This window comes from Methyloceanibacter methanicus, from assembly GCF_001723285.1.
GTDB classification, from domain to species: domain Bacteria; phylum Pseudomonadota; class Alphaproteobacteria; order Rhizobiales; family Methyloligellaceae; genus Methyloceanibacter; species Methyloceanibacter methanicus.
The window spans coordinates 457159-511730 of sequence record NZ_LPWG01000010.1 but is presented as its reverse complement, the minus strand read 5'-3'; the positions used below and the strand labels follow the sequence as shown (position 1 = coordinate 511730).

General features: G+C 65.1%; 60 protein-coding genes and 7 pseudogenes (2 of these 67 only partly in view). 37 read left to right on the top strand and 30 right to left on the bottom strand.

Annotated elements, in window-relative coordinates:
* A pseudogene (gene uvrB, locus AUC68_RS07455) lies at window positions 1–1135 on the top strand (excinuclease ABC subunit UvrB); its annotated part reaches 949 nt to the left of the window's first position; the annotation flags it as partial.
* 911 nt (window positions 1136–2046) lie between these two features.
* On the top strand, window positions 2047–2490 hold the full coding sequence (locus AUC68_RS07450) for a DoxX family protein (protein WP_069437017.1): 444 nt from the start codon (window positions 2047–2049) through the stop codon (window positions 2488–2490).
* Window positions 2491–2528: 38 nt separating this feature from the next.
* Here AUC68_RS07450 and AUC68_RS07445 read toward each other — a convergent pair whose 3' ends face one another.
* Both AUC68_RS07445 and AUC68_RS07440 read right to left on the bottom strand, forming a co-directional pair.
* Complete coding sequence (locus tag AUC68_RS07445; protein WP_158008264.1) at window positions 2529–3698, bottom strand: lytic murein transglycosylase; 1170 nt, start codon at window positions 3696–3698, stop codon at window positions 2529–2531.
* A gap of 138 nt (window positions 3699–3836) precedes the next feature.
* Window positions 3837–4136: a DUF3072 domain-containing protein gene (locus AUC68_RS07440; RefSeq protein WP_280138539.1), complete on the bottom strand. Its 300-nt coding sequence runs from the start codon at window positions 4134–4136 to the stop codon at window positions 3837–3839.
* Window positions 4137–4631: 495 nt separating this feature from the next.
* Here AUC68_RS07440 and AUC68_RS07435 point away from each other — a divergent pair, with 495 nt between their 5' ends.
* From AUC68_RS07435 to AUC68_RS07415, 5 genes are all read left to right on the top strand, one after another.
* Complete coding sequence (locus AUC68_RS07435; RefSeq protein ID WP_069437014.1) at window positions 4632–4991, top strand: septal ring lytic transglycosylase RlpA family protein; 360 nt, start codon at window positions 4632–4634, stop codon at window positions 4989–4991.
* A 277-nt stretch (window positions 4992–5268) separates the two neighbouring features.
* Window positions 5269–5568 carry a hypothetical protein gene (locus AUC68_RS07430; protein WP_069437013.1) on the top strand — a complete coding sequence of 100 codons (300 nt, stop codon included), beginning with the start codon at window positions 5269–5271 and terminating at the stop codon, window positions 5566–5568.
* Window positions 5569–5784: 216 nt separating this feature from the next.
* A complete protein-coding gene (locus tag AUC68_RS07425) occupies window positions 5785–6000 on the top strand; it encodes a cold-shock protein (protein ID WP_045368101.1) in 216 nt (71 codons plus the stop codon).
* A 119-nt stretch (window positions 6001–6119) separates the two neighbouring features.
* Window positions 6120–7568 (top strand): M20/M25/M40 family metallo-hydrolase, encoded by a 1449-nt coding sequence (locus AUC68_RS07420; RefSeq protein ID WP_244500423.1) that lies wholly within the window; start codon window positions 6120–6122, stop codon window positions 7566–7568.
* The gene (locus tag AUC68_RS07415; RefSeq protein WP_083240513.1) at window positions 7555–8256 is read left to right on the top strand and encodes a ribonuclease T2 family protein; all 702 of its coding nucleotides are present in this window, start codon (window positions 7555–7557) and stop codon (window positions 8254–8256) included. Before AUC68_RS07420 ends, AUC68_RS07415 begins: the two co-directional genes overlap by 14 nt.
* Here AUC68_RS07415 and AUC68_RS07410 read toward each other — a convergent pair.
* The 3 genes from AUC68_RS07410 to AUC68_RS07400 all read right to left on the bottom strand — a co-directional run bounded on the left by AUC68_RS07410 (window position 8240) and on the right by AUC68_RS07400 (window position 10608).
* Window positions 8240–8923, bottom strand: coding sequence for an outer membrane protein (locus AUC68_RS07410; protein ID WP_069437012.1), 684 nt, complete (start codon window positions 8921–8923; stop codon window positions 8240–8242). The genes AUC68_RS07415 and AUC68_RS07410 overlap by 17 nt on opposite strands.
* Window positions 8924–9151: 228 nt before the next feature.
* Entirely contained in the window at window positions 9152–9805 is a 654-nt protein-coding gene (locus tag AUC68_RS07405) for a class I SAM-dependent methyltransferase (RefSeq protein ID WP_069437011.1), read from the bottom strand.
* 89 nt (window positions 9806–9894) lie between these two features.
* Window positions 9895–10608, bottom strand: a complete 714-nt coding sequence (locus AUC68_RS07400; protein WP_083240512.1) for a TorF family putative porin — start codon at window positions 10606–10608, stop codon at window positions 9895–9897.
* Between the two features lie 436 nt (window positions 10609–11044).
* Here AUC68_RS07400 and AUC68_RS07395 point away from each other — a divergent pair, with 436 nt between their 5' ends.
* The 3 genes from AUC68_RS07395 (at window position 11045) to pgsA (ending at window position 14488) form a co-directional block, all read left to right on the top strand.
* Window positions 11045–11800 carry an SDR family oxidoreductase gene (locus AUC68_RS07395; RefSeq protein WP_069437009.1) on the top strand — a complete coding sequence of 252 codons (756 nt, stop codon included), beginning with the start codon at window positions 11045–11047 and terminating at the stop codon, window positions 11798–11800.
* Window positions 11801–11890: 90 nt separating this feature from the next.
* The gene (gene uvrC, locus AUC68_RS07390; protein WP_069437008.1) at window positions 11891–13804 is read left to right on the top strand and encodes an excinuclease ABC subunit UvrC; all 1914 of its coding nucleotides are present in this window, start codon (window positions 11891–11893) and stop codon (window positions 13802–13804) included.
* 57 nt (window positions 13805–13861) lie between these two features.
* Window positions 13862–14488 carry a CDP-diacylglycerol--glycerol-3-phosphate 3-phosphatidyltransferase gene (gene pgsA / locus AUC68_RS07385; RefSeq protein WP_069437007.1) on the top strand — a complete coding sequence of 209 codons (627 nt, stop codon included), beginning with the start codon at window positions 13862–13864 and terminating at the stop codon, window positions 14486–14488.
* Between the two features lie 38 nt (window positions 14489–14526).
* Here the strand turns inward: pgsA and AUC68_RS18665 are convergent, their stop codons facing one another.
* On the bottom strand, window positions 14527–14697 hold the full coding sequence (locus tag AUC68_RS18665) for a hypothetical protein (protein ID WP_425283217.1): 171 nt from the start codon (window positions 14695–14697) through the stop codon (window positions 14527–14529).
* On the opposite strand from AUC68_RS18665, the gene AUC68_RS18660 reads away from it, so the two are divergent.
* The 3 genes from AUC68_RS18660 to AUC68_RS07375 all read left to right on the top strand — a co-directional run bounded on the left by AUC68_RS18660 (window position 14671) and on the right by AUC68_RS07375 (window position 16348).
* Complete coding sequence (locus AUC68_RS18660; RefSeq protein ID WP_425283219.1) at window positions 14671–14766, top strand: MoaD/ThiS family protein; 96 nt, start codon at window positions 14671–14673, stop codon at window positions 14764–14766. The genes AUC68_RS18665 and AUC68_RS18660 overlap by 27 nt on opposite strands.
* A 102-nt stretch (window positions 14767–14868) precedes the next feature.
* The gene (gene moaE, locus AUC68_RS07380; protein ID WP_069437079.1) at window positions 14869–15354 is read left to right on the top strand and encodes a molybdopterin synthase catalytic subunit MoaE; all 486 of its coding nucleotides are present in this window, start codon (window positions 14869–14871) and stop codon (window positions 15352–15354) included.
* Window positions 15355–15544: 190 nt separating this feature from the next.
* Entirely contained in the window at window positions 15545–16348 is an 804-nt protein-coding gene (locus AUC68_RS07375; RefSeq protein ID WP_069437006.1) for a DUF3800 domain-containing protein, read from the top strand.
* Between the two features lie 108 nt (window positions 16349–16456).
* Here AUC68_RS07375 and AUC68_RS16375 read toward each other — a convergent pair whose 3' ends face one another.
* The 3 genes from AUC68_RS16375 to AUC68_RS07365 form a co-directional block, all read right to left on the bottom strand.
* Window positions 16457–16771, bottom strand: coding sequence for a hypothetical protein (locus tag AUC68_RS16375; protein ID WP_141701143.1), 315 nt, complete (start codon window positions 16769–16771; stop codon window positions 16457–16459).
* Window positions 16772–16798: 27 nt separating this feature from the next.
* Entirely contained in the window at window positions 16799–17431 is a 633-nt protein-coding gene (bluB, locus tag AUC68_RS07370) for a 5,6-dimethylbenzimidazole synthase (protein ID WP_069437078.1), read from the bottom strand.
* A gap of 520 nt (window positions 17432–17951) precedes the next feature.
* Entirely contained in the window at window positions 17952–18839 is an 888-nt protein-coding gene (locus tag AUC68_RS07365; RefSeq protein WP_069437005.1) for a branched-chain amino acid aminotransferase, read from the bottom strand.
* Window positions 18840–19117: 278 nt separating this feature from the next.
* Between AUC68_RS07365 and AUC68_RS07360 the strand changes: the two genes are divergently transcribed.
* The 5 genes from AUC68_RS07360 to AUC68_RS07340 all read left to right on the top strand — a co-directional run bounded on the left by AUC68_RS07360 (window position 19118) and on the right by AUC68_RS07340 (window position 22772).
* The gene (locus AUC68_RS07360; protein WP_069437004.1) at window positions 19118–19654 is read left to right on the top strand and encodes a MarR family winged helix-turn-helix transcriptional regulator; all 537 of its coding nucleotides are present in this window, start codon (window positions 19118–19120) and stop codon (window positions 19652–19654) included.
* A gap of 2 nt (window positions 19655–19656) precedes the next feature.
* A complete protein-coding gene (locus tag AUC68_RS07355; protein WP_069437003.1) occupies window positions 19657–20394 on the top strand; it encodes a response regulator in 738 nt (245 codons plus the stop codon).
* Between the two features lie 82 nt (window positions 20395–20476).
* Window positions 20477–21817 carry an ATP-binding protein gene (locus AUC68_RS07350; protein WP_069437002.1) on the top strand — a complete coding sequence of 447 codons (1341 nt, stop codon included), beginning with the start codon at window positions 20477–20479 and terminating at the stop codon, window positions 21815–21817.
* 23 nt (window positions 21818–21840) lie between these two features.
* Window positions 21841–22209, top strand: a complete 369-nt coding sequence (locus AUC68_RS07345; protein WP_069437001.1) for a hypothetical protein — start codon at window positions 21841–21843, stop codon at window positions 22207–22209.
* A gap of 170 nt (window positions 22210–22379) precedes the next feature.
* A complete protein-coding gene (locus tag AUC68_RS07340) occupies window positions 22380–22772 on the top strand; it encodes a Csp1 family four helix bundle copper storage protein (protein ID WP_280138530.1) in 393 nt (130 codons plus the stop codon).
* Window positions 22773–22788: 16 nt separating this feature from the next.
* Here the strand turns inward: AUC68_RS07340 and AUC68_RS07335 are convergent, their stop codons facing one another.
* From AUC68_RS07335 to AUC68_RS07320, 4 genes and pseudogenes are all read right to left on the bottom strand, one after another.
* On the bottom strand, window positions 22789–23397 hold the full coding sequence (locus AUC68_RS07335; protein ID WP_069436999.1) for a ubiquinone biosynthesis protein COQ9: 609 nt from the start codon (window positions 23395–23397) through the stop codon (window positions 22789–22791).
* Between the two features lie 196 nt (window positions 23398–23593).
* Window positions 23594–24409 carry a pyrroline-5-carboxylate reductase gene (gene proC / locus AUC68_RS07330; protein ID WP_425283216.1) on the bottom strand — a complete coding sequence of 272 codons (816 nt, stop codon included), beginning with the start codon at window positions 24407–24409 and terminating at the stop codon, window positions 23594–23596.
* Window positions 24410–24549: 140 nt separating this feature from the next.
* Window positions 24550–25046 (bottom strand): annotated as a pseudogene (locus AUC68_RS07325) (type III secretion system chaperone family protein).
* 191 nt (window positions 25047–25237) lie between these two features.
* Complete coding sequence (locus AUC68_RS07320; RefSeq protein ID WP_069436997.1) at window positions 25238–25501, bottom strand: accessory factor UbiK family protein; 264 nt, start codon at window positions 25499–25501, stop codon at window positions 25238–25240.
* A 213-nt stretch (window positions 25502–25714) separates the two neighbouring features.
* Between AUC68_RS07320 and lgt the strand changes: the two genes are divergently transcribed.
* From lgt to AUC68_RS07290, 6 genes and pseudogenes are all read left to right on the top strand, one after another.
* Complete coding sequence (gene lgt / locus AUC68_RS07315; RefSeq protein WP_069436996.1) at window positions 25715–26542, top strand: prolipoprotein diacylglyceryl transferase; 828 nt, start codon at window positions 25715–25717, stop codon at window positions 26540–26542.
* An 11-nt stretch (window positions 26543–26553) separates the two neighbouring features.
* The gene (locus AUC68_RS07310) at window positions 26554–27681 is read left to right on the top strand and encodes a class I SAM-dependent methyltransferase (protein ID WP_069436995.1); all 1128 of its coding nucleotides are present in this window, start codon (window positions 26554–26556) and stop codon (window positions 27679–27681) included.
* Between the two features lie 19 nt (window positions 27682–27700).
* Entirely contained in the window at window positions 27701–28486 is a 786-nt protein-coding gene (pgeF, locus tag AUC68_RS07305; RefSeq protein ID WP_069436994.1) for a peptidoglycan editing factor PgeF, read from the top strand.
* 258 nt (window positions 28487–28744) lie between these two features.
* The gene (locus AUC68_RS07300; protein WP_069436993.1) at window positions 28745–29488 is read left to right on the top strand and encodes a hypothetical protein; all 744 of its coding nucleotides are present in this window, start codon (window positions 28745–28747) and stop codon (window positions 29486–29488) included.
* Entirely contained in the window at window positions 29485–29721 is a 237-nt protein-coding gene (locus AUC68_RS07295; protein WP_069436992.1) for a hypothetical protein, read from the top strand. The genes AUC68_RS07300 and AUC68_RS07295 overlap by 4 nt, the downstream gene beginning before the upstream one ends.
* 167 nt (window positions 29722–29888) lie before the next feature.
* Window positions 29889–30820: pseudogene (locus tag AUC68_RS07290) on the top strand (ribose-phosphate pyrophosphokinase).
* A 37-nt stretch (window positions 30821–30857) separates the two neighbouring features.
* Here AUC68_RS07290 and AUC68_RS16755 read toward each other — a convergent pair.
* On the bottom strand, window positions 30858–31031 hold the full coding sequence (locus tag AUC68_RS16755) for a hypothetical protein (RefSeq protein ID WP_158008263.1): 174 nt from the start codon (window positions 31029–31031) through the stop codon (window positions 30858–30860).
* Complete coding sequence (locus tag AUC68_RS07285) at window positions 31019–31981, bottom strand: thioredoxin domain-containing protein (RefSeq protein WP_141701142.1); 963 nt, start codon at window positions 31979–31981, stop codon at window positions 31019–31021. Before AUC68_RS07285 ends, AUC68_RS16755 begins: the two co-directional genes overlap by 13 nt.
* Before the next feature lie 240 nt (window positions 31982–32221).
* Between AUC68_RS07285 and AUC68_RS07280 the strand changes: the two genes are divergently transcribed.
* The gene (locus AUC68_RS07280) at window positions 32222–32656 is read left to right on the top strand and encodes a GlcG/HbpS family heme-binding protein (protein WP_069436990.1); all 435 of its coding nucleotides are present in this window, start codon (window positions 32222–32224) and stop codon (window positions 32654–32656) included.
* A 22-nt stretch (window positions 32657–32678) separates the two neighbouring features.
* Here the strand turns inward: AUC68_RS07280 and AUC68_RS07275 are convergent, their stop codons facing one another.
* Window positions 32679–33914, bottom strand: a complete 1236-nt coding sequence (locus AUC68_RS07275) for an alpha-hydroxy acid oxidase (RefSeq protein WP_158008262.1) — start codon at window positions 33912–33914, stop codon at window positions 32679–32681.
* Window positions 33915–34103: 189 nt separating this feature from the next.
* On the opposite strand from AUC68_RS07275, the gene AUC68_RS07270 reads away from it, so the two are divergent.
* From AUC68_RS07270 to ychF, 5 genes are all read left to right on the top strand, one after another.
* Window positions 34104–34898: a 2-dehydropantoate 2-reductase N-terminal domain-containing protein gene (locus AUC68_RS07270; protein WP_342027464.1), complete on the top strand. Its 795-nt coding sequence runs from the start codon at window positions 34104–34106 to the stop codon at window positions 34896–34898.
* Window positions 34899–34915: 17 nt separating this feature from the next.
* A complete protein-coding gene (locus tag AUC68_RS18340) occupies window positions 34916–35131 on the top strand; it encodes a ketopantoate reductase C-terminal domain-containing protein (protein ID WP_342027463.1) in 216 nt (71 codons plus the stop codon).
* Between the two features lie 156 nt (window positions 35132–35287).
* On the top strand, window positions 35288–35929 hold the full coding sequence (locus AUC68_RS07265; protein WP_069436989.1) for a 50S ribosomal protein L25/general stress protein Ctc: 642 nt from the start codon (window positions 35288–35290) through the stop codon (window positions 35927–35929).
* 53 nt (window positions 35930–35982) lie between these two features.
* Window positions 35983–36573, top strand: a complete 591-nt coding sequence (gene pth, locus AUC68_RS07260) for an aminoacyl-tRNA hydrolase (protein ID WP_069436988.1) — start codon at window positions 35983–35985, stop codon at window positions 36571–36573.
* Between the two features lie 57 nt (window positions 36574–36630).
* Window positions 36631–37728 (top strand): redox-regulated ATPase YchF, encoded by a 1098-nt coding sequence (gene ychF, locus AUC68_RS07255; RefSeq protein WP_069436987.1) that lies wholly within the window; start codon window positions 36631–36633, stop codon window positions 37726–37728.
* Between the two features lie 4 nt (window positions 37729–37732).
* Here the strand turns inward: ychF and AUC68_RS07250 are convergent, their stop codons facing one another.
* The 3 genes and pseudogenes from AUC68_RS07250 to AUC68_RS07235 all read right to left on the bottom strand — a co-directional run bounded on the left by AUC68_RS07250 (window position 37733) and on the right by AUC68_RS07235 (window position 42044).
* Entirely contained in the window at window positions 37733–38467 is a 735-nt protein-coding gene (locus tag AUC68_RS07250) for a DUF502 domain-containing protein (RefSeq protein WP_083240509.1), read from the bottom strand.
* Window positions 38468–38612: 145 nt separating this feature from the next.
* Window positions 38613–39394: pseudogene (locus tag AUC68_RS17645) on the bottom strand (methyl-accepting chemotaxis protein).
* 610 nt (window positions 39395–40004) lie between these two features.
* The gene (locus AUC68_RS07235; RefSeq protein WP_244500422.1) at window positions 40005–42044 is read right to left on the bottom strand and encodes a bifunctional aldolase/short-chain dehydrogenase; all 2040 of its coding nucleotides are present in this window, start codon (window positions 42042–42044) and stop codon (window positions 40005–40007) included.
* 185 nt (window positions 42045–42229) lie between these two features.
* On the opposite strand from AUC68_RS07235, the gene AUC68_RS07230 reads away from it, so the two are divergent.
* Window positions 42230–42466 (top strand): hypothetical protein, encoded by a 237-nt coding sequence (locus tag AUC68_RS07230; RefSeq protein ID WP_069436983.1) that lies wholly within the window; start codon window positions 42230–42232, stop codon window positions 42464–42466.
* Window positions 42467–42660: 194 nt separating this feature from the next.
* On the top strand, window positions 42661–42972 hold the full coding sequence (locus AUC68_RS15780) for a hypothetical protein (protein ID WP_083240526.1): 312 nt from the start codon (window positions 42661–42663) through the stop codon (window positions 42970–42972).
* Between the two features lie 76 nt (window positions 42973–43048).
* Here the strand turns inward: AUC68_RS15780 and AUC68_RS07225 are convergent, their stop codons facing one another.
* The 9 genes and pseudogenes from AUC68_RS07225 to petA form a co-directional block, all read right to left on the bottom strand.
* The gene (locus AUC68_RS07225; protein WP_069437076.1) at window positions 43049–44326 is read right to left on the bottom strand and encodes an MgtC/SapB family protein; all 1278 of its coding nucleotides are present in this window, start codon (window positions 44324–44326) and stop codon (window positions 43049–43051) included.
* Window positions 44327–44389: 63 nt separating this feature from the next.
* Window positions 44390–45468: pseudogene (gene mtnA, locus AUC68_RS07220) on the bottom strand (S-methyl-5-thioribose-1-phosphate isomerase).
* A 52-nt stretch (window positions 45469–45520) separates the two neighbouring features.
* Window positions 45521–46060 carry an adenine phosphoribosyltransferase gene (locus tag AUC68_RS07215; protein ID WP_069436982.1) on the bottom strand — a complete coding sequence of 180 codons (540 nt, stop codon included), beginning with the start codon at window positions 46058–46060 and terminating at the stop codon, window positions 45521–45523.
* A 111-nt stretch (window positions 46061–46171) separates the two neighbouring features.
* Window positions 46172–47046, bottom strand: a pseudogene (locus tag AUC68_RS07210) (S-methyl-5'-thioadenosine phosphorylase).
* Window positions 47047–47109: 63 nt separating this feature from the next.
* A complete protein-coding gene (locus AUC68_RS07205; RefSeq protein WP_069436981.1) occupies window positions 47110–47454 on the bottom strand; it encodes a hypothetical protein in 345 nt (114 codons plus the stop codon).
* On the bottom strand, window positions 47424–47666 hold the full coding sequence (locus AUC68_RS07200; RefSeq protein ID WP_069436980.1) for a hypothetical protein: 243 nt from the start codon (window positions 47664–47666) through the stop codon (window positions 47424–47426). Before AUC68_RS07200 ends, AUC68_RS07205 begins: the two co-directional genes overlap by 31 nt.
* 9 nt (window positions 47667–47675) lie before the next feature.
* Window positions 47676–48488 carry a cytochrome c1 gene (locus AUC68_RS07195; protein ID WP_069436979.1) on the bottom strand — a complete coding sequence of 271 codons (813 nt, stop codon included), beginning with the start codon at window positions 48486–48488 and terminating at the stop codon, window positions 47676–47678.
* Window positions 48488–49750, bottom strand: a complete 1263-nt coding sequence (locus tag AUC68_RS07190; RefSeq protein ID WP_069436978.1) for a cytochrome b — start codon at window positions 49748–49750, stop codon at window positions 48488–48490. The genes AUC68_RS07195 and AUC68_RS07190 overlap by 1 nt, the downstream gene beginning before the upstream one ends.
* Before the next feature lie 8 nt (window positions 49751–49758).
* The gene (petA, locus tag AUC68_RS07185; RefSeq protein WP_069436977.1) at window positions 49759–50361 is read right to left on the bottom strand and encodes a ubiquinol-cytochrome c reductase iron-sulfur subunit; all 603 of its coding nucleotides are present in this window, start codon (window positions 50359–50361) and stop codon (window positions 49759–49761) included.
* A 319-nt stretch (window positions 50362–50680) separates the two neighbouring features.
* Between petA and hemF the strand changes: the two are divergent.
* Window positions 50681–51582: pseudogene (gene hemF / locus AUC68_RS07180) on the top strand (oxygen-dependent coproporphyrinogen oxidase).
* Window positions 51583–51588: 6 nt separating this feature from the next.
* On the opposite strand, the gene AUC68_RS16750 reads toward hemF, so the two are convergent.
* Window positions 51589–51741, bottom strand: coding sequence for a hypothetical protein (locus tag AUC68_RS16750; RefSeq protein ID WP_158008261.1), 153 nt, complete (start codon window positions 51739–51741; stop codon window positions 51589–51591).
* 406 nt (window positions 51742–52147) lie between these two features.
* Here AUC68_RS16750 and AUC68_RS07175 point away from each other — a divergent pair, with 406 nt between their 5' ends.
* The 4 genes from AUC68_RS07175 (at window position 52148) to AUC68_RS18160 (ending at window position 54369) form a co-directional block, all read left to right on the top strand.
* Window positions 52148–52366, top strand: a complete 219-nt coding sequence (locus tag AUC68_RS07175; RefSeq protein ID WP_069436976.1) for a cold-shock protein — start codon at window positions 52148–52150, stop codon at window positions 52364–52366.
* Between the two features lie 273 nt (window positions 52367–52639).
* On the top strand, window positions 52640–53212 hold the full coding sequence (locus tag AUC68_RS07170; protein WP_069436975.1) for a BA14K family protein: 573 nt from the start codon (window positions 52640–52642) through the stop codon (window positions 53210–53212).
* Between the two features lie 207 nt (window positions 53213–53419).
* Window positions 53420–54226, top strand: a complete 807-nt coding sequence (locus tag AUC68_RS07165; RefSeq protein WP_069436974.1) for a fatty acid desaturase family protein — start codon at window positions 53420–53422, stop codon at window positions 54224–54226.
* Window positions 54190–54369: a fatty acid desaturase gene (locus AUC68_RS18160; RefSeq protein WP_069436973.1), complete on the top strand. Its 180-nt coding sequence runs from the start codon at window positions 54190–54192 to the stop codon at window positions 54367–54369. Before AUC68_RS07165 ends, AUC68_RS18160 begins: the two co-directional genes overlap by 37 nt.
* A 10-nt stretch (window positions 54370–54379) precedes the next feature.
* Here the strand turns inward: AUC68_RS18160 and AUC68_RS07155 are convergent, their stop codons facing one another.
* Window positions 54380–54572: the end of a class I SAM-dependent methyltransferase gene (locus AUC68_RS07155; RefSeq protein WP_069436972.1), read on the bottom strand. 449 nt of this gene lie beyond the right edge of the window; 193 of the gene's 642 nt are visible here — the last part of the coding sequence; its start codon lies beyond the right edge, outside the window — the gene reads right to left on this strand; the stop codon is at window positions 54380–54382.

Sequence of the window (54572 nt, the reverse complement as noted above, 5' to 3'; positions counted from 1 at the left end):
CCGGCATCGAGAACTATTCGCGCTATCTCACCGGGCGCAAACCCGGCGAACCGCCGCCCACCCTGTTCGAATACCTGCCCGACAACGCCCTGGTCTTCGTCGACGAGAGCCACGTCACCGTGCCCCAGATCGGCGCCATGTTCCGGGGCGACTACAAGCGCAAGTCCACGCTCGCCGAATACGGCTTCCGCCTGCCCTCCTGCATGGACAACCGGCCCCTGCGCTTCGAGGAGTGGGACGCCATGCGCCCGCAGACCGTCTACGTCTCGGCGACGCCGGCGGCTGGGAGCTCAACCAGACTGGCGGCGTGTTTGCCGAACAGGTCATCCGGCCCACGGGCCTCGTCGACCCGCCGGTGGAGATCCGTCCGGCCACCACCCAGGTGGACGATCTGATCGACGAGACGCGCAAGGTGGTGGCGAACGGCTATCGGGTGCTCGTGACCACGCTGACGAAACGCATGGCCGAGGACCTGACCGAATACATGCACGAGCAGGGCCTGCGCGTGCGCTACATGCATTCGGACGTGGAGACGCTGGAGCGGATCGAGATCATCCGCGATCTGCGGCTCGGCGCGTTCGACGTGCTGATCGGCATCAACCTGTTGCGCGAAGGTCTCGACATTCCCGAATGCGCGCTGGTGGCCATTCTCGATGCGGACAAGGAAGGCTTCCTGCGCTCGGAAACGTCGCTCGTGCAAACGATCGGCCGCGCCGCGCGCAACGTGGACGGCAAGGTCATTCTGTACGCGGACGGCATGACCGGCTCCATGGAACGTGCCATCGCCGAGACCAACCGCCGGCGCGAGAAGCAAGTGGCCTGGAACGAGGCCAATGGCATCACGCCCGAAAGCGTGAAGAAGAATATCGGCGACATCCTTTCGAGCGTGTACGAGCGCGATCACGTGCTGGTGGACGCAGGGATTGGCTTCGCCGAGGACGGCCAGACGCCCCTCGAAGGGACCGTGGGCCACAATATCGAAAGCGTCATCGCCGACATGGAAAAGCGCATGCGCACCGCCGCCGCCGATCTCGAATTCGAGGAGGCCGCGCGCCTGCGCGACGAGGTCAAGCGCTTGCGTCAGATGGAACTCGCCATCGCCAACGATCCGCTGGCGCGGCAATCGGAGCTCGAGCGCTCGGCCGCGTCCGTCGACCTCTCCCGCCCCCACAAGCCGAGCCTGGACGAGATGGGACCGCACAACCGCGAGATCCCGTTGCGTAAACCCAAACCCCGCTCCCGCTCCGGCAAACCGGGGACCCGCGCCTTGAAGGGCAAGAGCCGCTAGGCCCGCCGGCTGACGCGGGTCAAACCTCTCGAGAGCGCACACTTGATCCAAAGCAAGGCTGGCCGGCGCACGCCGCGCTAACCTCGGATCTGGGTAGAGAGATCGACCGTGCGATGATGTCTCCTGCCACATGTCCCGGGGACCTGGCGAACGCATTCCCCATGGGCATGGATCTTTCTTCCCGCTCCTCGTAGCCTAAGCGAGGGGAAGCCTATCGACCCGGAAGCCTGGCGTTCGCGCCGGGCTTCTTGGTTTCTGAGACGCCGGTCCTTGGGGGCAAAGGGCCGCAAATGCCGGCCCGTTTCAATCCGGTCCGCCCTTTAACGCTTTCTCAAGCCTATGAAGCGAAATTTGCTTCGTACCGATTTGAGTACGTAACGCGTAGAGGGAATCAGTTATGCGCACCATCATCGCCCTTGCGGTCGTCACCGCGACTCTCGCCCTTGGCGGGTGTTTCCATATGCATCAGCAGGCCATGGTCACGGAGCTTCCCCCGGCTCCCGTGCCGTACAAATAGTCTGCCGTCGACCTAAGCTTTCCCGGGACCGCCTCCTCCCGTCTGCGCCCCGCCCGCGCGGACACCCAGCCCCGGTCCGGAAAGCGAGAGTTTTGCGTCGAAGAGCCCGGCCCCGTGCCGGGCTTTTTCGTGCGCGCGCTCGCGGGCCGGTCAAGCGCTTGTGAGGAGATATGAGCGCTGCGTGACGGCAAGCTCGTCTAGCCTAGGCGCCGATGAAATCGGGCACACGCAGGGAGGCCACATGTCGAGACTGATTGATTGGTTGGAGACCGGAAGGCGCTGGGCCGAACGGATCCCTTACAGCCTGGTCGCGCTCGTGGCGCGGCTTTCCGTGGCCTCCGTGTTCTGGCGCTCGGCGCAGACCAAGGTGGACGGGTTCCTGCAGGTCAAGAGCAGCACGTTCTACCTCTTCCGCGAGGAATACAAAGTCCCGCTCATTCCGCCGGACATCGCTGCCTATCTCGCCACCTATCAGGAACTCATCGGCGCGGTCCTGCTGGTGATCGGGCTGGCGACGCGGCTGACCGCCCTCGCCTTTATCGGCATGGTCGCGGTCATTCAGATCTTCGTCTTTCCGGAGGGCTGGCCCGACCACATCCTGTGGTTCGCGCTCCTGTTCCTGCTGCTCGCGCGCGGGCCCGGGGCGATCTCGCTGGATCACCTCATCTGGCAACGGATGAAATGAGGACGCGTGCGGCCCGCGCTGGACGCGGGCCGATGCGCCTAGCCGCCGGCTTGTAGTTTCCGCAACAGGGCGTGGCTCGGATAGCCGTCCGCCGGCAGTCCGTATTGCAGCTGCATCTCACGGATCGCCAGCCGGGTCGCGGCGCCGATCACGCCGTCCACCTTGCCGACATCGTAGCCGCGCTGCACGAGTAGCCGCTGCAACTGTTTGCTCTCTTCCGCACTGAAGGGCTCCGGATTGCCCTCGCGAAGCGGCGGTGCGCCGGCCAGCCGCGTGGCGAAGTATCCGGCCGCCGTCGAGTAGACCAGCGAGTTGTTCCAATCCAGATAGACGTTGATGAAGTTCGGATAGGCCAGGAACGCCGGTCCGTTCCGGCCCATGGGCAGCAGCAGCGCGGCGGGCGTGCTGTCGGCCGGGACGGGCTGACCGTTGCGGTACTTCACACCGTATTTGGACCAGAACAGGCGCGGCCGCTGAATGGTGACGTCCGCCTGATCCCAGGGCAGGTTTTTCGGAACGATCACTTCCTCGAGCCAAGGCTGACCGGGCTGCCAGCCCTTCGAGGCGATGTAGTTCGCCGCCGAGGCCAGCGAGTCGGGCACGCTGCGCACGAGATCGCGGCGCCCGTCGCCGTCATAGTCGACGGCGAAATTGTAATAGGTGCTGGGCTGGAACTGGAACTGGCCCACCTCGCCATGGGTCGGCCCGCGCATCTGTGCGCGCTGCAAATCGCCCCGGTCGAGGACGCGCAACGCATCCATGAGCTGGACGCGAAACTCTTCCGGACGGCGGCAATCGTAACTCAGCGTCGCCAGCGAGCGGATGCTGTCCAGATTGCCCATGAAGGCGCCGAAATCGGTCTCCAGCCCCCAATAGGCCACGAGCACGGGGCCCGGTACGCCGTATTGTTCTTCGATCCGCCGGAACACCGGCGCGTATTTGTTGAGCCGCGCCCGACCCGCCGCCAGCCGGTTCTTGTTCACCATCCGCCGCTGGAAGGTCAGATAGTCCTGCGCGAAGACGCCCTGGGCGCGGTCCTTGGCCACGACCTTTGGATCGTACGTGACACCGTTCAGCGCGTTGGCCACGGTTCGCGACGAGATGCCCTCGGCAATCGCCTGCTGCTTGAAGCCTTCCAGCCACTTGTTGAAACCGGCAGCGCCGGGACATCTCTGCGCAACCGCGGACGAGGCGGAACCGAACAGCACCGCCGCACACAGGCCAGCAAGTACTGAGAATCGAATGACGCGAGTCAGGGGGTGTGTAGACATGCGCGCCAATGAACCCAGTCGGGCGGCATCCGTCAAGCACAGAGGTACGCGATCTCGACTATCGAAGCGCGCTTGTCACGCCGCTGTAAAACAACGCCCGTGCTCCGAACGCGGCATTCGAAGCCAGGGTCGGAGGCGCGTCAGGAACGCGCCGCCGCTTGAGAGGCGAACCCCGAAGAAACCGCTCCTAATCGGTATGCGGCGGGAGCTCCCAAATCCTAATCTTGTCCAGCAGCACATTGATGCGCCGGGAGCCTCGCGGCTGCTCAAGCCCTGCTCGAAGGCGGCGGGCTCGTGCAGCTGGTCGGCCAGTCTTTTGAGATGAGCGGCCTGCGCGCCAGTCATCGGCTCCGCACCATTGGCGTCGCTCGGCATATACTGGCTCTGCTGCGCTTCGCGCTCCCTCTTCTCTTGGTCCATTTCACTCGCGTCCTTGGCTTTCCCCATTGGAATCTGCTTGTACATAAGACTGTTACAATAGGGACCAAAAAGGGCAAGGATAGACTGATTGAAGTCAAACATTTCAGCACAGATTCGCCGAGCCTAGATTTACAGCACATCTGTTCCGGATTTGCTGCACTTGCGAACGCGACTTGGCGGACCAAGCATCGTCCCCCACCCGTCGTGTGCTTTTACCGGCCTGCGCCAGCACGGGACGGCATCGTCAACGAAAACATAAGCGTTTGTATTCTTTGACGAAAGCATGGCCATGCCGTCAGCAAATGGCCTTCCAATGACCCAGCAGCAGCCGGTTTTCCGCCGTTTTCTTCCATAAATTCCGGTCCGCGCAAGACGAGGCGGCCGACTCGCAACGGCGATAGGGCTGCCTCGCGCAAAACCCTCCCAAGCTTTGAAGGAGACAAGAAACGCATGTTGAAAATGCGCGCGAGACTGTTGTTGGTGGGATTGCTTTCGGCAGGCATCCTGCTGCCGCTCAGCGCCGCGAACGCCGATCAGATCGGCAGCGCGTCGTGGTATGCCCTCCGCTCCATCACCGCCAGCGGTGAGCGTATGAACCCCAACGCCCTCACGGCCGCGCACCGGTCCCTGCCGTTCGGCACCAAGGTGCGTGTGAAGAACCTGAGAAACGGCCGCTCCGTCGTCGTGCGGATCAACGACCGCGGACCCTTTGTCGGCGGCCGGATCATCGACGTGTCGAAGGCGGCCGCCTCGCAGCTTGGCATGATCAGTTCAGGCACCGCGAAGGTGAGCGTGACCCGCCTCAACTGACCGGCGGGTGTGATTTCCCGCCTCCGGGCGGGTTTCAACGGTGGAAGGGACGCCTGGCCGGTACCGGGCGTCCCTTTTTCCGGTTTTGGCAGTCAGACGTCCACGACCGTTGCCCAGAAGCCATAGGCATCGGGCGCGAAAGCCTGCATAGTCCAAGAGCTATTGGTGTTTCGAGGGCTAGGTCTTCGATCGTGCGTGCAAGATGCGCCCGAACCACATAGATTGAGGATTCGAAAGACGGGCCAAATGCGGCCTCGCCTGACCGGAGGCAACCCAAATGCTCACGCTTGCGGCGTTCGTCAGAACGCTTCCCCTCGCGACCCTTATTGTCGCGACCTCCTTCGGCCTGACGTTCGAGACGGCCGAGGCCCAGAACACCACCCGCAGCGAGCGCTCCGGCGGCGTTTTCAAGAAGCCTCATCGCGGGCCGGTCATCGGCGGCACGTCCTGGACCTTGAGCGATGTTTGGGGCACGCCAGAGATGCCCAAGAACTCCATGGAGTCGCCCGGCTACGATTACAACAACAGCGGTTATGAGCTCAACGGGCCGCCCAGTCAGTCGCCCTACCCCAACTAAACGCCTCGTCTATATTGGCACGGACCATATTCGGGTCTTGCACAGGGCTGGCAGACGCAACTAGAGTGAGGCGCTTTATTGGGCAGACTGCGAACCAGGGTAGAGGCTGGCCGCGCACGCTCCTTGGGAAGTGACGTGGTTTCTTTTCCCGTTTCTTAGACTTGCCTATATTTCCGCGCGCGCGCGGGGCCTATTGTAGGGGGAAAGGAGCTTCCCATGCGTCAGACCGGTACGGTCAAGTTCTTCAATCACACGCGAGGTTTCGGCTTTATTACGCCGGACGATGGCGGAAAGGATGTGTTTCTACATATCTCTTCATTGCAGCGCTCGGGTCTCCCGGCGCTCGACGAAGGGGCGCGGGTCTCATTCGAGACGGAGCCGGACCGCCGGGGCAAAGGGCCCCAGGCAATCAATGTCCAGCTCGGAGAATAACGTCCCACACAACTGAACATGTTGACCCGCCGCGATGCTGGCGTCATCGGACGCTGTTGTCGCCGGCGGGTTTTTTATTTGCCGATCGGCTTGCCGGTCGGGACGAGACGGACGAAGCCATGACATTGCAGGACGACGGCATGGCGGACCATGCGGCCAACCGAGCGCCCGGCGCCGTTCTGGACGCCCTTGCCGAGGGCCGGGCCGAAGCCCTGGCGCGCCTGACGGCGTTCCTCGCCATTCCGAGCATTTCGACCGATCCGGCCTATCACGGCGCCTGCCTCGAGGCGGCCGAGTGGTGCGCCGGGACCTTGCGCGAGATCGGCTTCGAGGCGCGCGTGGAACCGACCGACGGCAAACCGATGGTCGTCGCGCGATGGCACCTCGAGACGGCCGGCGCCCCGCGCGCCCACGTCCTGTTCTACGGGCACTACGACGTCCAACCGCCCGATCCCCTGGAGGCCTGGACCGCACCGCCCTTCGAAGCGCAGATCGTCGACGACGACATTCACGGCAAGATCATCGTGGCGCGCGGCGCCTCCGACGACAAAGGCCAGGTCATGACCTTCATCGAGGCCTGCCGTGCCTGGATCGCGGCCGACGGCACGCTTCCCGTCGACGTCACGGTCCTGCTGGAGGGCGAGGAAGAATCCGGCAGCCCGAGCCTCGAACCGTTTCTTCGCGCCCATGGCGACTCCCTGAAGGCCGACATCGCCCTCTCTTGCGACACGGGCCAGTGGGACGCGCGGACGCCCGCCATCACCGCCTTCCTGCGTGGCTTGGCCTTTTCGGAGGTCACCCTCCATGGCCCCTCCCGCGATCTGCATTCGGGCATTTACGGCGGCCCCGCACAAAACCCCATCCGCGTTCTCGGCGAGCTGATCGCCGGCCTTCACGACGAGACTGGACGCGTCACCCTGCCCGGGTTCTACGACGGCGTGAGGGATCCCTCGCCCGCCCAGCGCGAGGCTTGGCGCGCGTTGAACTTCGACGGGGACGCCTTTCTCGATGAGGTGGGCTTGAGCGTGCCCGCAGGCGAGACCGATCGCAGCGTCGTCGAACAGCTTTGGAGCCGCCCCACGATCGAGGTGAACGGCATCATCGGCGGCTATACCGGACCGGGCACCAAGACGGTGATCCCCGCCGAAGCCTCAGCCAAGTTCTCCTTCCGCCTCGTGCCGGGCCAGGAGCCCGCCAAAGTCATCGACGGCTTGCACCGCTACATCGCACAGCGTCTGCCGGCCGATGTGAGCGTCACCTATCGCGGCGAAGGCGGATCGCCGGCGGTCGGCTTCGACACCGACGCGCCCGCCTTCCGCGCGACGGCGCAAGCCTCGCAGCGGAATGGGGCAAGGCCCCCGTCAATCGTGGGCTGCGGCGCCTCGATCCCGATCGTGGAGGCGTTCCGGACACGGCTCGGCATGGACGCGCTGCTGGTGGGCTTCGCATTGGAAGACGACAAGATTCACGCGCCGAACGAGAAGTACAATCTCACCAGTTTCGAAAAAGGCGCGCGAAGCTGGGCGCGCATCCTGGCCGGGCTCGGAGAGGCCAATGGGGCGGCGTAGTGCGCGCCTCTGCGTCCTCGCCCTGGCGGCGTGCCTGCTCTGCCTCGTGTCTGCGCGGGCCTATGACGGCGGCAGGCCGCAGGCGTTCCGGCACGCGGACCCCGGTGACTTCGACTACTACACGCTCGTCCTCAGCTGGTCTCCCACCCACTGCCTGACCGAAGGACGGCGGCGTGGCGACGATCAATGCGAGACGGACCGCGGCGCCGACTTCGTCCTGCACGGGCTGTGGCCGCAATACGATGTCGGCTGGCCGGAGGATTGCTATCGCGGCCGGCGGCCGTGGATTCCCTCAGACGTGATCCAGACGATGGACGGGATCATGCCGGACAAGGGCGTCGTCATCCACGAATACAAGACGCACGGCACATGTTCGGGACTGTCGCCGTCAGCCTATTTCGCGGCGGCGCGGAAGGCCTACGAGCACGTGACGATCCCCCGCGCCCTCGACGATCCGGCGACGCAACGCTTCCTGTCGCCCACGAAGATCGAAGACGAGTTCCTGGCCGCCAACGCTTGGCTCCAACCGGACATGATCGCCGTGACGTGCCGGCGCGGCAATCTGTTCGATGTGCGAATCTGCTTCAGCCCGGACCTGGAGCCGCGGGCGTGCGGCGCGAACATCGACCAAGAGCGGCTATGCCCGCTCCGGCGGATCGCCGTACCGCCGGCTAGAAGCGATAGATAAGCGAACCGCGGAACGAGTTCGAATCCGGATCGAAGGTCTGCTTGTTGCCCTGATAGGTGACGGTCTCCGCGCCGAAATCCGTGAACTGATAATCGAAGCGCAGACTCCAATCCTTGTCGTAGGCGTATTCGGCGCCGCCACCCACGCTCCAGCCGGTGAACATCGTATCCTTGAAGCCGCCGCCCGGACCGCTCACGTAGAGATCCGCATTGGCCAAGGCGCCGCCCGCCGTGGCGAACAGCAGGAGGTTCGGCATGATCGCCCAGCCCAGACGCAATCGCAGGTCCGCCATGCTGTCGAACCCGACCTTGGCCTTGTTGGGGCCGCCATTGATCATGCCGCCGCCATCGATGTTGGACGCCAGGTAGTCGCCTTCGATACCGATCACCGCGGGACCGTGCTGCCAGCTGAAACCACCGACTACACCGCCGATCACGCCGTCGGAATCGATCGTGCCGGGCGAAAGGCTGTAGCTGACCGAGGATCCGCCAATCGTGCCGCCGAGCCACCAGCCCTCGAACGTCTCGTTCGACTGAATCGCGGAGCCGAAATAGTTGCCGCCGTCATAAAGGCCGTAGCCGTCCTGCGCGAACGCGGAACTGGACGCCGCGACACAGACGGCAAACGTGGCGGTCAAGGCGAAAGCCCGGTGAAAACCCGTACGCATAAGATACTCCCTCAAAGGATCGAGAGCCTGTTCCGTCCCCACATCCCGTGACGAAACCAAGCGCTCACCCCCCGAAGGATAGAGCCCGCCCCTAAACGTCTCTTAACGATGAAGGTCGGCAAGACTTCGTATGGTTAGTGGCAGGTTAAGGGCGCCCTCGTGGCGCTGACGCCTCTCCAAGAGGGGACACGTCAAGAGGGCGCACGCAACCGCCCCGAGACGCGGGCCCTAGCGCGCGCTGAACAAGGCCACGAGGCCCTGCTGCTCGATCTCCACGTAGGCGAAACGCGACTTCAGACCCTCCGCGAGGGCACCGAGATCGTCGTCGAGATTGTTGAACACGCCTTTCCGATTGTAGAGACGAAAGAGCGCCCGGGCCGGCGCGTTGGGGGCCACCCCCTTCCCGAGGATCGTTGCGCCGAACAGCACGGCACCATCGGCCATCAGCGGCCGCAAATGGTCCACGGCCACGAGCTTCTCGGACAAGGGCCCGGGCAGGCAATGGAGCACGTAGTTCAGGCCCACCGAATCGAACGGCGGGATCTGCAGGCCGATCGGCGACAGGAGGTTCGCCTCATGGCACGCCGGGTGAAACCGGCGAAGCCGGTGCGCCGAGACCGAAAGGCAGGCCGCGTTGATGTCGAGCAGGACGAGCCGGTCGAAGTTCCGCCCCGCCCGGTCGAGGAACAGGCCCGTGCCGACGGCCGCCTCCAAATGGTTCGGCGACAGGTGCCGCGCGTAAAGATCGACGATCTTCGACGTAGGACACGTCCAGGCAAAGCGGTTGGACAGGCCGTGAACCGCGACATCGTAGAAGGACAAAGACAGCGGCGTGTAGACCGCATGCGCCTTGGCAATGGCATCGTCGCTCGGTTCGCTCATGACAGCACTCTAAGAGTGGTCCCCGCGCGCACCAAAAAAGGGGCGCCGAAACGGCGCCCCTTTAGGAAGGAAGGTCTCTGGATTGAGACTTAGAAGGACGCGCTCAGCGTGCCGACCACGCGGCCCGAGCAGTCATCAGGTCCGCCGGTGATGGCACCGCAGGACGCATCGCTGATGTCCGTATCCCAGTAGCGGACGTCCACGGCCCAGTTCTCCATGAAGCCGAGGGTCAGACCGACGTTCCAGTAGGTGTAGTCGCCGCCGGCATCGAACCACTGCCAGCCGATCAAGCCGCTGACGCTGGGATCGAAGAAGTTCATGATGGTGCCGAACGTGTATTCCGCACCGGCCTCAAGAGCATCGGCTTTGAGATCGGGCGACCAGTAGTTGGTCACACCGGCGGTGAAGTTGTCGGTGAAGCCGTAGGAAAGACCCGTCTTGATTTCGACGTAGTCGGTCGAGCTGACACCCGGATAGGTGTACCAGATCACGCCGACGTCGTAGCCGATACCGTTCCACTCGGAGGCGATACCGCCGTACCAGTCCAGCTCAAGACTGTCTGCGAACGTGATGTTCGACCCCCAGACACCCGCGTAGAAGATGCCATAGGCCGCGTCGAGCGAGCCCTGAATGGCGGGGTTCTGATTGGTCTGCGAAATACCGCGGAACACATAGTCCGTGGTCAAAGCCGTTGTGGCGCTGAGCTCGAGCTCATCCGCCTGTGCCGGAAGAGCGAGACCGCCAACGAGCGCCGCTCCCAAAACTGCCGATTTGAAAATCCCCGCAATATCGCGCCGAGCCATTATCCAGTCTCCTGCTTTTCGCCTGTCCCTGACGATTTGATGTCGTTGTTTAGGATGCTGCTGACACGCCGTGTTCGCGGTGCAACGTCCCCCGTGGCATTGACAATAATCAGCACTTAGGGGAAGCAACGAAAAAGCAAGGGTTTCTTCAACAACGGAACTCGGTGTGGCTTATCTGCAATGGTTGGCCGTATTTGACGCAACATTAGGCTCGTCCTCCTGCGACAACTTGGACCGGCTTCGGCCAATCTGCTTAGATTGTGTGCAATTTCGCCCTGAACGGCCCCTCTCAGCCGCTTCCAGCAGGCCCGCCGCGAGAATCGAGTCAGGCGCTCCGGGGCGCCTTGTTCCTTGGAAACGGCTCTCTTAGAGTGCCGCACGCGCCCTGCGGAGCCGCTCGCGGGCCCTTTCGACCATCTTTGTCACAAAGGACAGCATGGAATCCGATTCTCCCGCAGCGTGCGCCCTCGTCACCGGCGCCGCCCGCCGCCTTGGCCGCGCCATCGCGCTGGACCTGGCGCGGCACGGATGGCGCGTCGGGGTGCACTACCAGACCTCCGAGGCGGACGCGCGCGGTCTCGTGGCCGAAATCGAAGGTTTTGGGGGCCGGGCGGCGGCTTTACAGGCCGATTTGTCCGACCTCGAGGCCCTGCCCATGTTGATCGAGACATGCGCCGCCGCGCTCGGGCCGGCGACCTGCCTCGTCAACAACGCCGCCTGCTTCGCCTGGGACTGGCCGGACCAGTTCGACGAGGCGGGATGGACCCGGCATCACGAGGTCAACCTGCGCGCGCCGGTCTTTCTCGCCCAGGCCTTCGCGAACGCCCTTCCAAGCGGGGCGGACGGCAATGTCATCAATCTCATCGATCAGAAGGTTCACGCGCTGACGCCTCATTACTTTACCTACACAATCGCCAAATCGGCCCTTTGGACGGCGACCCGCACCCTCGCCCAGGCGCTGGCGCCCCGGATTCGCGTCAACGCCGTCGCGCCAGGTCCGGTCCTGCCCTACGAGGGCCAGTCCGACGAAGACTTCGCCCGCGAATGCCGTGACACACTTTTGAAACACGCCGTGCCGATCGATGACGTGACCGCGACGGTGCGCTTTCTCCTGGAGACCGGCTCGATCACCGGCCAGATGATCGCCGTGGACGGCGGGCGGCACCTCAACTGGCGCCCGGACGCGAGCTGAACGGCCCCTTGAAGGGGACCTGGGCCACCCCATAGTCTGGACAAGAGGTCCGCCTCCGCTCCGGCGCGGGCGACAGCACGATACGATTCCATGACACAGCAAAGCTCCGATAGCGCCAACGAAAGCCCGCTGCTGAAGCGTGATTCGGACGCGCGCGCCGAGACGGGCGCCGCCGTCATCGCCCGGCATGCGAAGCTGGCGCCCGCAGGCCCCGGCGTCTACCGCATGTTCGATCGGGACGGCCAGGTGCTCTATGTGGGCAAGGCACGGCATCTGAAGAAGCGCGTCCAGAGCTACGCGCGAGGGACCGGCCACAACAATCGCATCGCCCGCATGATCGCGGACACGGCGGCCATGGAGTTCGTGACCACCAAGACCGAGATGGAGGCGCTGCTCCTCGAGGCCAATCTGATCAAGCGGCTCAAGCCGCGCTACAACGTGGTCCTGCGGGACGACAAATCGTTCCCCTTCATCCTGATCGCGCGCGACCACCCCGTGCCGCAGATCCTGAAGCATCGCGGCGCCCGCAACCGGAAGGGCGACTATTTCGGCCCGTTCGCCTCGGCCGGCGCGTGGGGCCGGACCATCAATACGCTGCAGCGCGCGTTCCTGCTGCGCTCGTGCTCGGACGGCTATTACGAGGCCCGGACGCGGCCCTGCCTGCTCTACCAGATCAAGCGGTGCAGCGCGCCCTGCACCGGAGAGATCAGCGAGGAGGCCTATGGCGCGCTGGTGGACGAAGCCCTTGGGTTCCTCCGCGGCGAAAGCGACGAGGTAAAGCATCGCCTGCGCGCGCTGATGGAAGAAGCGAGCGACGCCCAAGACTACGAACGCGCGGCGGGCTATCGCGACCGGCTGACGGCGCTCAGCCACATCCAATCGCACCAGGCAATCAACCCGCGCACCGTGAAGGACGCGGACGTGTTCGCCGCCCATCAGGAAGCCGGCCAGACCTGCATCCAGGTCTTCTTCTTCCGCGCCGGAAACAATTGGGGCAACCGGGCCTATTTCCCGCGCGCGGACAAGGCCCTGCCGGCCGACGAGGTGCTCGAAGCCTTCATCGCCCAGTTCTACGACGACAAGCCGCCGCCCCGTCACATCCTGCTCAGCCACGAGATCCCGGGCCAGCGCCTGCTTGCCGGCGCGCTGGAGCTGAAGGCCGGCCACAAGGTGGAAGTGCTGACGCCCCAGCGGGGCGAGAGGCGCGAACTGGTCGAGCATGTCCGGGTCAATGCCCAGGAAGCCCTCGGACGGCGGCTCGCCGAACACGCCTCCCAGCGCGCCATCTATGCGCGGCTCGCCGAACGCCTCGACCTGGACGAGGTGCCCGAACGCGTCGAGGTCTACGACAACAGCCACATCTCCGGCACGAACCCTGTGGGCGCCATGATCGTGGCCGGGCCCGAAGGGTTTCAGAAGGCGCAGTACCGCAAGTTCAATATGAAGGGCGAAGACCTCACCCCCGGCGACGACTACGCAATGCGGCAGATGCTGACCCGCCGCTTCAGCCGGCTCTTGAAGGAGCGTGAAGACGGCGACGGCGAGCACTGGTCCATGCCCGACCTCGTTCTCATCGACGGCGGGCCGGGCCAGCTCTCCGCCGCGCACGAGGTGTTGGAGGAGCTCGGCCTCGCCGACATCACTCTCGCCGCCGTGGCCAAGGGCCCCGACCGCAATGCCGGCCGCGAGCGCATCTACCGCAAGGACAAGGAAACCCTGCTGCTCGAACCGCGCGATCCTGTCCTCTACTGCATCCAAACGCTACGGGACGAGGCGCACCGCTTCGCCATCGGCGCCCACCGCACGCGGCGGAAGAAGGGAATCACCGCCTCGCCCCTGGACGAGGTGCCCGGCATCGGTCCCACGCGCAAACGGGCCCTGTTGCAGCATTTCGGCTCGGCCAAGGCCGTGAGCCGCGCCGGAATCGCCGATTTGGAAAGCGTCGGCGGGATCAGCGCGCAAATGGCGAAGACGATCTACGATTTTTTCCACGAACGCGGTTAGCAGCGCCGCCCATTGCGTTATGGTGGGCCTTACTGAGTTCGATTGAGTGATTGCGACATGTCGGAGCAAGGATTGGCGGGACGGGGCGTGCCGGGACGGCACGGGGCGGATCGGCGGCATTTTGGCAGCCTGCCGAACGTCCTGACCTATGGCCGCATCCTGGCGGTTCCGGCCATGGTCGCGTGCTTCTATATCGAGGCCGACTGGGGCCGCTGGCTCGCCATGTGGATCTTCATCGTGGCCGGCATCAGCGATTTCCTCGACGGCTATCTCGCCCGCGCCTGGCAACAGCAAAGCGCCCTCGGGCAGATGCTCGACCCGATCGCCGACAAGCTGATCGTCGCGGCCGCGCTGCTGATGCTCGCGGCGAACGGAACCATCGCCGGCTGGTCGCTCTGGGCCGGCGTCATCATCCTGTCCCGCGAGATCCTGGTTTCGGGCCTGCGCGAGTTCCTCGGGACCTTGAGCGTCAGCGTGCCCGTGACCAATCTCGCCAAATGGAAGACCGTGGTGCAGATGGTCGCGATCGGTTTCCTGCTGGCGGGGCCGGCGGGCGACAAGGTCTGGCCCTACACCACGCTGTTCGGCCTGACGCTGCTGTGGATCGCCGCGGTGCTGACGCTCTACACCGGCTACGACTATCTGCGCGCCACGCTGCGCCATCTCATGCCGGACCGGAAATAAGGTCCGCAAACTAGGTCTGCCGCCATGACACGCCTGCTCTATTTCGCCTGGGTGAAGGAAAAGACCGGCATCGCCGCCGAGGACGTGGAGTTGCCGGGCGGCATCGCCACGGTCGGCGACGTCATCGCCTGGCTCAGACGCGCGGCCCCGAATTCGAGAACGCCTTTGCGCAAGAAGCCTCGATCCGCGCCGCCGTCGACCAGACCCATGCGCGCGCCGACGCTTCCATTGCCGGGGCGACGGAGATCGCCTTCTTCCCGCCCGTCACAGGGGGCTGAGGTGAATCTCCTGACCGTTATCCTGAGGGGCCCGGCGCGTGCTTCGAGGCGCGCTGCGCGCGCACCTCAGCATGACGCGCCGGGCCTCGAAGGATGGCGGCCATGATCCGCGTTCAGACCGAAGATTTCGACATCGGCCAGGAGATCGAGGCGCTGCGCCGAGACTCCTCGGGCAAGGACCGCACCGACATCGGCGCCATCGTGACCTTCACCGGCACCGTGCGCGACTCGCTTCGCGCGTCTGATGGCGAGAATGCCGGCGGGATCACCGCCATGACGCTCGAGCACTATCCCGGCATGACCGAAAAGGAGCTCGCGCGCATCGAGGAAGAAGCCCATGCGCGCTGGCCGCTGCAGGCCTCGCTGATCGTCCATCGCGTGGGGCAGCTTCAGCCCGGCGACAATATCGTGCTCGTCGTCACCGCCTCGGCCCATCGCGACGCGGCCTTCGAGGCGGCGCGCTTCCTCATGGACTACCTCAAGACGTCCGCCCCGTTCTGGAAACGCGAAAGCGGTGCGCAAGGCGAGCGCTGGGTGGACGCAAAAGAGAGCGACGACGAGGCTGCCGCGAAGTGGCGGGAGGTGTAACTGGCAGAATTAATGCGCCCGATTGTCCGTACCCCCTAAAGGAACATAGCGAGCTTGTGATATTTGCCGTACCCAATCTGACCGGCTACGGTCGGAGGGCGCGTGAGTGACGAGTCACCTGTCCTAGCTTCCATCTGGATTCTAGTTCCTTTCTGGGTCGCCTGAGCCCGCGCGCAAGCGGAGGCTTCTGGTGCCCATCCAAGCATTTGTTGACGACAGCGGCGGCAAGGGAGCAACCGCGCACTTCGTGCTGGCCGGACTTGCGGGCCACTCTGATAGCTGGGCCCACTTTTCCGAAGAGTGGCGGCTATGCCTAAGCGAGTCGCCAGCCATTACTGCGTTCAAGATGAGGGAGGCCGCATCATGCACCGGGCAATTCCGGTATATGACCGACGATCAGAGAGACAAGAAACTCCGCGCGCTCGGGCGCATCATCAATCGACATGCCCGACTGGTGACGTGCACGGTCATAGACTTATCTGCCCATGCCGAGACTTGGGCACTATTGGATAAGCCGCGGAACGATCCCTACTTCTGGCCCTTTCACAATACGATTGCTGCAATATGTTTCTCGCTCTGGGACTACGGATGGCGCGAGCCGTTCGAGATCACATTCGATGAAGACGTAATTTTCGGGCCGCGCGCCAAGCTCTGGTATCCGGTGGTTCGCGAGGTTCTTAAGTATCGCGAGCCTGAAGCATCAACGATTCTCCCAGTAGACCCACGGTTTCGGTCCGACGATGAGTCTCTACCAATTCAGGCGGCGGACCTATTTGCCTGGGTAATACGGAAAAAACACGATGATCCGACATATGACCGTTTCGATTGGCTGTTTAACGAAGAATTGATGGCTGTCCAAATGTCGGAGTACGTTCAATATTACGATAAGCAGCGCATGTCTGATGTAACAGCTGAATCGCACCGCTTGGCGCGCGAGGGTGCCGTCCCGACTGAGGTGATTCAGGCCTATCAGAGGATCTACGCCAACGACTGATGCGGTTTGAGTGGCACGATCGCGTTGATGCTGACGCCAAGACTAAAGATGATTTGCCACATTTGAACCTTCAAAGCATCGCCGTCTTGCTTGGCCTTCCCAACCCCTTCATCGCACCCTGACAACCCGCGCGCCTTTGGGCAGCGATTTGAGCGTGGGGCCCCAGCCGCAGAGTGTGCGGTAGTGGCAGACGCCGTGGATGCAGATCGGCCACTTCCTGCAAGACCGGCAGCGATAGACCGGGCGGCAGTTTTTACAGCCGATGACTTCCTTGCAGACGGGCGCGGCCTTGACGGGCGTCACCATCGACATCGCATCGGAGGAGCGGGCGTCGCTTGCAGGAACGGCTAAGGCGGTCAGCAGCAGTAGCCCAAGCAACCCGAGGGCGATGCGCGCGGTTTGCACGATGCGCGCATGTGGCACGATGCGCTCCTTTCGCGCGGCTCCGCCCTATCGCCGCAGGACCACGTTCTCCGGCGCGTGGCGATGTTCCCAGCCCGCGCGCTCGAGCGTCGGCGTGTCGTCTTGCGTCTGCGGATAGCCGACGCAGAGATAGCCGATGAAGATCCAGTCCTCGGGCACGTCGAGCGCGGCGGTGACGCCCTTGGGATCGATGATCGACACCCAGCCGACGCCGATCCCCTCGGCCCGCGCGGCCAGCCAAAACGTGTGGATCGCCGTCACCACCGAATAGTCGATGGTCTCGGGCATGGTGAGCCGGCCGAGCCTGTAGCCCTGCACGGTCTCGCGGTCGGCGAACACCGCCACCTGCACCGGGGCCTCGTCCATGCCTTGCAGCTTCAGCCGCGCGTAGAGCGCCGCCCGGTCGGGCTCCTGCATGGCGAGCGCTTCGGCGTTGCAGGCCTCGAAATTGGCGCGGATCGCGGCGCGGCGCGCGGGATCCTCCACGAGCACGAAGCGCCACGGTTCGCTCAAACCCACGGACGGCGCGAGACAGGCGAGGCCGAGCAGCCGCTCGATCGCGCCGTCGGGCAGCGGCTCGCGCTTGAAGCGGCGCACGTCGCGCCGCCAGCGCAGCAGGTCGTAGAGCCGCGCGCGGAAATCCCCATCGAACTGGGGCATGGGTGCACCCGGCTCTGCCCTTTGGGGCTCGGTCTTTTGAAGCTCGCCTCTTCGGGGCTCGCTTCTTTGGGGCTCGCCTCTTTGGGCCGGTACGCCCGCCTCGGGCGTAGGCGCCGCGCGCTGCTGGAACTGTTCGCCGAAGGTTTTCATCGCCGCAGAGCCTAGCACGCTTCAGCGCCGGGTAAGGCGTTTGTGTCGCACCCCTTGTACGCGCCGGCCCCCAATCGCGCCGCGTCCCGGACGGCTGCAGCGCTCTCCCAGTCTTGACTGTGATGCAAGGATTCGCCTGCAAACAATTCACTACATGCAAGGATGGGAAGCGGCTAGAACCTGCCCATGACGTTCGGCCGCCCAGCCCGAATGTCAGAAGTGTCCTTGCCCGAGCCTGGACGCTTCCTCATCTCAGCCTTGCGGCGGTCTTCCGGCTTCGGCCGGGGGCCGCCGCATTCTTTTTGGGTGATCGCGTTGGGGTGATCGTCGCTTTGCGAGGGCGCCCGCGCAAAGGACAGGCGCGCGTCCGCTAGCCCGCGGCGGCGATGGACTTGGCGGGGTGAACCAGCGCGGCGTAATCGGCCATGAGCGTGCGCGTGATCTCGCCGGGCACGAAGCTGTACTCGCCGATGGAGCCGACCGGCATGACCTCGGCGGCCGTGCCCGTGACGAAGCACTCGCTGAACTCGGCGAGCTCCTCGGGCGAGATGCGTTTCTCGACCACCTCCCAGCCGCGCTGCTTGGCCAGGCCCATGACCGTGCGGCGGGTGATGCCGTCGAGGAAACAATCGGCGATGGGTGTGTAGATCACGCCGTCCTTCACGAAGAAGATGTTCGCGCCCGTGCACTCGGCCACGTAGCCGCGCCAATCGAGCATGACCGCATCGGCGAAGCCCTCGCGCTCGGCGCGGTGCTTCTCGATCGTGCAGATCATATAGAGGCCCGCCGCCTTGCTGTGGACCGGCGCGGTCGCGGGATCGGGCCGGCGATATTTGGCGAATTTGAGCTTCATGCCCTTCTCGATCGCGGCGGGATCGAAATAGGCGCCCCACTCCCAGGCGGCGATGGCCACGTTGATCTTGGTCTTCTGGGCGGAGACACCCATCTGCTCGCTGCCGCGCCAGGCCAGGGGACGGACATAGGCGTCCGACAAATGATTGGCGGCGATGACCTCGCGCGCGCTGTCGAGCTCGGCGACGGAATACGGCACTTCGAAATCGAGGATCTTCGCGGACTCCAGCAAACGCTGATTGTGCTCGGTCAGCTTGAAGATTTCGCCGTCATAGGCCCGCATGCCCTCGAACACGGCGCTGCCGTAGTGAAGCGCATGGGTCAGCAGATGCACCCGCACATCGTTCCACGGTATCAACTCGCCATTGAACCAGATCGTGCCGTCGCGCTGATCAAAGCCCGGCATGGGTCTCCTCCACGATAAGGGGCGTGCCGGTTTGTCCGGATGCGTCTAACCCCTGCACACTGTCCGCCCCGAAACCGACCTCACGATCCCGCGCCAGAGCATTTGCGCCTGGACGCGGCGGGGCGTATCAAGGGGTATTAAGTCAACATGGCTGACATAATCCAAGCCAAAATATATGTCAACATGACTGACCTAAATACACCCCTCTCCCGTGGCCGCAAAACTGCGGGAAATAAGCGCGCGGGCGCCGCGCGGGCGGAACCGCTGTGGCCAATGGCATGACGATGACCGAAGAGACGGAAGGTTCGGCCGCGGGCTTGGCCGAGGCCAATCTCCATGCCTTCGCCGAGCTTCTGTTCTTCGCCTATCGCGACTTCACGGGCGATCCGGACGCCATCCTGAAGGATTTCGGCTTCGGCCGCGCCCATCACCGGGTCCTGCATTTCGTGAACCGGCACTCGGGCCTGCGCGTGGCCGACCTCCTGGATATCTTGAACATCACCAAGCAGAGCCTCTCGCGCGTCCTCAAGCAGCTCATCGACCAGGGCTACATCACGCAGAAGGCCGGCGCGGCGGACCGCCGCCAACGGCTGCTCTATCCGACCGACCGCGGCAAGGCGTTGGCCAAGCGCTTGGCCGCGCCCCAATTGGTGCGGCTTCGCGCGGCGCTGGCAGCCGCGGGCCCGGAGGCTGAGACCGCAATTCGCCGCTTTCTTGAAGCTATGATCAATGCCGAAGATCGGCCCAAAGTTTCCGCCATAACGACTCCGGCAGCGCTTCAGGCGGATCGCAACGACGAAGGCAAACCGAGTTGAACATGCCAACGCGCATCAAACCCCAACACGGGGCGGGCCCGGACGACAACGCACCGCATATTCTGATCGTCGATGACGACAGCCGCATTCGCGACCTGCTGGGGCGCTATCTGCACGATCACGGCTTCCGGGTCAGCATGGCGGTCGACGCGGAGAGCGCCCGCGCGCAGATGCGCAGCCTCGCCTTCGACCTCATCGTGCTCGACGTGATGATGCCCAAGGAGTCGGGGATCGACTTCGCAAAGTCTCTGCGCTCCCACAACCAGGTGCCCATCCTCATGCTCACCGCGCGCGCCGAACCCGAGCAGCGCATCGAAGGCTTGGAGACGGGGGTCGACGATTATCTGGCCAAGCCGTTCGACCCGCGCGAACTGCTCTTGCGCGTGAGCAACATCCTCAAACGCGGGGCCCAAGTGGCACCGTCGGGCGAGATCCGGATGGGCAATTTCATCTTTCATATCAGCCGCGGCGAACTACAGCGCGACGGCGAGACCGTACGCCTGACCGAACGCGAGCGCGAATTGCTGCGCTATTTCGCGCAACGTCCCGGAATGCCCGTGTCCCGCCATGAACTCGCCAAAGGCCCGGACAAGGGTTCGGACAAGGACAACGAGTTCGGCGGCGAACGCGCCGTCGACGTGCAGATCAACCGCCTGAGACGCAAGATCGAAAACGACCCTGCCAATCCGGTCTATCTTCAGACTGTGCGCGGCAAGGGCTATATACTCTATTCCGAGTGATGAGCGCCGTCTCCGATACCGCCCGTACCGCACGCCCGCTTCCGGACGAGCCGGCCAGAGCCGAACGGCAGGGCCCGCTCAAATGGCTGCTGGCACGCTTCGGCGAGCAAATGCCGAAAGGCTCTACGCTCGCGCCCTCATCATCATCATCGCACCGATGGTGCTGCTGCAGTCCGTCCTGACCTTCGTGTTCCTGGAACGTCACTGGCAAACCGTCACGCATCGCCTGTCGACAGGCACGGTACAGAACATCGGTATGCTGATCGATATGTACGAGGAGCTTCCGAGCAAGCGCAACGCCGATACGCTGACCGAGAACGCGGCGAAGAATCTGGGCTTGCGGGTGCGTTTCGCGCCCGGCGAAGACCTCCCGGAAGTGCGCACCAAGCCGTTTTTCGACCTTCTGGACTCGACCCTGTCCGACGAACTGGAACGGCGGATCGGACGCCCCTTCTGGATCGATACGGTGGGCCGGTCCGACTTCGTCGACATCCGCATCAAGCTCGACAACGCGATCATGCACGTCCTGGCGCGGCGCAGCCAAACCTATGCATCCAACTCGCACATCTTCATCGTGTGGATGCTCGGCACGTCCGTGGTGCTGCTCACGGTCGCCATTCTCTTCCTGCGCAATCAGATCAGGCCGATCCTGCGCCTGGCCCATGCCGCGGAGAGCTTCGGCAAGGGCCGTCCCATGCCGAGCGACTTCAAGCCGCGCGGCGCGCGCGAAGTGCGCCAGGCCGCCCACGCCTTCGTCGAGATGCGCGACCGCATCGAACGGCATGTGGAACAGCGTACGCTCATGCTGGCCGGCGTCAGCCACGACCTCCGGACGATCCTGACCCGCTTCCGGCTGCAACTCGCCATGCTGGAAGAAGGGCCCGAACTCGACGCCATGCGCGCCGACGTCGACGAGATGCAGGCCATGCTCGAGGACTACATGGCGTTCGCGAAAGGCGATTCGGGCGAAGCCATCAGTTCCGTGGACATCGGCGAGATTCTGGGCGAGGTGAGTTCCCAGGCCCATGGCGGCAAGGGCGGTCTCGAAGGCAAGACCGTCGAGGTCCGGATCAAGAACGCGCCGCTCGTGGTGCGCGTTCGCCGCCACGCCTTCAAGCGCGCGATCGCGAATCTCGTGAACAACGCTGCGCGCTTCGCGGACACCGTGCGCATCACCGCCGGGAAGACCGACGGCCTCCTGACAATCGAGGTCGAGGACGACGGCCCCGGCGTTCCGGAGGACGAACGCGAACTGGTGTTCCGCCCGTTCTATCGCACCGACCACGCGCGCAATCAGGATTCGGGCTCGACGGGGCTCGGGCTTGCCATCACCCGCGACATCACCCGGATTCACGGCGGTGACATCACGCTCGACCAATCTTCTCTCGGCGGGCTCAAAGCCGTGCTAAAGGTTCCCGTCTAGTCTTCTCTGTCGGAGGTGCTTCCATGAAGAGTGCGTATATCGGGTTTGCCGCCATGGTGACGGTGGCGTTGTCGGGACCGGCTTTCGGCCAGAACGAGGAGGAGCCGGACGGTTTCCAGCAAAACGAAATGCCGGGCTCCGAATTCCAGCTCGATATCGATTCCGGTGGCAAGGTCGAGTTCGGCCGCGAGAGCACGCTCGAGAAGGACGCGGCAGAGGGCGTGTCCCCGGAACCGCTCAAGGAGAAGCTGGAACTCGGCTCCGATCCGTTGGGCGATCCCTTGGACGACCCCGACAATCCGGTCGACCCGGATCCGATCGACGAAGAGCTTCCGGGCGAAGGTCCCGAAAGCCTCTCCGGGCCGGACGACGAGGACCCGCTTCCTTACTAGCCGTGCGGACCAGCCCGCCGATCCCGTGACCGCATCGGCCCGGTCCGCAGTTCAGTCCACGTTTCAGGAGGCCAAAATGCCCAAGACTGCTTTCACGCCGCCGACGCGACCGCGCCGGCAGAAGCGAAGCTCGACCGCCGCAGCATGCTCGCCGCGCCGCGCTCGCCGGATTGGCGCTGCCCATGGCCGGCGCCGGGCAAGCGAGGGCCGAACACGCCCATCACGGCGCCAAGCACGATGACCTGACCCGCCTTGCGCTGGAATGCGTCGGCCATGGCGAAGCATGCGTTGCCCATTGCATCACGGTCATTGGCTCGGGAGACACGTCGCTCATCGACTGCCTCGCCAGCGTGAACGCCATGCTGCCGATGTGCGCGACGCTTGCCCGCTACGCGGCGACCGATGCGAAGCGCCTGACGGCACTCGCCAAGGTCTGCATCGACGTGTGCGACGATTGCGCCAAGGAATGCGAAAAGCACGCGGACGAGCACGAAGCCTGCAAGGCCTGCGGCGACGCCTGCGTCGCCTGCATCAAGGCATGCAAGGAAGCGATCGGCGCCTAGCGCGACGGCGCGCAGCTCATGCCGACGACGGCATGGGACCGGTCGACGGCTTGTCGTCCGGCTGATCCTTGCGGGTGAAGTTCCGCTTCAGGCCGCGCACGACCCCGCACACGGTCTCGCAGACCTTCTCGAGACTTTGCATGCCGCGCTCGCCGTTTGTCAGACCGCGGTCGAGCGTCGCCATGGTCTTGTCGAGCGAGGGCGAGTCGTCCTCGAGCCACACGCTGAAGGCCTTGCCGTAGACGGCGGACAGGCCGGCGACACGCACCAGGGCGGCCGGGCCGTCGAGCTTCGCGCCCGTGCCCGCGAGCGTCCAGTACTGCGTGACGAGCCGCGAACAGACGAACAGGGCCGCCTCGCCCGGCCGGCACCGCAAATAGGCCGCGATGCGCTTCAGGGCCTCCTTGTGCGGCGCCATGACCTCGAACCGGGTCATCAACGACTCGAAGACCTGATCGCGCACGCTGTCGTCCGGTCCTCCCGGTTTGAGGCGCGCCAGAACCTGGGCGTCGACCTCGGCTTGGAAGGCGCGCAGGATCTCGTTCTTGCAGACGAACTCCCGGCGCAAATCCGCGAGGGTGAGATTGGCTTCCTTGGCGATGTCGGAGAGGCCGACGTCGCCCAATCGCGCTTGGCGGCCAGCGTCATGGCGGCCATCACCGCCCGGTTGCGCCTGGAGAATTCCTCGAACATGGCCGCACTCCTCTCTCGTTCACGCGTTCCGGCGTCGTCGTTCCCGAAACGATAAGCCGAATTCGTGGCCATCGGAAGACGACGCGCCCCGCCCGCTCGCAGGACTGCACACGGGATCCGGCGAAGGATCAGGACGAGAGGTCGCGCGACCGTTTCGCGGCTGCGGACACGGCGCGCGCAAGCAGGCTCTTCAGGGCCTCGTCCTCCATCAGCACATCGAGCGCCGCGGCGGTGGTCCCGTTGGGCGACGTCACGTTCCGCCTCAGCGTGGCAGCGTCGTGTTCGGACTGCTTCAGCAGCGCACCAGCGCCCGCGACCGTCGCCCGGGCAAGGCGGGCGGCAAGGTCCGGCGGGAGCCCCGCCTCGATCCCGGCCTCAGCCAAGCACTCCGCCAGATGGAACACATAGGCCGGACCGCTGCCGGACACGGCGGTCACCGCATCCATCAGCGCCTCGTCCTCGACCCACACCACGTCTCCGACGGCGGAGAGCAGCGCCTCGCACACGGTTCTCTGGGACTCGCTTGTCCGATCGTTGGCGACGCACACCGTGATCCCCTCGCCCACCGCCGCCGGCGTATTGGGCATGGCGCGCACGACCGCGCAGGTCTCGTGCAAGGGTTCGGCGAGAGACTCGAGCGTACGCCCCGCCGCGATGGACAGGACGACCGTCCCGGCGCCGAGCTTTGGCGCGATCGCGGTCAGCACCGCCTCCGCGAGGGCCGGTTTCACCGCGAGCACGATGACGGCGGGCGCTTGGGGCAGCGAGGGCGACTCGCCGGCGACGATCCCGTGCGTGCCTGCCAGGCGCCGCATGGCGTCAGGCAGCGCGGGGTCTTGAATGAAGATTTTCGCGGGGTCGAGACCGCGGCGGAGCCAGCCCTCGAGCAGCGCCCCGCCCATCTTGCCGGCACCCACCAGGAGCAGTGGACCTGTCAGGGCCATCGTCATCCTTGATCTTGCTTCATTGGAAGACCTGTTTCACCGGAACACCTGCTTCGTCGGAAGATCCGTCTCTTCCAACAATCTAAACAGCCGCTCCTTGCGCGGTCACGCCCCAAACCGCGCCTTCCAAGCCGCGACTTCTAAGCCGTACCTTGCGTCTCCAGCATTGTGGCGGCCAAGGCCTCGTCGGCGGACTTGCCGGCCCACATCACGAACTGGAGCTCTGATAATAACGCTCGCAAGCCTCAAGGGCGGCGGTCAACAGGCCCTCGCATTGACCGACATGGGTGTCCGCGCCGGCCAGGAGCAGGCCGTTGCGGTAAAGCAGCATCCCGTCCTGCCGCCACAGGTCGAAATGGCCGAGCCAAAGCTGCTCGTTGATGCTGGCCATGAGCCGGTAGAGCTCGGGAAGCCGCGCATTGCTCGCCCGGAAGTCGAACGCGCAGGCCAGATGCAGCGCCTCCAGATCTTCCCGCCAGTTCAAAGAGATATGATAGTCGCACCAGGAGCCGGCCACGGACAGGGTCAGCTCGTCCGGCGCACTGCGTTCGAACGTCCAGTCGCGGATGGTGGCGATCTGCTCCACCATGTCCACGGGATTTGTGAAGTGGTCGTAAGTCGCTTCCATCGAAGCCATGCGTATCCTCTCGGGCCGCGTTGAGGGGTCCGCGCACAGAAAACAGCAACCGCGAATCAGTAGATGAATCAGTTATATACCGGCGAGTCCGCGCGCAAAACGGCGCCGGAGTCGCCAAGAGTCGAATTGCTGTGGATGGATGCAGAAATCTGTGGATGAATCAGAGACTCGACTCGACTCTCGGCCAAGCGCTATCCCGGGTTATCCACAGCTAGCTTGGACTCAAGCACGGCGATCCGCGCCTCGAGGCGCTCGTTTTCCTCGCGCGCCTTCTGGGCCATGGCTTTGACGGCCTCGAACTCCTCGCGCTGGACCACGTCGAGTTCGTTCAACACCCGCTCGGCCTGAGCACGCACCACGCCTTCCACCTCTTGCCGCACGCCGTCGGCGGCGCCGACCGCGTCGGTCAGAAGCTTGCCCAACTCGTCGAAAAACCGCCCGCTGGTCTGCGTCATGTCACGCAACCTCCAAAAAGGCCATGCCGGACCGGCGCTTAGCCGGACTGCCGTTTGGCGAAACTGTCATTTGCGCGGACTATTGCGTAGCGCGCCGGTTGAGGCAAGCAGACCAGCGTAGGCCATTGAGGCCGCGCGATCGGGGCAAAGGGCGCGCTTGACAGTGCCAGACCTGGAGCCGAGGGTCGCCCCGTCCAATTCACCCGAGGCATCATGCAGTTGTTCGTCATCCCCTTCCCCGTCATCGATCCCGTGGCGTTCTCCATCGGCCCCGCATCCGTGCGCTGGTACGGCCTCGCCTATATGGCGGGCATCCTGGCCGGCTGGCTGTATGGGCGCAGGCTCGTGTCCCGTGCCGACCTCTGGAACGGCCATCCCCCGATGACGGTTCGGCAGGCGGACGACTTCCTGCTCTGGATCACGCTCGGCATCGTGGTCGGCGGCCGCCTCGGCTTCGTCCTCTTCTATGAGCCCAGCTATTTCTGGGAGAACCCGGGGCAGATTCCGGCGATCTGGAACGGCGGCATGTCCTTCCACGGCGGCCTGCTCGGCGTCGTCCTCGCGGTCTACCTCTTCTCGAAGGCGCAAGGGATCAACCCGCTGTCGCTCGGCGACATCGCCTCGGCGGCGACCCCGTTCGGCCTGTTCTTCGGGCGCATCGCCAATTTCATCAATTCGGAGGTCTACGGCCGCCCCACCGACGTGCCCTGGGCCATGGTGTTTCCCGGCGTCGACGATCTGCCGCGCCACCCGAGCCAGCTCTACGAGGCCGCGCTTGAAGGCATCGTCTTGTTCATCATCCTGCGCATCGCCACGCACGTCTACAAAGAGCTGAACCGGCCCGGCACCGTGTTCGGCCTGTTTCTCATCTTCTACGGCATCTTCCGCTCGATCGTGGAGGAGGTCGCGCGCGAACCGCACCCCGGACATCCGTTGGATGTCGGCATCCTCACCCCCGGCATGGCGTACTCGATCCCGATGCTGCTCATCGGCATCTGGCTCATCTGGCGCGCACGCCGGAAGGCAGCCCTCGCGGCTTGACAGGCGGCACCATGGCGCCGACGCACAGACCGACCAGCACGGAGAGCACGCTCCTCAGCGTCCGCTTGAAGGCGCAGATCGCGCGGACCGGTCCCATCAGCGTCGAGCACTTCATGGATGTCTGCATGGCCGATGCGACGGCCGGCTACTATCCCTCGAAGCAGCCCATCGGCGCCGGCGGCGACTTCATCACGGCGCCCGAGGTCAGCCAGGTCTTCGGCGAGCTTCTCGGCCTGTGGGCCTACGCCGTCTGGCAATCCATGGGCTCGCCCGAGCGCGTGGTCCTCGCCGAGCTCGGGCCGGGGCGCGGCACGCTCATGGCCGATGCCTTGCGCGGCCTGCGCCGCCTGCCGGGCTTCCTGGAGAGCGCGACGGTGGCCCTCGTCGAGACCAGCCGGCCTTTGCGCCGCGCGCAGGAAGAGGCGCTCAGCGATTCCGGCGCCGAAATATCCTGGCACGCGCGGATCGAGGATCTGCCGCCCGGCCCGGCGATCGTGCTCGCCAACGAGTTCATCGATGCCTTGCCCATTCGGCAACTGGTTTGGCGAAACGGACAATGGCGCGAGCGCTGCGTGCGGATCGGCGCGGACGGCGGCTTCGCATTCTGCGACGGCCCCCCGCTCGCCGTCGAGAGCTTGCGCCGGAACGCCGAACTGCAGCAGCTCCCCGATGGGTCGATCCTCGAAATCAGGCCCGCGGCCAACGCGGTGATCGCGGCCCTCGCCGCACGGGCCGAGGACGCGCCGCTCGCCGCGCTTCTGATCGACTACGGTCACGAGGCGACCGCGTGCGGCGACACGCTCCAGGCCGTGTCACGGCACGAATTCGCCGACCCCTTGGAGGCACCGGGCAATGTGGACCTCACCGCGCACGTGGATTTCGGAGCCTTGAAGGATGCCGCCGAGGCGAACGGGCTCCTCGCCTACGGCCCCAAGACCCAAGGCGCCCTGCTCCTGGAGCTCGGCCTGGAAGCCCGCCTGGAGCGGCTCTGCGCGAATGCCAGCGAAGACGAACGCGAGGCGCTCGTGTCCGGGACGCGACGGCTGGTCGATCCCGCTTCCATGGGCGTGATCTTCAAGGCGCTGGCCCTCACCAGCCGAGACCTTGCCCCGCCCCCCGCCTTCGGGGACAGTACCTAAAGACGCAACACGCATCATCATGATCACCGAAGACAAGCTCAGATTTCAGGCCGCGAACCTGTCCGCCATCGGCGGCATCGACCACGGGTTCTTCACGCGGCTCGGCGGGGTCTCGGACGGCCTCTACGAATCGCTCAATTGCGGTGTCGGCTCGCGCGATGTGCCGGAAGCGGTCTCGGAGAACCGGGCACGCGTCGCACGGCTGCTCGGCACGGAGCCCGGCAAGCTCGCGACCGTCTATCAGAAGCACTCGAACATCGCCGTCGTCGCGGACGAGACCTGGGCGCGGGAGACGCGTCCGGAAGCGGACGCGGTCGTCACCGCGACGCCGGGCCTCGTGGTCGGCATCGTGACCGCGGACTGCGCACCGGTCCTCCTTTGCGATCCGGAGGCACGCGTGGTCGGCGCCGCCCATGCCGGCTGGCGCGGAGCGTTCACCGGGATCGTCGAAGCCACGGTCGCGGCCATGACCGGGCTCGGGGCGAAACCGGACCGGGTCGTCGCGGCCATTGGTCCCGCGATCAGCCAAGGGGCCTACGAGGTCGGCGCAGACTACAAGGCGCGCTTCCTCGCGACTGAGCCGGACGCCGAAAGGTTCTTCGCCAACGACGACGGGACAGGCGAGCCCCATTTCGACCTGCCCGCCTATGTCGCCGACCGGCTCGCCCGGGCAGAGGTCGGCGAGATCTACGACCTCGGCCTCTGCACTTATTACGACGAGACCCGCCTTTATAGTTACCGGCGGTCGCAGCATCACGGCGAGGCGGATTACGGCCGCCAAATTTCCGCCATCGTCCTCACCTGATTGGGATTCACCATAGACTGATCGGCGGGGACCGGGAGGCCCTGCGCGTCTGGACGCCATCGGGGCCCGCCAAGTAAACTTGGCAACGAAACCCGGGATGGGCGATCAAGCTTGGCCGACCAAACACGTTTGGCCCCGCCAGAAGAAGACTTGGTTTGAAACAACGTTGGCGTGCATGCGCGAAAGCGCGGACGGATCGTGTGCGGCCAGCGAGGGAGCGAGCGGTTGAGCGCTGAGCCAAACAGAACGACTCAGGTCGTGAGCCTTGTCGCGGCCATCGCCGCCCTGCTTTCGGCAGCCCTGTCGCTGGCGGGCTGCGGTGGCGGAAGCGGCAGCGGCGTGGGCATGGGCAATATCATGCAAGGCGCCGGCGGCCTGTTTAAGGGCTCGCCCAAGATCGCCATGGGGCCCGTCGTCGGTCCGCCGACAAGCGTGACGACCAAGCTGACCCAGGCCCTCCAGACGGCCGGCGCCGACCGCAACCTGACGATCCTCCCAAGCGGTTCCGCCGAAGCGGAGTACACCCTGCGCGGCTATCTCCTGTCCAATGTGGAGGGCAGCCGCTCGAAGATCTCTTATGTGTGGGACGTGAACGATGCGTCCGGCACGCGCGTCACCCGGGTCTCCGGAGAGGAGACCGTCTCCCGGGGATCGACCTCCAACCCATGGCGCGGACTGAATTCCACGGCGATCTCGAACATCGCCAACAAGACAGCCTCCCAGCTTGCCGCGGACCTGCCCGGCGGGCGCGGCGGCGGCCGGTCGTCAACGCCGACCGCCTCGTCGTCCTCCTCCTCGACCTCCACGGGCCGGACGGCGGCGGTAGCGACCGGCGCGGCTGCGGCGACAGGCGCCGCGGCCACGTCGAGCGCGCGGACGACGGCGGGGCCGAAACCCTCCGGCGTCAAGGTCGGAACCGTCACGGGTGCGCCGGGCGACGGCAGCAGCAGCCTGGCCTCGGCCTTGAAGAAGAAGCTCCGCAGCTCGGGCGCAAAGTCGTGAGCCGGGGCTCGAACGTCTACACGGTGGACGGCACCGTGAGGCTGAGCAGCGCGGGACTTTCGAAGGAAAAAATCCGCATCGATTGGCAGGTCAAGGAGCCCAACGGTGCGACCAAGGGCACCGTTTCCCAAGAGAACGTCATCCCCAAGGGATCGCTGAACGGTCCGTGGGGCGCGATCGCGGACGCCGCGGCCGGCGCCGCCGCACCCGGCATCAAGAAGCTGGTTCAATGAGCGGGCGCCTGAGAGGGCGCGGCCGCGAGGCTTCAACCGCGACCGTAATCCCCGGGCGTCAACCACTTAGAAAGTTTACATCGGTGCCACACGCTTGCTAAAAGCGCGCGGGTGTCGTGACGGCTGTATGTCGCCTGGGCACTGGCTGAGTTTCGGGGAACACGCGCATGAAACTGGTTGCAGGCAACAGCAACCGCCCACTTGCTGAGGCAATTTCCAACTATCTCGACGTCGCACTCGCGCGCTGCGTGGTCCGCCGGTTCGCGGACAAGGAGATTTTCGTCGAGGTGCAAGAGAACGTCCGTGGCGAGGACGTCTTCATCCTGCAATCGACCTCGGCGCCCGCCAACGACCACCTCATGGAACTGCTGATCCTCTGCGACGCGCTGAAGCGCGCCTCGGCGCGGCGTATCACGGCGGTCATTCCCTATTTCGGCTATGCCCGGCAGGACCGGAAGCCCGGCCCGCGCACCCCCATCTCGGCGAAGCTCGTGGCGAACATGATCGTCCGCGCCGGCGCCGACCGCGTTCTGACGCTCGATCTCCATGCGGGCCAGATCCAGGGCTTCTTCGATATCCCGACCGACAATCTCTTTGCCGCTCCTGTCATGGTCAGCGACATCAAGGATGTGATGGCGAACGACAACATCATGGTGGTCTCGCCGGACGTGGGCGGCGTGGTGCGCGCCCGGGGACTGGCGAAGCGCATCGACGCGCCGCTCGCCATCGTCGACAAGCGCCGGGAACGGCCGGGCGAATCCGAGGTCATGAATGTCATCGGCGACGTGTCCGGACACAGCTGCATTCTGATGGACGATATTGTCGACTCGGGCGGAACGCTGGTGAACGCGGCCGAAGCCCTTCTGAGACAGGGCGCGAAGCAGGTCACCGGCTACATCACCCACGGCGTGCTGTCCGGCGGCGCCATCGCCCGCGTCATGGCCTCGCAGCTGACCGAGCTGGTGATCACCGACTCGATCATGCCCAGCGACGCCGTGGTCAACGCGCATAATATTCGCGTGCTGTCGATCGCGCCTCTCTGGGCGAAGCCATCGCCCGCACGGCCGAGGAAAAATCCGTCTCCAGCCTGTTCTACTAGGCCTTCTACCGCGCCAGCATCCACACGCCGAGGCCGATCAGGACCAGGCCGCCGGCGAGCCGGCTGAACACCGCGTAGCCGTGTGCACGAAGGCCTGAACGGCGAAGGCCGCCAGCCCGAAGATGATCAGATCGTCCAGCATGAAGAAGACGACGTAGAGCGCGATATAGGCGTAGTAGCCGAACGTGGAGACGTCGCTCAGCGCAAGCACATGGGTGAAGATGGCCGGAAGCGCGGCCGAACAGACGAACTCGACGGCGTCACCGCGAAGGCGAGCCCGACGATCAGCAGCAGGCTGACGACCCCGATCGGCGCCGCGACCACATCGCGAATGCGCGACATGGTCCGTTGGCGCTGCTCCACGTCGCCGACCTCGCATTCGATCACGCCGCGTGTCCACACCAGCTCGTAGAGGTGGCTGATACCGAAGCCGATGGCGAGCAGCGCGACGAACTCGGTGAGCGGCCGCACATAGCCCACGACCAGAAATACGTTGAGCCACGCGGTCATCAGCAGGAAATACAGAATGCCGGAGGCAAGCACGAAGGTCCCGACCAGCCACCAGATCTTCGCCGGATCCCGCAGTCCCGCGATCAGCGAGATCAAATAGATCAACACCCACATGGCGCACGGATTGAAGCCGTCGGCGAGCCCCATGATCACCGCCAGGCCCGCAAGCGAATAGCCGTTCGGGTCGATCTTGCCGAAGACGGGCAAGTCCACATATCCGGCCGATGTCTGGTTGCCGTGCGCGGCCCCGCCCACCAGCGCGAGCAGGTCCGCGCCGGTCGTTTCGGGCCGGTCGAATCCGAGCATGTGCCGGTCCCCGAAAACGAAGAGCGGAACGCCGAGCCCCCGCTCGGGAATGCCGTACTCCCGGGCCACCACGCGGAACAACCGTTCGTTCGCCGGTGTCGACACGTCATGGATATCGGTTTCAATCTCGGGGTGATCCCGGAGGAACGCTTGCGCGGCGTGGCAATGCGGGCAGTCCGGGTGCACGAACACGTGGAGCCGCCCATCGTCCCGCCAGGCGAGAATGTCCCCCGGCGCCACCTCCTGCGCCGGCCTCGACTGCATCAGCGCGAAGACGGCGAGCAGCAACACCGCGAGGACGATGCGCACCCTCGCGGGCGTCGCGCCTTCGCCAATCTTTGTCACCAGGGAATGCGGAGAACCGTTCGTCATGAGGCCGTTTGAGTGTCCGTGAGGGGCACGGCGCGGTCGCACCACGGACCGCAAGCCCGAAGGGATCGTGTCGTAAGCATATGGAACCTCGGTCAATCGCGTGACATGGTAGCCACTTATCGTCAGCCGCCAAATGCGTCGCAATTGCGGTTGACCCATAATCTTCAGGCGTGCGACTCAACGCAGCCTGACCCACCGAGGAGGAGCCTGTCCATGCACGTCAATCTCGAAAACGCCGAACAAGTCATCGAAGCGGCCCGCAAGAAAGCCGTCGCGCTCAAGACCCAAATGTGCATCGCCGTGGTCGACTCCGGCGCGAACCTGAAGGCGTTCATGCGCATGGACGATGCCTGGGTGGGCTCCATCGATATCGCGATCAAGAAGGCGACGACGGCCTGCTTCTTCGGCATGGCGACGGGCGCGCTGGGCCAGCTTTCGCAACCGGGCAAACCGCTCTACGGCATCGAGCATTCCAATGACGGCCTGATCACGTTCCCCGGCGGCTTGCCGATCGTCGACGAAGACGGCGTTCTCGTGGGAGCCATCGGCGTGAGCGGCAGCACGGTCGAGAACGACCATGAGGTTGCCGCCGCGGGCGTGGCCGTGCTCGGCGTCTCCGAGCTGCCCGCGCATCCCTGGCGCACGTGAGTGGCGCCCAGGCGCGTGCCGCCTAAGGGCCGAACACCAATCCGTCAGGCAAGGCGTTGACGTCCGCCGTGCCGGTGAGCGTCATCGCCTCGTCGAGCTCTTGAGCGATCAGGTGAAGCGCGGCCGCGACGCCGCGCTCGCCATAAGGCGCAAGACCGTACATATAGGCCCGGCCCAGGAGGCAGCCGTCCGCGCCGCGTCCGAGCGCCTTCAGAACGTCGAAGCCGGAACGGACGCCGCTGTCGAGGATGAGCTCGATCCGATCGCCCACGGCCTCGCGGACGCGCGGCATCATCTCGATCGTGCTCGCGGCGCTGTCGAGCTGCCGTCCGCCATGGTTGGACACCACCACACTGTCGGCGCCGAGATCGGCCGCGATCTTCGCATCGTCCGGGTCGAGGATGCCCTTCACGATCAGCTTGCGGGGCCAGGTCCGGCGCAGCCATTCGAGATCGGCCGTGCTGACCGCGCCTTTGAAGCGCGGCTCCGCCCAGGCGGAAACCGAAGGGAGGTCGTCTCCCCCCGGCGCATAGGGCGCGAGATTGCCGAGGGTCGGCTTGTTCCGCAGATAGCGGATGAGCCATCGCGGTCGGCGGACGACATCGAGCACATGCCAGATGCGCAAATTCAGCGGGATGGTGACGCCGTTGTCGAGATCGCGATTGCGGCGACCCTGAACGGCCGTGTCCACATTGACGATCAACCCCGAGCAACCGGCATCCTCCGCCCGCTGCAGAAGCGCCGCGTTCACCTCGCGGTCCTTCATCAGGTAGAGCTGGAACAGAAACGGCGTGTCCACCGCATCGGCCACCTCCTCGATCGAAGAGCTTGCCAGCGAGCTGAGGCAATACGGCACCCCGAAGGACTCTGCGGCCCGGGCTGCATGAAGCTCCGCCTGCGGATGAAACGCACCGCCCATGCCCATCGGGGCAAGCGCGACGGGAAGCGAGGCGTCGAGCCCGAAGATCGTCGTGCGCGTGTTGCGGATCGCCGCATGGTCGAACACGCGCTGGCGCAGGCGCAACGCGTCCAACTGCTCGCGGTTTCGTCTGAGAGTCACTTCGTCTTGGGAGCCGCCTTCGAGAAAGTCGAAGACGATCACGGGCAGATACCGCTTGGCCTTGGCGCGCAATTTGCCGGGATGGTTCGCGAGGGGCGATGGCCGGATCATGGCGCCGCCGCGCAGATCCCCCAGCTCGGCCCCGGCCGCCTCCTTCGCGGGCACCCCGGAAAGACGACTGTCGAACTGTTCGTTCATGACGTGCGCAGTCCCCATTTTGCGCAAGTTCGGCGCCCGTCGCGCGAACGCACCGGCGAAGCACCCATCCCAAGCCGCAAACCCTATCATAGATCAGGCAGCCGCCCGCAGGCGAATTGCCCCTCTTTCCTTAACCGGGCGATCGCTCCACGATGGGCCTTGTTCCACCTAGCCCAACCCCGCCGCCCGATGTCCGAACCCAACGACCTTCCCATCGCAATCGCCGGCGCCGGCAGTGTGGGGTGCTATATCGGCGCCCATCTCGCCGCGGCGGGCCGGCGCGTCACGCTTTTGGCCCGGCCTGCTCTGGCGGCCGGGATTTCGCGTCATGGCCTGGTCGCTTCAGACCTCGAGGGACGCACGATCAGCGTTGCGCCGGAAAATCTGACGGTCAGCACGGATCCGTCCGAAGCCTTCGGGGAGGCCAAGCTGATCCTCGTCACCGTCAAATCCCACGATACCGACGCCATGGCCGCGCTGATTGCCGCGCATGCGCCGGCGGACGCGCTCGCCGTGAGCCTGCAGAACGGGGTCTGCAACGCCGACATCCTGCGCCGGCATCTGGGTTCGGACCGCGTCGTCGACGCCATGGTGCCATTCAACGTGGTCCAAAGCCGGCGCGAGGGCGCCGCGCCGCGCTTCCACCGGGCGAGCGGCGGCGTGGTTCTGGTGGAGAAGCAGGCGGCGGGCGTTCCAGCGGCGCTCCACGTGCCGAACCTGCCCGTCGCCGGACATGACGACATCGAAGCGGTGCTGTGGGGCAAACTGCTCGTAAACCTCAATAACGGGCTCAATGCCCTGTCCGGCCTGCCGCTCGTCCAGCAATTCGGCGACCGGCGCTGGCGCGCCCTCGTGGCCCGTCAGCTAGGCGAGGGCATGGCGGTGCTGGGCGCGCCGGCATCCACTATGCGCCGTACGAGGGCGTGCCCCAGCGGGCTCTGGCGCTGGCGCTGCGGCTCCCCGACCCTCTGTTCGGCCTCGTAGCCGGAAAGATGCTCACCATGGACAAGAGCGCCCGCTCCTCCATGTGGGAGGACCTGCAGGCCGGCCGGCGCACCGAAATCGACCACCTGCAGGGGGAAATCATCCGGCTCGCGGTCCAATTGGGGCGCCCGGCGCCGTTGAACCGGCGGGTCCTCGCGCTCGTCAAAGACGCCGAGCGCGCCAAAAAGGGCTCGCCAGGACTGGCGCCGGAGGCCGTTTCCGAGGCGCTTTAGCGCCCAAAAACAGCGCCGATAGGCGATTGTCTTCTTAGGTGTCCTTGGGCTATAAGCCTCTCCAATTCCGTCGCGGCGGCCACGATCAGAGCGCCGCGCCCGTATTTTGGGGGCCGGCTTCCGGCCCCTCACTATTTCAGACGTTCGGAGGATCAAATGGCTGAGGCGATCGAGCTCAAGGCGTGGACGCGAGGGCGCACCGGAACCGGTGGCGCACGCGCCGTCCGCCGCGAAGGGCGCATTCCCGGCATCATCTATGGCGGCAATGACGAGCCGCTCAACATCGCGTTGGAGACGAAGGAAGTTTCCAAGCAGATTCAGACCGGCCACTTCCAGAGCACGGTCTACATGATCGACATGGACGGCACGAAGATCCGGGCCATCCCACGCGACGTGCAGGTCGACCCGGTGCGCGACTTCCCGATCCACGTGGACTTCCTGCGCCTGGCGAAAAACGCCTCGGTCGACGTGGACGTGCCGGTGCACTTCCTCAACGAAGCCGCCTCGCCTGGCCTCAAGCGCGGTGGCATCCTCAACGTCGTGCGCCACGAAATCACCTTGGTCTGCCCGGCCGACCGGATTCCGGATTCGATCGAGATCGACCTCACGGGGATGGAGATCGGCGACTCGATCCACATCTCTTCGGTGAGCCTGCCCGAGGGCGCGGTTCCCTCGATCACCGACCGCGACTTCACCATTGCCACCATCGCCGGCCGCGGCGCCGACGAGGCGACGGAAGAGGCCGCCGAGGGCGAGGGAGAAGGCGCAGCCGAAGCAGCCGAAGAGTCGAAGGAATAACCTTCTCCTTTTCGGCCTGACGGGCTGTTTGGGCCGCGATACGGGACGACGCGATGAAGCTCTTTGTCGGCCTCGGCAATCCGGGGGCGCAATACGCCTTCAACCGTCACAATGTCGGCTTCATGGCCGTGGACGTCATGGCCGCCGCACACGGTTTCCCCGCTTGGCGCAAGCGCTTCCAGGGTCTGATCTGCGAAGGCCGGCTGGGCGGCGAACAGGTGCTTCTCCTCAAGCCGCAGACCCATATGAACGAGTCCGGGCGCTCGGTGGGCGAAACCGCGCGCTTCTACAAGATCCCGGTCGGCGACGTGGTCGTCTTTCACGACGAGCTCGATCTTGCTCCCGGCAAGGTGCGGGTGAAGATCGGCGGGGGCGTGGCCGGCCATAACGGGCTCAAATCCGTGACGGCACATTTGGGCAACGACTATATACGCGTCCGGATCGGGATCGGTCACCCGGGCCATCGCGAGCGGGTCGTCGGTCATGTCCTGCGCGATTTCGCCAAGGCGGACATGGAATGGCTCGAACCGGTGCTGTTCGCCATGTCGGACGCGGCCCCTCTGCTCGCCAAGGGCGAAAAGGATCGCTTTCAAACCCAAGTCGCCCACGAAACCCGAAACGAAACGCAAAGCGAAACGGACTAGGTCCCGGTCGCAAAGCCGGACGGACGGCGCGACAGGCCACAGGAGCCAAGGAACACGATGGGATTCAAATGCGGCATCGTCGGACTGCCGAATGTCGGCAAGTCCACGCTCTTCAACGCGCTGACGGAGAGCGCCGCGGCGCAGGCCGCCAACTACCCCTTCTGCACCATCGAGCCCAATGTGGGCGACGTGCCGGTGCCCGATCCGCGCCTCGCCAAGCTCTCGGAGATCGCCGGGTCCGCGCAAACGATCCCGACGCGCCTGACCTTCGTCGACATCGCCGGGCTCGTGCGCGGCGCCTCCCAAGGCGAAGGGCTGGGCAACCAGTTCCTCGCCCATATCCGCGAAGTCGACGCGATCGCTTATGTCCTGCGCTGTTTCGAGGATTCCGACGTGGTCCATGTGGACGGCAAGGTGGACCCCACGGCCGACGCCGAGACCATCGAGACGGAGCTGATGCTCGCGGACCTCGAGAGCCTCGAACGCCGCGTGCCGACGCTCGAAAAGAAAATCCGCGGCCAGGACAAGGAGGCCAAGGAGATCTTGGCGCTTCTGGAACGGGCGCTCGCCACGCTGCGCGAGGGCAAGCCCGCGCGTTTCGCCATTGGCGACGACGACGACCGCAAGGCCTTCCACACGCTGGGGCTCCTGACCTCCAAACCCGTCCTCTATGTCTGCAATGTGGACGAGGCTTCGGCGGCGTCCGGCAACGCGCTGTCCGCGGCCGTGCAAGAGCGCGCCGAGAAAGAAGGCGCGGGCTGCATCATCATTTCCGCCAAGATCGAATCCGAGCTGGTGGAACTCGACGCCGAGGAGCGGCAATCCTACCTCGCCGATCTCGGCCTCGAAGAGCCCGGCCTCAACCGGCTGATCCGCGAAGGCTACAAGCTGCTCGACCTCCTTACCTATTTCACGGTGGGCCCCAAGGAAGCACGCGCCTGGACCGTCGAGCGCGGCACGCGCGCGCCGCAAGCGGCCGGGGTGATCCACACCGACTTCGAGAAAGGCTTCATCCGGGCCGAGACCATCGCCTACGACGACTATGTCGGCCTCGGCGGCGAAAGCGGCGCCCGCGATGCGGGCAAGCTACGCCTCGAAGGCAAAGAGTATGTGGTGCAGGACGGCGACGTGCTGCATTTCCGCTTCGCGAATTAGCGCCTCACGTCTCGTCCTGGGTCTCCGCCTTCGCGGGGCGGTTGCGAGCCCGCTTGCGCGGCGCTGTTTTCTTCGCAGCGGCTTCGGCGACCTCCACCGTGGCAGTTTCCGCTGGAAGTCCTATGGGCGGGGTCACGCCCATGGACAGATAGACGTTCACGAGCCTCTCGACGCCGCCGTCGGCCGGCCTGACCCATTCTTGGGGCACGTAGACGAGCGCCCCGCCGAAGGGCACCGGCGCAAACGGTACCAGCACGGGCACATAGGTCTTGTCGCCGACAGCCACCGGCTCGTTCGAGGGCATGAGCGCCAGCGTGGCGGCGCTGCCCTCACCGCCGAAAAAGCACCAGACAGGGCTCATGCCTTTCAGGCTGTCCTCGCCGTCGCCCCGATCCATCATCGCGACGAAGCGCTTGGAGATGTCGTAGACATTCGACACCAGCGGAATGCGCATCATGAACCAATCGAAACTGTTGGATATCCAGCTCCGCAGGCCCGATTCCACCGCCAAACCCAGCAGAAAGATCAGCGCCACGATGATACCGAGCCCGATGAAGTAGGCCACATGGGACGAGGCCGACAAGTTGAGCCCGAGATGCGTGATGAGGTTGCCGAGGAAGCTGCCCGGCCCCGCATAGGTTGCCACCAGGGACCCCAGCCACGCGGTGACCAGAACCGTGACCATGATGGGCAGCAGCGCCAAGGCGCCGGATAGAAACACTCGGAAAATACGGCCCACGGGTCACCTCCATTTTTGCCACCGGACGCTAGCCCATCGGGGGCACGAGGGCCACAGGACACCGGCGCCAAACGCAAAGGCCGCCGGGACAGAAGCCCCGACGGCCCTACGCGGTACTGAAGCGGCTTGCCGCGCCCGGCTGGCCTTAGCCTACGTTTTTCAACGCATCGGCTGCGGCCACACGGCGCAGGAAGTTCTCGACCATGTGACGAAGCTGCTCGCCGTGGCGCGACAGGTCCTTACTGATCTGCAGCATCTGCGCCGCCGATTGGTTCGTCTCGTCGACGGCCTTGGTCACGTCCGGCATGTGCTGGGCCACGTCCTCCGTGCCCCGCGCGGCTTGGCGCACGCTGTTTGAAATCTCCGAGGTCGCCGCCGATTGCTGCTGAACGGCACCGGCGATCTCCTGCGTATTCTGATTCACATCGCCCATCGTGGTCACGATGGACTGCATGGCCTCGACCGCGCTGCGGGTCGAAGACCGGATCGCGTCGATCTGCTGCTTGATGTCGTCGGTCGCCTTAGCCGTCTGATCGGCCAGCGTCTTGACCTCGCTCGCCACCACGGCGAAGCCGCGGCCCGCTTCGCCGCGCGCGCCGCCTCGATCGTGGCATTGAGCGCCAACAGATTGGATTGCGCGGCGACGTCTTGAATGAGGTCCACCACATCGCCGATGCGTTCGGCCGCATGGGTGAGGCTCTGGACCTTTTCGTTGGCCGTGCGGGCATTCTCCGTCACATGGTCCACGATCTTGCTGGCGGTCGAGACGCGCGTGCCGATGTCGCTGCAGGACACGGCCAGTTCCTCGGCCGTCGCCGCCACCGATTGCACGTTTGCCGAAGCCTCGTCGGAGGCCGACGCCACCGCGGTGACGCGGTCGTTCGTGTCCGTGGCGACATTCGACAAGAGCCGCGCGGTCTCGTCCATCTGCCGCGCACTGTCCGCGAAGGCGCCGAGCAGGCCGGCGATCGACCCGCGAAACTGATGGATGAGCTCCTCGGTCCGCCGCTGGGAGGCAAGCCGCCCCTCGATCTGGCTGTCCTGCTCGTGTTGGTGGGACTCGCTCCAGCTATGGGCATCGGCCTGAAACGCGCTCAGCGCTTTGGCCAAAAGGCCGATCTCATCGCCCCGTCCCGTGTGCGGAACCTCGCCATCCATTTCCCACTTGGTCAGCCGCGAAATAACGGCATTGAGATCGTTGAGCGAGGCCGCGAGCGAACGGCCGTAGAGATAGCCGACGCCTGCCGCGAGCCCGGTGGCGACAAGCAGCGCCAGCAATATGGCACCCCCGGCCCCCGGCATGGTGAGCTGGAAAGAGATCGTCACCACCACGGCGGCAACGGCCGTCAGGCCAAGATAAAGAGCAAATTTCTTGCTGAGATCCATCGGAGCTCTCAATTCACAACAGCCAAAATAAGGGCACCCCCCAGGGTCCCCGCGCGCACCCGTGCAACAGAAAAGCCCCTGCGCAGCGTGGTGATGGCAGCTTCAACCGTTGTGGTTAAAAGTCCCTTTAAAAGAGAACGACCGGTCGCGTTTAACGGAGCGCCGCAGCGATGTTCCCGCCGTCCACGGTCTCGACATGGCCCGTCGTCTTGCGCGCCTTGGCAAGTGCCAGAAACGCTTGGGCCACGTCCTCGGCCGTGACTTCGGCGTGCAGCAGGTTGCCGGCCATGTAGTCCGCTTCGGAAACGCCCCGGGCCTTCGACCGCGCTGCGATCATCTCGCCCGTGAGAAGTCCGCTTCTGATGCGGTCCGCATTGACGCCGTTCGAACGGATGCCGTCCGCGCCATAATCGAGCGCGTATTGGCGCATCAAGAGCATGGTGGCCGCCTTGGGCAGACCGTAGGGCCCGAAATTCTGTCCCGGATTGACGGCCTGCTTGGAGATGTTGAACAAGAGCGCCCCGCCCGTGTCCTGCTTCAGCATAATCGCCACCGCTTCGCGCGCGACGCTCTGGTGCGCGAAGAAATTCAACTCGAAGCTCTCGCGCAGAACCTCGTCCGGAACGTCGCCAATGCGGCCCTGCCAGGCCGCGCCCGCGTCGACACGAGAATGTCGACACCGCCGAAGCGCGCGCAGACAGCGGCGAAAGCGCGGGCGACGTCGTCCGGTTTGGTCACGTCGCAGGCAATGCCGATCCCTTTCACGGCGTCTGCCGTCTCGGACGCGCATCGACGCGACGTCGAACACAGCCACGGCGGCCCGTCGGCCGCCGAGGGCCTTGGCCGTGGCCGTCCCGATGCCGGCGCCCGTGACCACCGCCACCTGGCCCGTGAGCGGCTTGACCACCTGCTTCTTGAGCTTGGCCTGTTCCAGGCTCCAATATTCGAGGGCGAACAGATCGCGTTCGGGCAACGGCTCGTAGCGCCCGATGGCCTCGGCATCCGTGATGACCCGGACCGTATTCTCGGCGAGGTCGCCCGCGATCGCCGCGTCCTTGGCCGAACGGCCGAGACCGAACAGGCCGACGCCGGGGACGAGGATCACGCGCGGCATGGGATCGAGCTTGGTCTTGGTCCCGCCGACGGCCTCGTTCTCGCGCGAGAAATAGATGTCGTATTCCGCGACGAAGGTCTCGACGGCGGCTTGGACCGACTGGGCGAACGCATCGAGCTTGCCGGCCTCGGGCGCGGGCACCACGAGCGGCTTGTTCTTCGTCCGGATGATGTGATCGGGCGTCACCACCCCACGCTGGCTGTAGGAGGCGAGTTCGGCGCCGTTCACATAGTCCAGGATGGCGGGGCTCGTCCGGAATTCGGCGATGAACCGCATCGGCTCCCGACCCGGGTGGTGAATGGCGCACGCCCCGCGCAAGATCGGAGCGATGTCCGCGGCCGTTGCCGGTTCGGCCGGCAGGTGCGCCCCCTGAAACACGACGGGACGGCCCTGACGCAGACGGCTTTCCGCGAGCGAGACCATTTCGATCATCCGCTCATAGGCGTCCCTAGCCGTGTCGCCGAAGGTGAAGATGCCGTGCTTGTGGAGGATCAGCCCCTCGACGTCCGGCTTCTCGTCGAAGACGTCGGCCGCCGCCTTGGCGAGATCGAACCCGGGCGCGATGTAAGGCACGATGCCCATGCGTCCGTCATAGACCTCACGGGCCAGAACCTCGCCGTCCGGCTGATCGACCAGCGACAGCACCGCCGCGGCATGGGCGTGGTCCACGAATTTGTGCGGCAGGAACGCGTGCAGCAGCGTTTCCACGGACGGGTTCGGCGCGGCGGCGTTCAAAAGGTTCAGCCGCTGCATGTTGACCATGGCCTCGTCGGACAGCGCATCGAGCGCGCGCATCTCCCGCAACGGTCCGAGTTTCACCGCCGGCAGACCCCAGGGCTCCATATCCGCCATATCGGCGCCGGAGCCCTTCACCGCGATCACGTCGTGCTCCTGGCCGAGATCGTCCACGGCACGCGTCTTCACGGACGTGTTGCCGCCGCCGTGCAGCACAAGCAGCGGGTCGCGGCCGATCAGCCGCGTGGTGTAGACGCGAAGGGCGATGTCCTCGCTGACGCCTTCGGCGCCATAGGTCTCGATCGCGCGCTTCGCTGCGTCGTCGTTCCATTGACTTTTCATGGCGCGGGTTTTGGCAAGTTTCCGCAAGCGCGGCAAGCGGGGACCGCATCTTTTCCGCGTCTGGGCCGAAATCGTGAGCCTGGCCGAAGAATCCTCATTTTCGCCCCGCGACGATACGGATTCGAAACAAATTTGACCGGATAATCAGAACGTAAGGGGCGCTTTGGGATGAGGGAGACATCGTCGTGGGGAGATTCCTGAACGCATACAAGCCGGAACGGCATTACATGCGCGGGCCGGGGCCGAAATGGCACGCCAAGCATACGGCCTCGCTCGTGGCCGCCGCCGGCGCGCAACCCATGGAAAGCCAATGTCCGGCGGACCATGGATTCTGGGCCGATGGGGCCCGGCTGATGGGCTGGATGGCCCCGACGGCCGCAGCCGCAACGCTGGGTTTCATGGCCGTCATGGTGCTGGCCTAGCGAAGCGAAAATCGGCGCCAAGAGGCGCTTCAGTGCGCGATTCCGCGCCGCACGACGCGCGCGCCCTTGCCCGCACGCACGGACCGGCAACGCAAAAGAATCGTGAAATTCAACGCTCTGGGCTTCCCTTTTTGGCCGCGGGGGGCCACCTTATGGGTCTACGAGGAAGGGTCACCAAGTACGCGAGGTACCTCATGCGCTCAGTTGTCTTCACGACCCTAGCCGGGCTCGCCGCCATTTTCCTTGTGGCAAGCCCCACGCCTGCGTCGGCAACGCCAGCCGCCGCGGCACTGAATTACAGCCCTGCCACGGCATCGGAGGTCGTTCCGGTCCGGCGGTGGTACAGGCGACGGTATTACCGCCGCCCTTACTACCGCTACCCGTACTACCGCCGTCCCTATTATGGGCGTCCCTACGCCTACCGGCCTTATCGCTACTATAGCCCTTACGGCTATTACCGGCGCCCCTATTGGCGTCGGGGCGTGAGCGTCTATGTCGGCATCTAGGCGGTCATTGCGCTAGACGCACTCAGAAGAAGCGCGGCGCCTTCACGGGCGCCGCGTTTTCGTCTGTCGCGGCCGCTCACAGCAGCACGCCCGCGAGACCGGCAACGAGCATGGCGGCGAGCGCCCACAGAAGCGGCTTGCCGAGCGCCATGCCGCCGAGGACGAGGGCGATGCTCCACTTGACCACCGTGTTGACCAGCGCCGCGATCACGATGGACACGACAGCCACATGCGCATTGCCGTTCCTGGCGACTTCGGCCATGGACAAGGTGATCGCATCCACATCCGTCAGACCCGCAAGGCCCGCGACCACATAGACGCCGCCTTGGGAGAAGTTCTCCTCGGCGATCTTCACCGCGACCAGCACCACGGCGAAGAAGGCCGCGAACTTCGCCGCGGAGAAGACGCTGAAGGGATTGCTGACCTGGATGTCCTGCCGCGCGCTGACCCCCGGCCCTTTCCGGCGGTAGAGGAAATAGAGCAGCGCCGCCGCCCCGGCCGCGACCAAGGCCATGGCCGCGAACGGCATGAAGATCGGCCCGAGCAGCGCCCGGTTCACCACGGCCACGACCACCAGCACGCGTGCGAACATGACCGCCCAGGCGACCAGGATGCCGCTGGCGAACGCCGTCGTGTTCTTGGGATCGGTGCGCGCTTCCCGCGCGAACGAGACGGTCACGGCCGTCGACGACACGAGGCCGCCCGCGAACCCGGTCAGCAGCGCACCCTTGCCGGGCCCGAGCCACCGCGTCAGCGCGTAGCCAACCAGCGACAGGCCGGAGATCAGAATGACCAGGAGCCAGAGTTGGTAAGGGTTGAGCGCGCCCCAGGGATCGATCGGTTTGTCGGGCAGGAGCGGCAGCGCGATGAAGGTCGCGATCAGGAGCTGCAGACCCGAATAGACGTCGTCCCAGCCGAGCTGCTTCACAAAGCCATGCATCGGGTCCTTGTAGGCAAGGACCGCCGTGGTGACGACGGCGAGCGCGATGGCGATCTCGGCCCCGCCCAGCATGACGATCCCGCCGAGCGCGAACACGACAACGGCGGCAATCTCTGTGGTCAGGCCGACCGCCTGATCCTGGCCGCGCGTGGTCACCATGTAGCCCGCGACCACGAAGGCGCCTGTGAGCAGCAAGCCGGCGGCCAAGATCCAATAAGTATCGAAGGCGCGGGAGATCCAGGCCGTGCACGCGCCGAACAGCGCCAGCAGAATGAAGGTCCGCAGGCCCGCCGGCTGGTCCGTCTTGGCCTTGCGTTCCCGGCGATGCTTCTCGCGCTCGATGCCGACCAGAGCGCCAAGTAAGACCGCGATCCCGAAATGGATCGCATCGGTCGTCAGGTCCTGTGGCTCCATCCCCCGCCCCTCCTCGCGGCGGAACATGCCCCTCGCGGGCCTCGGCGGCGGCGCTTCGCGACGTTACGAGTATAGTAGCGCCAGTCCCTCGCGCGAAGCCGGGGTCACACCGCGCTCGGTGATGAACCCCGTCACGAGCCGCGCGGCGTCACGTCGAAGGCATAGTTGGCCGCATGGGATCCCGGCGGCGCGACCGCGACGGTGGCAACCTGCCCGCCCGGCAGTTGCCCGGTCATGTGAGTCACCTCGCCCGGGTCGCGCTGCTCGATGGGGATGTCCGCGCCGTCCTCCAGCGTCCAGTCGATCGTCGAATGCGGCAGGGCGACGAAGAACTGGACCCCGTTGTCCTTCGCGGCGAGCGCCTTCAAATAGGTGCCGATCTTGTTGGCCACGTCGCCATTGGCCGTCGTGCGGTCGGTGCCGACGAGGCAGAGGTCCACCAGGCCCGCCTGCATCAGGTGACCGCCCGCGTTGTCGGCGACGATGGTATGGGGCACGCCATGGGCCCCGAGCTCGAAGGCGGTCAGGGATGCGCCCTGATTGCGCGGCCGGGTCTCGTCCACCCAAACATGGACCGGAACACCCCGGTCGAACGCCTGGTAGATCGGCGCCAGCGCCGTGCCCCAATCGACGGTCGCGAGCCAGCCGGCATTGCAATGGGTCAGGATGTTGACCGTCTCGCCGCCCTTGTGCGCCGCATGAGCCTCGATCAGGCCGACCCCGTGCTCGCCGATCCGGCGGCAAGTCTCCACATCCTCGTCGCAAATCTCCGCCGCCCGTGCGAAGGCACCGGCAACACGCGCGTCCGCGGGCAGAGGCTGAAGTTCAGCCACCATTTCGTCGAGCGCCCAGCGCAGATTGACGGCGGTCGGTCGCGTGGCGGCCAGCACCTCGCACGCCCGGGCGAGACCGGCATCGGAGGCATCGTCGGCCATGGCCAGCGCCACGCCATAGGCCGCCGTCGCACCGATCAGCGGCGCGCCGCGGACCTGCATGCTGGCGATGGCGTGAGCCGCGTCCTCAAGCGTGCAGAGCGCGACGATCTCGAGCGCGAAGGGAAGCTTGGTCTGGTCGATGATCTCTGCCGAGACGCCGTCGGCGCCGAGCCAGATGGTCCGGTAGGGTTTGCCGTCGATATTCATGGCCCCGCCTTAGCACATCAGCCCCGGCGCGTAGAGCCCTTACCCGCCGTTCTCAGTCGCCTTCGAACGACATGATCGTGTGGCACTGCACCCCGAGCTCGGCGAGCCGCGCGCAGCCGCCGAGATCCGGCAGGTCGATGACGAACGCCGCCCCGACCACCTCGGCCTTGAGCTGACGCAAAAGCTCCACGGCCGCAATTGCCGTCCCGCCCGTCGCGATCAGATCATCCACGAGCAGCACGGGCTCGCCCGGGCTCAGCGCGTCCTCGTGCACCTCGATGACGTCGACGCCGTATTCCAGCTCATATTCCTGGCCGACGGCCTTGGCCGGCAGCTTGCCCTTCTTGCGGATCGGCACGAAGCCGCAATGCAGCCGGTCCGCCGCCGCACCCCCCAGGATGAAGCCGCGTGCCTCGATGCCCGCCACGGACTCGACCCGCTGATCGTGGAACGGCGCCACCAATTGTTCGACCGATGCGCGGAAACCCGACGGATGGCCGAACAGCGTGGTCACATCGCGAAACATGATGCCGGGCTTCGGGTAATCCGGGATTGTCCGCACGAGGGACTTGAGATCGATATCGGTGGTCATTGGGTTTGGGTCTCCAAAGCCGCGGCGGCCAGACGGGTGGGAAAAACGCAAGACGCCTTGATCAAGACGCCTTGATAACGGAACAGACTTCGACTGACCAGGACCGGCGCGTCACGCGGCGTTCAGCACCCGGCCCGCGACCGCGTCGAGCTTCTTCAGGAGTTCGGGATCGCGCGCGTCCGGCGCGGTGATGATGGCGGTGTCGAGCGCGCGGTCCGAACCGATTCTCGGCCGTGCGCGCGCGGGGAGTCGCGGGCGAGCCGGCCCACGAGCCGGGCGGCCTTCTCCGCATTGGCCGTGAGCACGCGGATGATGTCCTGCACCGTGACCGCGTCGTGCTCCGGGTGCCAGCAGTCGAAATCCGTGACCATCGCCACGGTCGCGTAGCAAAGCTCCGCCTCGCGGGCGAGCTTGGCCTCGGGCAGGTTCGTCATGCCGACCACGGAATAGCCGAGGCCCTTATAGGTGAGGCTTTCGGCGAGCGTGGAAAACTGAGGGCCCTCCATGCACACATAGGTGCCGTCGCGGACGAAGGGGATCGCCTCGGCCTCGGCCGCCTCGGCGATGCGCATGCGCAGGCGCGGCGAGGTGGGATGGGCCATGGACACATGGGCCACGCAGCCCGTGCCGAAGAACGAGGTGGCGCGGTTGTGCGTCCGGTCCACGAACTGATCGACAAGGACGAACGTTCCTGGCGGCAACTCTTCTTTGTAAGAGCCGCAGGCCGACAGCGAGACGAGGTCCGTGACCCCGGCCCGCTTCAGCACGTCGATATTCGCACGATAGTTGATGTCGGTGGGCGAGAGCCGGTGCCCCTTGTCGTGGCGCGGCAGGAAGACGATGGGAAGCCCGCCGATATCGCCGAACCGGAGCGCGCCCGACGGCTCGCCCCACGGGCTCGCGATGCGCTCCTCCCGCGCGTTTTGAAGTCCGGGCAGGTCGTAAAGCCCCGAGCCGCCGATAATCCCGAGCACTGCTTCTGTCATGCTTGCCTTTCGGTGAATGGTGTTGCGGCTTCGTGGCCCCCCGCCGCAGCGGAGCATCGCACTCTAGTCGCCCACATGCATATAGACCAAGGCCCAGACATGGCTACCACGCTTGTCCTTGCCGGGGCCCTCCCCGGGTTTACGCGTGTTGATGAGCCAGAGCGGGCCTTGCGTGTCGAGGCCGAGCGGCTTCCCGTCCGCTTCGAGTGCAAGAATGTAGTCCGAACCGTTGATGTCCTCCGGCAAGAGATAGCCGCTATAGCCGTCCGAGGCGACGAAGCGCGTCTTGACCATCGCGGCTTCGACGAACACCAGGAGGTCCTGCAGGAGCGGTCCCTTGAAGACCGCCTCGCGGCCGAGTTCGGGCGTCGTCGCCGTCACCTCGCCCTGGGGCAAGGCCAGCAGCATGGCGCGGTCGAACGACGCGCCGTGTTTGAAGTCGGCCTCAGTTTCGCAAGGATGCTGTCGCGCTTGGCGTCGATGGGTCCGCGATTGGTCTTTCCCACCAACCCGCCGACGGTCAGCAGCACCATGCCTTCCGGCTTGGGCACGCCGCCGTCTTCGCCAAACGCGGCGAAGCTGACGAGCGCGATCCAGCAGAAGACGAGCGCCCGCAGCATCGATCGGCTTTACGCCCCGCTCTTGGCCGCGTGATCGCGCTTGTGGACCCGCGACCAGACCGCCTTCTTGGCAAGGAACATGATCACCGCGAACACGATCAGGAAGATCATGATCCGCGCGCCGGTCTTGTAGCGCTCCTCCAGCGTGGGCTCGGCCGCCCACATCAGAAAGGCGGACACGTCCTTCGCGTAGTTCTTGACCGTCGGCTCCGTGCCGTCCGTGTAGTCCACGACGCCGTCCGACAAGGGGCTGGGCATCGCGATCTGATGACCGGGAAAGGCCGCGTTGTAATGCATGCCCTTGGACATGGTCATGTCGGACGGGGCGTCAGAGTACCCGGTCAACAACGCGTAGAGATAGTCCGGCCCGCCCGGGCGCGCCTTGGCCATGACCGAGAGGTCCGGCGGCAGGGCGCCGTTATTGGCGGCGCGAGCCGCCTGGTCGTTGGGATAGGGCGCGCGGAACCGGTCGGACGGCTTGCCCGGACGCTGGAACATCTTGCCCGTGTCGTCCGGCCCATCGGTGATCTGCGCCTGGGCGGCCAGCGTCGCCACGGCCTTTTCGGGGAACTGCGGACCGCCCGGCTCGCCGAGATTGCGGTAGGACAGCAGGTTCATGGAATGGCAGTTCGCGCACACGAACTGGTAGACCTTGTAGCCACGCTGGAGCTGCGCCCGGTCGAAATGGCCGAAGGGCGGCGCGAACGACCACTCCTGCGCCTTGATCTCGGTGCCGTGCCCGGCATCCGCGGCAAGACCCGCGCCGGGAAGCACAAACGCCACGAGCGCGGCGGCGGCGAACAGTTTCAAGACGTTCCCCATCACGCGTTCCCCCCGCTGGCGCTCGTATCCTTCTTCCCCAGGACCGACTCGGTGATGCTGCCCGGAAGCCGTTTCGGTTTCTCGATCAGCCCCACGACCGGCATGATGATCAGGAAGAAGGCGAAGTAGTAGAAGGTGCAAATCCGCCCCCACAGAAGCTTCCAGCCTTCCGGCGCCTGCGAGCCGAAATAGCCCAGCGCCAGGCAGCAGATCACGAACAGCCAGAAGAACCATTTGAAGATGGGCCGGTAGCTGACGGACCGGATGCGCGACGTATCGAGCCACGGAATGAAGAACAGCACCACGATCGCGCCGATCAAACCGACGACGCCGAGCAGCTTGTCCGGAATGGCCCGCAGGATCGCGTAGAACGGCAGGAAGTACCATTCGGGCACGATATGCGGCGGCGTCTGCAGCGGGTTGGCGGGAATATAGTTGTCCGTGTGGCCGAGATAGTTCGGCGCGTAGAACAGGAACACGCCGAACAGGAGGCAGAACAGCACCACCGCGAACCCGTCCTTGATGGTGAAGTAGGGATGGAACGGCAGCGTGTCCGACTTCGTCTTGACCTCCACGCCCGTGGGATTGTTGCTGCCCGGAATGTGCAGCGCCCAGATGTGCAGGATGACGACGCCCGCGATGATGAACGGGAACAGGTAGTGCAGCGCGAACAGCCGGTTCAGCGTCGGCTCGCCCACCGAGAACCCGCCCCAGATCCACTGCACCAGCGTCGTGCCGAGGCCCGGAATCAGGGTGTCGAGCGAGGTGAACAGGTTGGTGATCACCGTCACGGCCCAGAAGCTCATCTGGCCCCAGACCAGCGAGTAGCCCATGAAGGCGGTGGCGATCATCAGGAACAAGATCAGCACACCGAGCATCCACAAGATCTCGCGCGGCGCCTTGTAGGAGCCGTAATAGAGCCCGCGAAATGTATGGATGAACGCCGCGAAGAAGAACATCGAGGCGCCGACGGCGTGCGCGTAACGCAGCAGCCAGCCCCAGTTCACGTCGCGCATGATCTTCTCGACGGAGTCGAACGCACCGTCCGTGGTCGGCTGGTAGTGCATGGCGAGCACAATGCCCGTCACGATCTGAACCGCCAGCATGAAGCTGAGGATCGCGCCGAACGTCCACCAATAGTTGACGTTGCGCGGCATCGGGAAGACCCCGAACTGGTCGTGCATCAGCCGCGGAATGGGAAGACGGGTGTCGAGCCAGCGCTCGATGCCGGTCGACGGCGTGTAGGTCGATTCGTGCGCCATGATCCGCCCTATCCGATCTTGATTTTGGTGTCAGAGGTGAAGGCGTAAGGCGGGATGTACATATTCTCCGGCGCCGGACCTTTGCGAATGCGGCCCGCCGTGTCGTACTGCGACCCGTGGCAGGGGCAATACCAGCCGCCGTACTCGCCCTTGTAGGAGCCGACGGCTTGGCCTTGTGGAATGCAGCCGAGATGGGTGCAGATCCCGATCATCACGAGCCAGGGCTCCTTGTCGGCCGCGGCGCGGTTCTCGTCGGTCGCCGGCGCCGTGTCCGCCAGATTGGCGTTGCGCGCCAACTGATCGGGCAAGTCGGCCAGCTTGACGTCCTTGGCCGCCTCGACCTCTTCGGCCGTCCGGTGGCGGATGAAGATCGGCTTGCCGCGCCACATGACCGTGATCGCCTGCCCTTCCTCGACGGGCGCGAGGTCCACGTCGATCGAGGCCAGCGACAGGGTCGAGGCGTCCGGGTTCATCTGATCGAGCAACGGCCACAATACGGCCGCGCCGCCGATGGCCGCAAAGGCCGCGGCGCCGATCACGATCACGTCGCGTCGGGACGGGTCGTCGTCATCAACTAAAGAAGGATTTGTGGAACTATCGGAATTGGCCATTTAGCCAAGCGCTCCTAGGATTTAGCGGAGCCGAAGAGAGCAAAAGCCCAGCCTCTCGGCTCTCTTATGCAGGCACGATGCGTGCCGTAGTCTGTTATTGCCCAGCCGCGTGCTGCGGTGCAACGCGATTCATGGCGGTTTTCTGTCATTGCGGCGGGATGTTGTCCAGCGGCCACAGTGGTCAAATTGGCGCAGGCGACTCCTGACGAGGATCAAGGGGGCGCCGATGATGAGGGCGTCATGATGCATCCATGTGACGGATACGGACCGGTGAGGTAGATGGATCATGCAAGACGGTAATGTCATCGAGCGGGAAGCCATGAGCGCGGACAATTCGGCAAACGCGGCGTCGAAGGATCGTTTCGAAGCCAACAAGGAGCGGGCAAGGCTCTGGTTCGAGGAGTTGCGCGACCGGATGCTGGCCGCCCTTGAAGCGGTGGAAGACGGGGCCGAAGGCGCCCCCGGCTGCGAAGGCAAGGCGGCGGGCCGGTTCACGCGCACGCCCTGGACCCGCGAGGAAGGCGGCGGCGGGGTCATGTCGCTGATGTCGGGCCGGGTGTTCGAGAAGGTGGGCTGCCACACATCCACCGTCTACGGAGAGTTTCCGAAGGAGTTCGCCGCACAGATCCCCGGCGCGGCCGAGGACCCGCGCTCTGGGCTAGCGGAATGTCCTTCATCGCCCACCCGACCAATCCCAACGCCCCCACCGGGCACATGAACACGCGCATGGTGGTGACCTCCAAGGGCTGGTTCGGCGGCGGCGGCGACCTCACGCCCGTGCTGAACCGGCGGCGCGTCCAGGAGGACCCGGATGCCCAAGATTTCCACGCGGCCATGAAGGCCTCTTGCGCCGGCCAGCCGTCGGCCGACTACCCGCGCTTCAAGGACTGGTGCGATGAGTACTTCTATCTCAAGCACCGGAAGGAGCCGCGCGGCATCGGCGGCATCTTTTACGATTATCTGGATACGGGCGACTTCGAGGCGGACTTCGCCTTCACCCAAGAGGTCGGCAAGGCCTTCGTCGGCATCTATCCGAAGCTCGTGGCCCGCAATATTGGCACGCCCTGGACCGAGGAAGACCGGACCGAGCAGCTCATCCGGCGCGGACGCTATGTGGAGTACAACCTGCTCTACGACCGGGGCACGATCTTCGGGCTGAAGACCGGCGGCAATGTGGACGCGATCCTCTCGTCCATGCCACCCCTCGTTATGTGGCCTTAAGGAGCCCTACCCCCGGATACCGGCATACATCAGCGGGGTGCCGTCGGCGAACTGGGTGGCGAGCTGGGCGTCGGCCAGGTGGCCGGTGAGAAGCGCGATCGCCGCAATTGCGATGAAGCCCGCTGCGAAAACCGCCAGTTTTTTCCCCGTGATCCCCATAACCTGTTCCCTTCTTCGGCACCGGCGCGCTCCTTCTTGCGCGTCGTAGGAACAGGTTTAGGGGTTGGCGGCTGAACCCAATCTGAGGGGTCCGTTCATCTGGCGTACAGGTTTTGGTTAACGGCCGGAAACCCTTTGCCCGCAAGGGCCGGAGCCCCCGAACGAGGCCCGAAAACTCTTGCCAACTGCGTCCGGATGCCCCATCTTTACGGGCACCGGGCGCCCGCTGTTGGGCGTGGACGAAGACGACGGTTAGCGACGAACGTAGCGAAGAGCACGACCCTTTCCTGACATCTGAAGACGCCATGGGCGCCTTCCTTGAGGAACTCATCCGAGAACACCTCAAGCGAAGGGGTCGCGTGGCCCGTTATTTTGAAACTAGCGAACGGGAAAGGACTCCCCCGATATGTCTCGTGTCAATGGCACCGTGAAATTCTTCAACCACACGCGTGGCTTCGGCTTCATCGAGCCCGAAGACGGCGGCAAGGACGTGTTCGTCCATGCCTCCGCGATCGAGCGCGCCGGCCTGCCCCCTCTGAACGAAGGCGACAAGGTCTCCTTCGAGATCGAGGACGACCGCCGCGGCCGCGGCAAGCAGGCTGCCAACGTGCAGATGGCGCAGTAGCCCCACAACGGCTCAACACCGCTGCAATTGCTTGCAACGCGTTTCCGAACGAAGCGCGGATATCAGGTTCATGTGCCGCTGGGCCCGCACGGGTCCAGCGGTTTTTTTGTGTTCCCGCAGGAACTTAGCCCTGACCAAAACGTTCAGCTCAGGTTCATATGCGTGCCCCTAGAGTGCCACGAACGGGGGGCAGGATTGCTTCGCCGGATCTGGGGGGTCTCGCAACCATTAATGGCGGCAAGGGCAATGGCGCCGCTCTCGAGGAACGGAACTATGGGTCGGAAATCGTATTTTGCTTTTGTGGCTGCGCTCGCCGCGGTCTTCGCTCTGATGGCGGTACTCCCGGCGGAAGCCGGCCGCGGCCGCGGTCACGGCTGGAAAGGCGGCCATGGCGGCCGCTATGTTCAGAACAACTACTACGGCCGCCGTGGCGGCGACGGCTGGGATGCGCTGGGCGCGGGCCTGGTCGGTCTCGGTGTCGGCGCGGTGATCGGCAGCGCGCTCACACCCAGGGAGGTCTACGTGGCCCCGCCCCCGCCGCCCGTCTATCGCGCCGGCTATGGTCCCGAGCCGTGGACCGACGACTGGTATGCCTATTGCGGGTCGCGCTACCGGAGCTTCAACCCAAGGTCCGGCACCTATGTCGGCTATGACGCTACGAGCATTTCTGCCGCTAACGCCTTGTCCTGGAACGAATCGCAGCCCGCCGCGCTCACCGCCGGCGGCTGTTGCACACCCGCCACAGGGCGCCCGAACAGACGTCGTCCGCACCGGAACCCGCACTGGCCGCAGTTGGGTCAACCGGCTGATTTCCTTGGCCGGTTTCCGTTCATCAGCCCTTTATGACAGCACCGCCCATTGCGCCTTGAACGGAACGCCGTGACGTCCCAAAATCGCAGCCGTTCCCGAACGCGTTTGGCATGGCATGCGAATTTTCTTGCCGGTCAGTGCGTTTTATTGTCTTGACGCAAACGCGGATCGCAGCGCCGCGATTATCGTTGTCGACGATGTCAGGAAGTTCGAAGCTAAAAATTCGAGGACTGTTACAAGCCCATGCCCGTTGTCGCCGAACCCGCGATCACTGAAATTTCCCGCGACCAGCCGAACGTCCCGGCGGACCGCGTCGCTCTCCAGAAGATCCGGCCCTATCAAGGCATGGTGGCCTGGCCCACCGTGGTCCTTGCGATCGGAATCGTGGCCGCCTTCGCAACGGTCTGCACCCTGGGCACGATGGGGATCATCCCTCTTTGGCTCGGACTGATCCTCAACTCGCTCATTCTCTACGCGGACCAGACGCCGCTTCACGAGGCCTGCCACGGTAATATCGCCGGCAAGAATTCGCGCTATCTGTGGCTGAACCATCTCGTCGGCTATGTATGCGGCACGATCCTGCTGCATGAATACAAGGCCTTCCGCTACATGCATCTCGCCCATCACCGCGAGACGAACGATCCGGAGCTGGATCCGGATCACTGGGTTGCGGTGAGCAATCCCTTTCTGCTCGTGTGGCGCTGCCTGACGATCGTGTTCGTCTACCACAACTACTTTTGGCGCCACATCGCCTTCCATCCGCATGTGCCGGGCATGCGCAGCCTGTCGCTTCAGATCGCGCTGATGAACGGGCTCTACTACGCCATCATCATCGGCCTGTGCGTGATCGGCTATTGGCGCGAAGTGCTGATGCTGTGGGTGTTCCCGCACATTCTCGCCTCGGCGCTGATCATCTATTTCTTCGCCTACCTGCCCCACAAGCCGCATAGGTCCGCGAGCGCTATCGCGACACGAACGTGTTCTGGGTGCACGGCAAGATCGCCGAGCCCGTCGTGGATTGGCTCTACCTGTTCCAGAACTTCCACCTGATCCATCACCTGTTCCCGCGCATCCCGTTCTACAAATACAAGGATGCGTTCGTCGATCTGCGGCCCGTGCTGGAGAAGGAAGGGGCGCACATCTACGAGTACGAGTTCGGCCCCCATCGGGAGGCCGCGACCGAAGCGCGCTAGCGGGTCGCGATCAGGCCAATTTGCGGGCGACGATGAACGGCACCGAGACGTCCGTCACGAAGTGCCGCGCCTCCAGAATGTCGAACCCTTGCGCGGCGATGCGCTCTTTCAGCTCCGCCTCTCTTTGGAACTGAACGAAGGGCGCCTTCCCCAACGCCTGGAACACGGGAAGAGCGATCTTCATCAAGCGCCACTTCAGCGGG

Excerpts from the sequence above, each read along its gene's own strand:
- AUC68_RS07450 (WP_069437017.1), top strand. The coding sequence starts at position 2,047 with ATGTCGAGACTGATTGATTGGTTGGAGACCGGAAGGCGCTGGGCCGAA.
- AUC68_RS07440 (WP_280138539.1), bottom strand. The coding sequence starts at position 4,136 with ATGCCGAGCGACGCCAATGGTGCGGAGCCGATGACTGGCGCGCAGGCC.
- AUC68_RS07435 (WP_069437014.1), top strand. The coding sequence starts at position 4,632 with ATGTTGAAAATGCGCGCGAGACTGTTGTTGGTGGGATTGCTTTCGGCA.
- AUC68_RS07430 (WP_069437013.1), top strand. The coding sequence starts at position 5,269 with ATGCTCACGCTTGCGGCGTTCGTCAGAACGCTTCCCCTCGCGACCCTT.
- AUC68_RS07425 (WP_045368101.1), top strand. The coding sequence starts at position 5,785 with ATGCGTCAGACCGGTACGGTCAAGTTCTTCAATCACACGCGAGGTTTC.
- AUC68_RS07420 (WP_244500423.1), top strand. The coding sequence starts at position 6,120 with ATGACATTGCAGGACGACGGCATGGCGGACCATGCGGCCAACCGAGCG.
- AUC68_RS07415 (WP_083240513.1), top strand. The coding sequence starts at position 7,555 with ATGGGGCGGCGTAGTGCGCGCCTCTGCGTCCTCGCCCTGGCGGCGTGC.
- AUC68_RS07410 (WP_069437012.1), bottom strand. The coding sequence starts at position 8,923 with ATGCGTACGGGTTTTCACCGGGCTTTCGCCTTGACCGCCACGTTTGCC.
- AUC68_RS07405 (WP_069437011.1), bottom strand. The coding sequence starts at position 9,805 with ATGAGCGAACCGAGCGACGATGCCATTGCCAAGGCGCATGCGGTCTAC.
- AUC68_RS07400 (WP_083240512.1), bottom strand. The coding sequence starts at position 10,608 with ATGGCTCGGCGCGATATTGCGGGGATTTTCAAATCGGCAGTTTTGGGA.
- AUC68_RS07395 (WP_069437009.1), top strand. The coding sequence starts at position 11,045 with ATGGAATCCGATTCTCCCGCAGCGTGCGCCCTCGTCACCGGCGCCGCC.
- uvrC (WP_069437008.1), top strand. The coding sequence starts at position 11,891 with ATGACACAGCAAAGCTCCGATAGCGCCAACGAAAGCCCGCTGCTGAAG.
- pgsA (WP_069437007.1), top strand. The coding sequence starts at position 13,862 with ATGTCGGAGCAAGGATTGGCGGGACGGGGCGTGCCGGGACGGCACGGG.
- AUC68_RS18665 (WP_425283217.1), bottom strand. The coding sequence starts at position 14,697 with ATGGGTCTGGTCGACGGCGGCGCGGATCGAGGCTTCTTGCGCAAAGGC.
- moaE (WP_069437079.1), top strand. The coding sequence starts at position 14,869 with ATGATCCGCGTTCAGACCGAAGATTTCGACATCGGCCAGGAGATCGAG.
- bluB (WP_069437078.1), bottom strand. The coding sequence starts at position 17,431 with ATGCCCCAGTTCGATGGGGATTTCCGCGCGCGGCTCTACGACCTGCTG.
- AUC68_RS07365 (WP_069437005.1), bottom strand. The coding sequence starts at position 18,839 with ATGCCGGGCTTTGATCAGCGCGACGGCACGATCTGGTTCAATGGCGAG.
- AUC68_RS07360 (WP_069437004.1), top strand. The coding sequence starts at position 19,118 with ATGACGATGACCGAAGAGACGGAAGGTTCGGCCGCGGGCTTGGCCGAG.
- AUC68_RS07355 (WP_069437003.1), top strand. The coding sequence starts at position 19,657 with ATGCCAACGCGCATCAAACCCCAACACGGGGCGGGCCCGGACGACAAC.
- AUC68_RS07350 (WP_069437002.1), top strand. The coding sequence starts at position 20,477 with ATGGCTGCTGGCACGCTTCGGCGAGCAAATGCCGAAAGGCTCTACGCT.
- AUC68_RS07345 (WP_069437001.1), top strand. The coding sequence starts at position 21,841 with ATGAAGAGTGCGTATATCGGGTTTGCCGCCATGGTGACGGTGGCGTTG.
- proC (WP_425283216.1), bottom strand. The coding sequence starts at position 24,409 with ATGGCCCTGACAGGTCCACTGCTCCTGGTGGGTGCCGGCAAGATGGGC.
- AUC68_RS07320 (WP_069436997.1), bottom strand. The coding sequence starts at position 25,501 with ATGACGCAGACCAGCGGGCGGTTTTTCGACGAGTTGGGCAAGCTTCTG.
- lgt (WP_069436996.1), top strand. The coding sequence starts at position 25,715 with ATGCAGTTGTTCGTCATCCCCTTCCCCGTCATCGATCCCGTGGCGTTC.
- AUC68_RS07310 (WP_069436995.1), top strand. The coding sequence starts at position 26,554 with ATGGCGCCGACGCACAGACCGACCAGCACGGAGAGCACGCTCCTCAGC.
- pgeF (WP_069436994.1), top strand. The coding sequence starts at position 27,701 with ATGATCACCGAAGACAAGCTCAGATTTCAGGCCGCGAACCTGTCCGCC.
- AUC68_RS07280 (WP_069436990.1), top strand. The coding sequence starts at position 32,222 with ATGCACGTCAATCTCGAAAACGCCGAACAAGTCATCGAAGCGGCCCGC.
- AUC68_RS07275 (WP_158008262.1), bottom strand. The coding sequence starts at position 33,914 with ATGAACGAACAGTTCGACAGTCGTCTTTCCGGGGTGCCCGCGAAGGAG.
- AUC68_RS07270 (WP_342027464.1), top strand. The coding sequence starts at position 34,104 with ATGTCCGAACCCAACGACCTTCCCATCGCAATCGCCGGCGCCGGCAGT.
- AUC68_RS18340 (WP_342027463.1), top strand. The coding sequence starts at position 34,916 with ATGGACAAGAGCGCCCGCTCCTCCATGTGGGAGGACCTGCAGGCCGGC.
- AUC68_RS07265 (WP_069436989.1), top strand. The coding sequence starts at position 35,288 with ATGGCTGAGGCGATCGAGCTCAAGGCGTGGACGCGAGGGCGCACCGGA.
- pth (WP_069436988.1), top strand. The coding sequence starts at position 35,983 with ATGAAGCTCTTTGTCGGCCTCGGCAATCCGGGGGCGCAATACGCCTTC.
- ychF (WP_069436987.1), top strand. The coding sequence starts at position 36,631 with ATGGGATTCAAATGCGGCATCGTCGGACTGCCGAATGTCGGCAAGTCC.
- AUC68_RS07235 (WP_244500422.1), bottom strand. The coding sequence starts at position 42,044 with ATGAAAAGTCAATGGAACGACGACGCAGCGAAGCGCGCGATCGAGACC.
- AUC68_RS15780 (WP_083240526.1), top strand. The coding sequence starts at position 42,661 with ATGCGCTCAGTTGTCTTCACGACCCTAGCCGGGCTCGCCGCCATTTTC.
- AUC68_RS07225 (WP_069437076.1), bottom strand. The coding sequence starts at position 44,326 with ATGGAGCCACAGGACCTGACGACCGATGCGATCCATTTCGGGATCGCG.
- AUC68_RS07215 (WP_069436982.1), bottom strand. The coding sequence starts at position 46,060 with ATGACCACCGATATCGATCTCAAGTCCCTCGTGCGGACAATCCCGGAT.
- AUC68_RS07205 (WP_069436981.1), bottom strand. The coding sequence starts at position 47,454 with ATGCTGCTGGCCTTGCCCCAGGGCGAGGTGACGGCGACGACGCCCGAA.
- AUC68_RS07200 (WP_069436980.1), bottom strand. The coding sequence starts at position 47,666 with ATGCTGCGGGCGCTCGTCTTCTGCTGGATCGCGCTCGTCAGCTTCGCC.
- AUC68_RS07195 (WP_069436979.1), bottom strand. The coding sequence starts at position 48,488 with ATGGGGAACGTCTTGAAACTGTTCGCCGCCGCCGCGCTCGTGGCGTTT.
- AUC68_RS07190 (WP_069436978.1), bottom strand. The coding sequence starts at position 49,750 with ATGGCGCACGAATCGACCTACACGCCGTCGACCGGCATCGAGCGCTGG.
- petA (WP_069436977.1), bottom strand. The coding sequence starts at position 50,361 with ATGGCCAATTCCGATAGTTCCACAAATCCTTCTTTAGTTGATGACGAC.
- AUC68_RS16750 (WP_158008261.1), bottom strand. The coding sequence starts at position 51,741 with ATGGGGATCACGGGGAAAAAACTGGCGGTTTTCGCAGCGGGCTTCATC.
- AUC68_RS07175 (WP_069436976.1), top strand. The coding sequence starts at position 52,148 with ATGTCTCGTGTCAATGGCACCGTGAAATTCTTCAACCACACGCGTGGC.
- AUC68_RS07170 (WP_069436975.1), top strand. The coding sequence starts at position 52,640 with ATGGGTCGGAAATCGTATTTTGCTTTTGTGGCTGCGCTCGCCGCGGTC.
- AUC68_RS07165 (WP_069436974.1), top strand. The coding sequence starts at position 53,420 with ATGCCCGTTGTCGCCGAACCCGCGATCACTGAAATTTCCCGCGACCAG.